The organism is Paenibacillus sp. FSL H8-0283 (assembly GCF_045040675.1).
GTDB classification, from domain to species: Bacteria; Bacillota; Bacilli; order Paenibacillales; family Paenibacillaceae; genus Paenibacillus; species Paenibacillus amylolyticus.
The window spans coordinates 6225127-6282122 of record NZ_CP150295.1 but is presented as its reverse complement, the minus strand read 5'-3'; the positions used below and the strand labels follow the sequence as shown (position 1 = coordinate 6282122).

Here is a 56996-nt window from a genome sequence, read left to right as displayed (position 1 = left end):
TCTGAAAAAAATCATGGATGAGATTCGCCAAGCAGGTAACATTGTCCTGTTTATCGACGAATTGCATACCTTGATTGGCGCAGGCGGAGCTGAAGGTGCCATCGATGCTTCTAACATTTTGAAACCGGCTCTGGCCCGTGGAGAATTGCAGTGCATTGGTGCAACAACGCTGGATGAGTATCGTAAATACATCGAGAAGGATGCAGCGCTTGAGCGTCGTTTCCAACCGATTACTGTAGATCAGCCTTCTCCGGAAGAAGCGATTCAAATCTTGCACGGCTTGCGTGACCGTTATGAGGCGCATCACCGCGTGAAAATTACGGACGAAGCAATTGTGCAGGCGGTTAAACTGTCTGACCGTTACATTACAGACCGTTTCCTGCCAGATAAAGCGATTGACCTGATTGATGAAGCGGGTTCCAAAGTAAGATTGAACTCTTACACGATCCCACCAAACCTGAAACAACTGGAAAGCCGTCTGGAAGATATCCGTAAGGAAAAAGACGCTGCAGTTCAAAGTCAGGAGTTCGAAAAAGCAGCAGCTCTGCGTGATACGGAACAAAAAATCCGTGAAGAGCTGGATGTAACGAAGAACCAGTGGAAAGAGAAACAAGGTCGCACCGATTCCGAGGTTACTCCTGAGGATATCGCACAAGTGGTAGCCAGCTGGACTGGAATCCCTGTGAACCAACTGAAAGAAGAAGAGACACAGCGTCTGATGAATCTGGAGTCTATTCTACATGAACGTGTCATCGGTCAGGATGAGGCAGTGAAGTCTGTCAGCCGTGCGGTTCGTCGTGCTCGTGCGGGACTTAAAGATCCAAAACGTCCGATGGGTTCATTCATTTTCCTCGGCCCTACAGGGGTAGGTAAAACAGAACTTGCTCGTGCTCTGGCTGAAGCGATGTTCGGCGATGAAAATGCAGTAATCCGTATTGATATGTCCGAGTATGGTGAGAAGCACTCGACTTCCCGACTTGTCGGAGCGCCTCCAGGATATGTTGGGTACGAAGAAGGTGGCCAGCTGACAGAGAAAGTTCGTCGCAAACCATATTCCGTAGTCCTGCTCGATGAAATCGAGAAAGCACATCCAGAAGTATTCAATATCTTGTTACAAGTGCTTGAGGATGGTCGTCTGACGGATTCCAAAGGTCGCGTCGTTGACTTCCGCAATACGCTGATCATTCTAACATCCAACGTGGGTGCCGAAGCGATCAAACGTAACTCTACACTGGGCTTCACTGCAGTTGTAGATGCAGGAGCAGATTATGACAACATGAAGGGGAAAGTGATGGATGAGCTGAAGAAAAGCTTCCGTCCAGAGTTCCTTAACCGGATTGATGAAATTATCGTGTTCCACTCACTTGAAGAAAAACACATCGCTGAAATTGTTACGCTTATGAGTGAAGAACTTCGTAAACGACTGCTCGAACATGAGGTAGATTTCGAACTCACTGACAATGCCAAGTCTTTCCTTGCTAAGTCAGGCTTTGATCCAGCTTACGGTGCGCGTCCGCTTCGTCGGGCGATCCAGAAGCATATCGAGGACAAATTGTCCGAAGAGTTGCTCACAGGTAACGTAACCAAAGGGGATTCATTGCTCATCGACGAAGAGAACGGTGCACTGTCTGTTACGAAAAAAGACGTGGTTGTTCCGTCCAATGAGGAAATCGAAACTAAATAATATTTAGCAAGCTTTGGAGTTAAACTTCAGCTTGTATTGATCCATAATCCTTAATCAAATCCTTCTCGGCTTCGGCCGGGGAGGATTTTTTGCACTTTGGACAGAAGACGGACATGATTATGTCAGGAACATCTGTAAAGTTTGCGATAATCCTTTACGAAAAATCTCAAACAATGGTAAACTTTTAGTAACCCTGCACGTCAGGGAGTTTGGGTGAAATTCGTCGAATAATGCAAAATGCTGTTATAAAATTAAATTATAGGAGTGCTGAAGTGGCCAAAGTTAAAACCAAGTTTCAATGTACGGAATGCGGCTATGAAGCCCCCAAGTGGTACGGTAAGTGTCCGGGTTGTCAGTCATGGAATTCAATGGTGGAAGAAACAGAGACGGTGGTCAAAACACAAGGGAGAAATTCTCCTCTGTTTGACAGTAAAGATAAACCGCTTCCTATCATAGATATAGATAGCGGTCAGGAACCGCGTGTACAGACTGGAATCGGAGAGTTGAACCGGGTATTGGGTGGCGGAATCGTTCCGGGTTCACTCGTTCTGGTGGGCGGAGATCCGGGTATTGGTAAATCAACGTTGATGTTGCAGACGTCTCATGCTTTGACGCATTCGGGTTTGCGTGTGTTATATGTTTCCGGTGAGGAATCAGTAAAGCAAACCAAATTGCGGGCAGACCGTCTCGGGGCACTCTCTGCCGAGTTGTATGTACTGTGTGAAACCAATATGGAACGTGTAGAGGAAGCGGTGGATCAGATCCAGCCGCATTTTCTGGTCATCGACTCCATTCAGACGGTATATCTTCCCGAAGTTACCAGTGCGCCTGGTAGTGTTGCACAGGTAAGGGAATGTACGTCAAGGTTCATGCGGATTGCCAAAGGCAGAGGCATTGCAACGGTTCTTGTGGGGCATGTTACCAAAGAAGGTGCCATTGCCGGTCCACGTATGTTAGAACATATGGTGGATTGCGTGCTTTATTTTGAAGGAGAACGGCATCATACGTATCGCCTGTTGCGTGCGGTGAAGAACCGTTTTGGTTCCACCAATGAGATTGGTATTTTTGAAATGGGCGAGGATGGACTTCGTGAGGTGGGCAATCCGTCCGAACTCTTTTTGTCGGAACGTCCACTGGGTGTAGCAGGTTCAACGGTAGTTGCCAGTATGGAGGGGACACGTCCTCTGCTCGTGGAATTACAGGCGTTGATCTCAACCACCCATTTCCCTTCTCCCCGCCGTATGGCAACAGGGGTAGATCTGCATCGATTAAATCTGATCATTGCAGTGCTGGAGAAACGGATGGGGATGTTTTTACAGACCCAGGATGCGTATCTGAACGTGGCTGGTGGAGTACGGTTGGATGAGCCCGCTGTAGACTTGGCGGTTGCCGTCAGCATTGCATCCAGTTTGAGAGATGTACCGACCAAGCCGGACGACGTCATCTTTGGCGAGATCGGTCTGACAGGTGAAGTTCGAGCCGTATCACGGGCCGAACAACGAGTGAAGGAAGCCGCAAAGCTGGGCTTCAAACGAGTCATTTTACCAGAAAAAAGCTTAAAGGGCTGGAAACATCCTCGCGGGATACAACTGATCGGTGTGAATACCGTGGCAGATGCACTAGCGGTTGCTTTAGATTAGGGGGCATAACAAGATGAAAGATATGAGCCAACTGGATAATATGAATGAGTTGTTAAGGCTGATCGCACCAGGTACACCTTTCCGCGAAGGTCTGGAAAATGTGCTGCGCGCCAAGACGGGCGCACTGCTTGTTGTAGGATACAGCCCTGAAGTAATGGAAGTGGTGGATGGGGGATTCTCGATTAACTGTGATTTCTCCCCGAACTATCTGTATGAACTCGCCAAAATGGATGGAGCCATTATTCTTAGCGAGGATTTGAAGCGTATTCTTTACGCCAATACCCAGTTAATCCCGGACTCTTCGATCTCTTCATCAGAGACGGGGATTCGTCACCGGACGGCAGAGCGTGTAGCAAAGCAAACGGGTAAATTGGTCGTATCCATATCACAGCGCCGGAATATCATTACCTTGTATCAGGGAACACTTCGTTATTCCCTCAAGGAAATCGGGGTTATTCTGACCAAAGCGAATCAAGCGATCCAAACCCTGGAGAAATACAAAGCGGTATTAACACAGTCCCTTACGAATCTGAGTGCTTCGGAATTTGAGGAATTAGTAACGATTCCTGAAGTGGTTAATGTGATTCAGCGTACCGAAATGGTGATGCGGATCAAAACGGAAATCCAACGGTACATTCATGAACTCGGGAATGAGGGACGACTCATTTCCATGCAAATGGAAGAACTTGTGGGTACAACGGAAGAAGAAGCCTGGTTACTGTATAAAGACTATGCCCGTGACGACAGTGATGACAAAATCCGTGAAATTATCGTGGGACTGAAAAGATTGTCGGACGATGAGTTGCTGGATGCACACCATATTGTCCGTCTTCTCGGCTATCCTTCATCAGCGGCTACTTCTGAGGATTCGGTTGCCCCTCGTGGATTCCGGGTATTAAATAAGATCCCCCGCCTGCCCAATGTCATTATCCATAATCTGGTGGATCAATTCGAACAATTGCCTCATGTTATTATGGCCACAATTGAAGAACTGGACGAAGTGGACGGTATTGGTGAAGTTCGTGCCCGGACCATTAAGGAAGGCCTCAAACGTTTGCAGGAGCAAATGTTTATCGACAGACAGATGTAAGGGTTTGCCTATATAAAGGCTTGAAATGGATGAGGTGAAACAACGATGCTAACCAGATTCATTCCGAATCTCTTTACCCTGGGTAATCTGTTTCTTGGAATGATGGCAATTTTGCTTGCGATTGATGGAAATTACAGTTTGGCTGCCATTATGGTCATTGTAGCGATGTTGCTAGATGGTCTGGATGGCCGAGTGGCACGTGCACTTAATGCCCAAAGTGAATTCGGTAAGGAACTGGATTCCTTGTCTGACATGGTTTCCTTTGGTGCAGCACCAGCCCTGATCATATTTATGGTGTCGTTTCAAGATTCGATGCCGATCCTCGCCTGGATTGCAACAGCGGCTTTTCCGATTTGTGGAGCCATTCGTCTTGCTCGATTTAATGTTCGTCCGGGAATTCCCGGGTACTTCACAGGTCTGCCGATACCGGCAGCCGGCGGGGTACTGGCCACACTGTCCTTGTTCAATAAGGATATTGGCCCGGTTAGCATGATGATTGCTACGTTGCTGTTATCGTATCTGATGGTGAGTTCGCTTAAATATCCCAATTTCAAAAAGGTCGGTTTGCCACGAAAGGCAATCTGGATTGCACCATGGGTTGTGTTATTTGCGATAGCCGTAGCCGTTATTTTCCCGGAGCAGTTATCCAAATTGATCTTTATTCCGTTGGTGTTATACGCCCTGTATGGAATGAAGCATAATGTGCGAACAGCGGCCTCACGTAGTCGGGCGAAAAAGCGCAAGGATGAGAAATCTTCCCGTCCTTCCGATCGTTAAGTCGCCTTGGGAACAGACACTATACAAAGAAAGCACGTACTCTCCTGAACTGGAGAATGCGTGCTTTTTGTTTATTCAGATCTATTTACGGTAAAAGAAACCCTTACGGACGACATACATATCTTCTTACGACAGATTAAACATCCCTAACGTTGAACACTTCTGTGATTCGTGATTTACGACCTCTTCCATGTTAATGTCCAGCAGATTGCAGAGAGCCGACATGTAGAACAGGTTCCGCCCTAGCTCAGAGCTGATGACCTCTCTGCAGTTCTCACACAACTCACCTTCCACATGCGTTTCCAGCAGGCCCTTGGTTTGAGCGATATCGCTCTCCGGGGCATATTTCTGCTTGGTGGCGTGCAGCTCGATGCAGCCGCATTCGGTAATGGCTTTGGACACGGCACGGTTAACAGACGCTCCGGCTTGTCCCGTTTTGGACAGTACATCAATCAGGCTGCGATGACGCAACAACAGTTCAGAAACTTGATCCTGGAAAGCCTGTAAACTTAGCGTACTCATTTTGCCACTCACCTCGGGATATGAATTGAATTCATTATATGCCAATAATTTACCTACTTTCAACTGACGATTGCAACATTTCCAAAAAGTTCTTCCAGATGGGATTAGCAATTCAGGAATTGGATCATACTGGATATAAAGATCAAGATACATTGAAGGAGGTGCAGGGACTAATGTGGAAAAAAGGCATTTTAACTTTTACAGGATTGTGCGGTGCATGGTTCGGCTACACGGCATATCATCTGGCAGGAAAATCGGTCCCATGGATGGCGGAGTGGATTCAGTCAGCAGGATTACTGGGAGCTGGTATATCGACGCTGCTGGGAGCTGTAATGTTTATGGCTGTATGTAATATTGGTGGAACATTGATGGCAGACAGGCTGCATAGTGGAATTGATTCATTGGCAAAAGTACCTATGAACGAATTGGCTGCAGGTGCTGCAGGTACCGTTGCAGGATTGCTCGTGGCCTTGTTACTTTACCCTGTTGTGGGATGGATGGGGACGGCAGGAGAAGTGCTGCAAGTGGCGCTGACGGTGATTAGTGCTTATTCCGGTTATACCCTTGCCATGGCGAAGAAAGACGATCTGGGGGCCTTCTGGATGTCTGGACGATGGGGTCATCCCGAGGTGGACGAAGATAGACGGATGGAAGAACATAAAATTCTGGATACCAGTGTTATTATCGATGGGCGTATCGCTGATATATGCAAAACCGGATTTATTGAAGGCACGATCGTAATTCCGGAATTTGTTCTGGAGGAGTTACAGCATATTGCTGATTCATCGGATCTGCTCAAGCGGAATAGAGGGCGGCGTGGACTGGACATTTTGAACAAAATCCAGAAGGAACTTGATGTAAAAGTCCTGATTTACGAGGGGGATTTCGAGGAAATCTCCGAGGTGGACAGCAAACTGGTTAAACTGGCTAAAGTGCTTCAGGGCAAAGTGGTCACCAATGACTTCAACCTGAACAAAGTGTGTGAACTCCAGGGTGTATCTGTGCTGAACATTAATGATCTCGCCAATGCGGTTAAGCCGGTTGTTCTGCCAGGTGAGGAGATCATGGTGCAGATCATCAAGGATGGCAAGGAGCATGGTCAAGGTGTAGCCTATCTGGATGATGGCACAATGATCGTTGTGGAAGGCGGACGCGAGTATATCGGCATGATGATGGAAGTGCTGGTGACCAGTGTGTTGCAGACTTCAGCGGGACGAATGATTTTTGCCAAGCCGAAACTGTTGGAAAAAGCCCAATAAAGCGGTATGATGGGTAGTGTATCGTTGAATGATATTGTATATCTTTGGACGATAAACTGACAGACAAGGCAGGGATTGCGGCATGGATAAAGGGTGGGGCGTTGTCATTGTGGCAGCAGGTCGCGGAACCCGGATGGGGACGACCGAGAGCAAACAGTTTCTGTTGCTGCAGGACAAGCCCGTTTTCATACATACGCTTGAGGTATTTGCTGTGCTGGACGAGATCCGCGAGATGGTGCTGGTCACAGGAACCGCAGATGTTGAACGCTGCCAGGATTGGGTAAAAGAATACCAACTGGATTCACGTGTCCGTGTTATCCCCGGAGGGAAAGAGAGACAACATTCTGTCCATAAAGGCCTTGAGGCACTTGGGACGGATTGGGTTCTCGTTCACGACGGGGTACGTCCTTTTGTGAACCATGAGCAGATCAAGGGATGCATGGCGGCCGCCATAGCCGGTGGTGGAGCAGCTGTACTGGCGGTTCCCGTGAAGGATACGATCAAACAAGTGAATGCGGAAGGAGTCGTTACGGCGACGCCAGACCGCAGCAGTCTGTGGAGCATTCAAACCCCGCAGGCTTTTCGTCTTTCTTCCCTGCTCTCCGCCTACGAATCAGCCGAGCAGGACGGATTTCTGGGGACAGATGATGCCATGCTGGCTGAACGTCAGGGAATGTCGGTCAAGGTTGTGGAAGGCAATTATACCAATATCAAATTAACAACGCCGGAAGATTTGCAATATGCTGCGTTTTTGCTGGGGGGAGAGAAGAAGCGATGATACGTGTAGGACAGGGATTTGATGTACATCAGCTGGTAGAGGGACGCCCGTGTATTATTGGCGGAGTAACGATTCCTTATGAAAAAGGTCTGCTGGGTCACTCGGACGCAGACGTGCTGTTGCACGCGATCAGTGATGCCATTTTGGGTGCACTGGCACTTGGGGATATTGGCAAGCACTTCCCGGATACCGATCCGGAATTCAAAGATGCCGACAGCCTGAAATTGCTGGAACATGTATGGCAGCTTGTGAAGGATCGCGGGTATAAGCTAGGGAATATCGATTCAACGATTATTGCCCAGAAGCCAAAGATGGCTCCTTATATCCCACAGATGGCTGAGGTTATTGCCAAGGCACTGGAAGCGGATGTAACACAGGTGAACGTGAAAGCAACAACGACAGAGCAACTGGGATTCCCGGGACGGGGAGAGGGCATTGCCGCTCAATCCGTTGTTTGCCTTGTACGTGTGTGATATCATCAATCAATTAGTGACGGAGGGGATCATATGAGCACGGATATTCGTGTGCGTTACGCGCCGAGTCCAACGGGACACCTGCATATCGGGAATGCCCGTACGGCGTTGTTTAACTATTTATATGCCAAACATAATAACGGTAAATTCATTATTCGTATTGAAGATACGGACGTGAAACGGAATATTGCCGGTGGTGAAGAAAGCCAACTGAAATACCTGAAATGGCTCGGAATTGAGTGGGACGAAAGTATTGACGTGGGCGGAGAATACGGACCATACCGTCAAACGGAACGTCTGGACCTCTATCGTAAATATACGCAGGAGTTGCTGGATAAAGGTCTGGCTTACCGTTGCTTCTGCACGGAAGAAGAATTGGAGCAAGAGCGCGAGGAACAGTCAGCACGTGGAGAAACACCGCGTTATTCTGGCAAACACCGTGACCTGACTCCAGAGCAAATTAGTGCGTTTGAAGCGGAAGGCCGCGTAGCGAGTATTCGTTTCCGTGTGCCGGAAGAGCGCACATATACGTTTGATGATATGGTTAAAGGCACAATCTCGTTCAACAGCAAGGAATCCGGTGACTTCGTCATTGTGAAAAAAGACGGCATTCCCACATACAACTATGCCGTTGCTGTGGATGATCACTTGATGAAGATCTCCCACGTCCTGCGTGGGGAAGATCACATCTCGAACACGCCGCGTCAACTGATGATCTATGAAGCGCTTGGCTGGGAGCCACCGCAATTCGGTCATATGACGTTGATCGTGAATGAAAATCACAAGAAGCTGAGTAAACGGGATGAGTCCGTTATCCAGTTTATTGAGCAATATGATCAGCTCGGCTATTTGCCTGAAGCGATGTTTAACTTTATTTCCTTACTCGGCTGGTCGCCGGAAGGGGAAGAAGAGATCTTCTCGCAAGAGCAACTGATCTCCATTTTTGATACGAAACGTCTGTCCAAGAGCCCTGCGGTATTTGATACCCACAAGCTGGCGCACTTGAACAACCACTATATCAAACATGCTGACCCGGAACGTATTGCCGAAATGGCCATTCCGCATCTGCAAAAGGCTGGACGTATTTCTTCCGAGCTGTCTGCTGAACAAAAAGAATGGGCTTATACGCTGGTACACCTGTACCAGGAGCAGATGAATTCTGCCTCCGATATTGTCGAATTGTCAGAAGTATTCTTCCGTTCCAATCTGGAGCTTGAAAGTGAAGGAGAAGCAGTGCTTGCGGAGGAGCAGGTGCCAACTGTACTGAAGGCATTTGCGGATAAAGTACAGGCGAGCGAAGAGTTTACTCCAAGCAAAATGGCTACATTGATCAAGGAAGTACAGAAAGAAACCGGCTTTAAGGGCAAACAGCTCTTTATGCCAATTCGTGTAGCCTTGACTGGACAGACGCATGGACGGGATCTGAACCAAACGATCGTGCTTCTGGGTCGTGATACGGTGATCGAACGTTTGCTTGCACAAGTAAAATAATCTTAGTCGAAGACATTCCGTTTATTTGGAATCTGAACACAGTCCTACGATGGATAGATTACGTAGGAGGCTGTTGTCAGTCTGAGGCCTTTTCGCTATAATAACAACACAACGAATAATTGATATGATTTATCTAATAGAACAGCAAAGATCGGGAGGAGTAGACTGACCCGGACAGATTCAGAGAGGATGGTCCCGTAGCAAAGAGAGATTTCTTTGGATGCGGTGGCTGTGAACCATCCACTGTCCATCAGTCGAAATGCGCCCGTGAGCTGCACAGCCGAATCCGGCCCCGCCTTTGTCGATCATGACATGGGAAAACGTTAGGATAGGTTGTGACGATTGGTTTCCGTTACCAAACCGCTTGAGGGCTCATTCTATTTAAGAATGGACCGAGCAGAGTGGGACCGCGATAAACGCCTCTGCAGCTAAATGCTGCAGGGGCGTTTTTTTGTTTAGGCGAGTGTGCAGTACACTACCAAGGAACGCGCCGTCCGGTAAGCCGGAGGACGGGAACCTGAACAAGAGGGGAACGAGCATGTTCAAGAAGATCAGATCAGATATCCAGGCGGTGTTTGAAAACGATCCGGCGGCCCGAGGTTGGTTTGAGGTGGTATTCACCTACTCAGGGCTGCATGCGATATGGGCACACCGGATCGCTCATTTTTTATACAAGCGAAGATGGTTCTCGGTTGCCCGGTTCATTTCGCAGGTTAGCCGTTTTATGACAGGAATCGAGATACATCCTGGAGCTACGATCGGAAATCGGTTGTTTATTGACCACGGAATGGGCGTCGTTATTGGAGAAACATGTGAGATTGGCGATGATGTCGTTATCTATCAGGGGGTTACCCTGGGCGGAACAGGGAAAGAAAAAGGGAAGAGACATCCGACCATTGGTAATAATGTGGTTATCTCATCCGGAGCCAAGGTGTTGGGTTCATTTAGCGTGGGGGATCAATGTAACATTGGTGCGAACTCCGTTGTGCTTAAGGAGGTCCCTTCCAATAGTACCGTAGTAGGTATACCGGGCAGAATTGTTAAACAGGATGGCCGACGGGTAGATCGCCTCAGTCAGCAATTGCCCGATCCGGTCGTTGACTCCTTGCGCGGTATGCAAAAAGAACTCGAACGATTGCAGGAAGAAGTACGTACACTGCAAAATGCCCGTGAAAATGAGACTGTGCGTGATACGTGATACAATAAATAAAGGCAGTATAGGATGAAAGGATAAGTGACCATGACGCTTCAGATTTATAATACGATGAGTCGTACCAAAGAGAAATTTGTTCCCCAAGAACCAGGGAAAGTGAAAATGTATGTCTGCGGACCAACGGTATATGACTACATTCATATCGGGAATGCACGCCCGGTTATCTTTTTCGACACAGTTCGTGGATACCTGGAACAGACAGGACATGATGTGAACTATGTGGTGAACTTCACGGATGTGGACGATAAGTTGATTCGCAAAGCAGAACAACTTGGAACAGACGTTCCTCACGTGGCTGAGAAATTTATAGCTGCCTATTATGAAGACATTGAGGGATTGGGTATTCCCAAGGCAAGCAGCAATCCGAGAGTAACGGAAAACATGCCGCTGATCATTGATTTTATCCGTGAGCTGGTTGAAAAAGGATTTGCGTATGAAAATGGCGGTGACGTCTATTATCGCACAGGCAAATTCAGCGAATATGGCAAACTTTCGAAACAAAACCTGCAGGAGCTGCAATTTGGAATCCGTGTGGGTGTGGACGAGCGCAAAGAGCATCCCGAAGATTTTGTGCTCTGGAAGGCTGCCAAACCAGGTGAGATCTATTGGTCCAGTCCTTGGGGCGATGGTCGACCAGGCTGGCATATTGAGTGCTCCGCCATGGCTAGGGAGTACCTTGGGGATACACTGGACATTCACGGGGGCGGACAGGATTTGCAGTTCCCGCACCATGAGTGCGAATGCGCCCAATCCGAGGTATTAACAGGTAAACCACTTGCGAACTACTGGATGCATAATGGATTCATCCGGATTGATAACGAGAAGATGTCGAAATCACTCGGTAATGGTGTTCTGGTTAAAGACTTGCGGAATCAATATAAACGCGAAGCGATTCGTTATTTCATGTTGTCTACCCACTATCGCAATCCATTGAACTTCACGGATGATACGATGGAGCAGGCACAGAACAGTGTGGACCGGATTGCAAATGCGGTAGGTAACCTGAACCATCGTCTGAATGCAGTAACTGTTGATCAGGACATCACAGCAGAGTTTGCGGCAAGACTCGACCAAATTCGTCAGCAGTATCACGAGAAGATGCAGGATGATTTCAATACTCCTGATGCAATTACTGCGATGTTTGAGTGGGCAGGGGAAGCCAACCAACTGTTGCAACAAGAAGTGGTTAATGCGGCAGACATTCGCGCACTCCTCGAGTTGTTCAGTGAATTGAATGCTGTACTGCGCATTTATACTGACGCAGAGCCAGAACTTCTGGATGAGGAAGTAGAACGTCTGATTGAAGAGCGTGTAGAAGCGCGCAAGTCCAAAAACTGGGCAAGAGCGGATGAAATTCGCGATGAATTGTCTGCACGTGGCATTCTGCTTGAAGATACGGCGCAGGGCATGAGATGGCGGCGCAAATGAGCGAAGGACATCCAAATACACCAAAACAACAGGACCAGGTCACAGAGGGAGGGTGGTTCCCTTATCCTCCTTCCAGACCTGCGAGGTTGATTCCACCTATTGCACTGGCCTATATTGGTGATGCGGTATATGAGGTAGCTGTTCGTCAATATCTGTTGTCGAAGGCAAACATGCGTCCCAATCATTTGCACCGTAGTGCAACCGGGTTGGTATCAGCGAAGGCACAGAGCCGCATACTTACAACGATTGAGGATGAACTGACAGAGGAAGAACGGGATATCGTCCGGCAAGGGCGGAATGCCAAGTCGGGTAGTGTACCCAAAAATGCAGATGTATTGGAGTACAGACATGCTACGGCTTTTGAATGTCTCATTGGTTACCTCTATAGCAGTGGTCATCATGATCGCATGATTGAACTGATCGGGCTTGGCATTGAGCACGCGGAACAACAATCGCCATCGCCGACAAAAAAATAGAAATTTCAACAAAACAATGCATTACAGAGAGGATCGAACAACGATGGAAGAAGAATGGATCGCCGGTAAACACTCCGTGACGGAGGCGCTGCGTTCAGGCCGGACCATTAATAAAATATGGATTGCCGATACAGCACAGAAACATCTGACTCAACCTATTATCTCGGAAGCTAAAAAACTAGGTATTGTCATTCAACACGTGGACAAGCGTAAGCTGGATCAAACGGTACCAGGCATTCAGCATCAGGGGGTAGTTGCTCAAGCAGCACCTTACGCTTATGTGGAGGTAGAAGACATTCTTGCCGCAGCAAAAGCGAAGAATGAGCATCCTTTCCTGATTCTGCTGGATGAGATTGAAGATCCTCATAACCTGGGGTCTATTTTGCGGACAGCAGATTGCACGGGTGCGCATGGCGTCATTGTACCGAAACGTCGCTCGGCAGCGGTAACCGTGACAGTATCCAAAACATCAGCAGGTGCTGTGGAGTACGTGCCAGTGGCTCGTGTAAGTAATCTTGGTCAGACCATCGATCGCCTCAAAGAGGAAGGTGTATGGGTTGTAGGGACAGATGTCACCGCTCACGAAGGTGTCTTTGGTAATGGAGTCTTTACTGGCCCTGTGGCATTGGTAATCGGAAATGAGAACAAGGGGATGGGACGACTTATTCGTGAGAAATGCGATGTGCTTATCAAATTACCAATGCAAGGTCAGATTAATTCCCTGAATGCTTCCGTGGCAGCGGGGGTTGTCATGTACGAAGTGCTCCGCTCGCGTCAAGCGCAGGAATAGAAGGTATGGCTGATTCCCGTGATGTGCTTCTTGTAGACGGGTACAACATGATTGGCGACTGGCCGGAATTAACCAAACTGGCGGAAAGTGGGCTCGAAGAGGCACGTAACAGGCTTCTCTTTCGTCTTGCAGACTACCAGGCTTTCTCCGGCCGTCGAGTCATTGTTGTGTTTGACGCCTACCTCGTGCCTGGACTCGGTAAATCCTTTACTCAGAGCAAAGTGCAGATCTATTTTACAAAGGAAAAAGAGACGGCAGACGAATGCATTGAGAGACTCGTTCGGGAACTAAGCATGCGAAGACGCCAAATCTATGTGGCTACGAGCGATATGGTAGAGCAACATGTCATTTTTGGACAGGGAGCGCTACGTGTATCTGCAAGGGAGTTGCTAATTGAAGTTGAGCAGAACGAAAAAGAATTAAAAAAACGACTGGAAGAAGATCAGGCGAAGACCACGCGTAACACACTCGGGGGTAAGTTAAGTCCCGATGTATTGAAAGAGTTTGAGCGATGGCGCCGGGAATAACAGCACGTTTTTACAAAATTTAGAATATTGAAACTCTTGACATTTATGTTATTGATGTTCTTTTTTAGGCAGAGCGTGGTTGACGGTGTGAGGTACCATCATATATACTGATCCTATATTTCATAGAGTAGAGTAACGGGGTACCTTGCGTTGCAGCCGGAGGGATTGTCTGTGAGTGTCGACCTCAAAGATATCATGTTATCTAAGTATGATTACCAAAGTGACGAAGACATTGTCGAAGCTTTCCGTGAAGGCGAAAGCGAAGCGTTAGAGTTTCTAATTAACAAATATCGTAACTTTGTACGCGCCAAGGCAAGATCTTATTTTCTGATTGGGGCAGACCGGGAAGATATTATTCAAGAAGGAATGATTGGCCTCTACAAATCCATTCGAGATTTCAAAGGGGACAAACTGGCTTCGTTCAAGGCTTTTGCCGAACTGTGTATTACAAGACAGATCATCACGGCGATTAAGACAGCAACACGTCAGAAGCATATTCCGCTTAATTCTTATGTATCTCTGGACAAGCCTATTTATGACGAAGAGTCTGATCGTACGTTACTCGATGTGATTTGTGGAACCCAGGTCAGTGATCCGGAAGAACTTATCATCAATCAGGAAGAGTTTGTGGGCCTGGAAGATAAAATGTCCGAGATTCTGAGTGATCTGGAACGTAAAGTATTGATGTTGTATCTGGACGGGAGATCTTATCAAGAGATTGCAGTAGATTTGGACAGACATGTGAAGTCCATTGATAATGCACTTCAGCGCGTCAAGCGCAAACTTGAAAAGTACCTGGAAGTTCGAGATAATTAAACACATGTTGTCGTTGACGGAAAAGGCTCGGTGTTTGAGTCTTTTTTTAGTGTCTCAAGTTTATAAAATCTAAGAATGTTTATACTAGTAATCGCTCGGTCCAAGCAGGAGAAGAGAAAAACAGAGATGAGAAACGAATGTACGTTATACGGAAGTAATACCCAATGAATGAAAGACTATTCTTTCATTGACATGGTTATACCCTTGTGATAAAGTGTTTTAGGTAGGCCTAAATTTATGGCTTTTTTTCAGGATCAATTTAGAGACTCTGCTTGAATGTGGAAGTCTTCGGGAGGTGTACATCATGCGGGTAATTATTACTTTGGCTTGTACTAACTGCAAACAAAGAAATTACACTACGACAAAAAACAAGCGTAATCACCCCGACCGCATGGAGATGAAGAAATTTTGCAAGTTTTGTAACGAGCAGACTTCTCATCGCGAAACCAGATAGTTTTTGGAGGTGTCGGCGTGAAACGAAGTTTCAAATCTCTGATTTCCTTTTTCTCAGAAAGCTGGGCTGAACTTAAAAAAGTTCGCTGGCCTAATCGTAAAGAGCTGACCAACTACACATTGATCGTACTTGGTACTGTTGTGGTTATGACGCTGTTTTTTTGGGTCATTGACATTGGCATCTCCTTTGTGATCGAAGCGATTATTTAAGAAGGGTTCCGGTGGCTTGATATGGAAAAAAGATGGTACGTCGTTCATACCTATTCAGGGTATGAGAACAAGGTCAAAGCCAATTTGGAAAAACGCGTAGAGTCTATGGGCATGGAAGACAAGATATTCCGCGTTCTTGTTCCTATGGAAGAAGAAGTGGTAAACAAGGACGGTAAGAAAAAAACCGTTATGCGTAAAGTTTACCCCGGTTATGTCTTGGTGGAAATGGTACAGACGGATGATTCTTGGTATGTTGTTCGCAACACACCAGGGGTTACAGGATTTGTCGGTTCGACAGGTTCTGGGTCCAAACCAACTGCATTGTTGCCTGAAGAAGTGGAACAAATTCTGAAGCACATGGGAATGGTTGAACCTAAGCCGAAAATTGAGTTCGATATTAAGGAATCCGTGCGTATTAAAGTCGGTCCTTTTGCGAATTTCGTAGGCTCCGTGGAAGAAATTTTGGTAGAGAAAAGCAAGTTGAAAGTGCACGTGAACATGTTTGGACGGGAAACACCGCTTGAGTTGGAATACACGCAAGTGGAGAAGATATAGTTTCTTCAAGTTTCTTGTGGGAGGGTTGAAAAACCCGTTAACCACTATTTTGCAAGGAGGTGTCAATCATGGCGAAAAAAGTTATTAAAATGGTAAAACTGCAGATTCCAGCAGGTAAAGCAAACCCAGCACCACCAGTAGGTCCAGCTTTGGGTCAAGCAGGTGTCAACATCATGGCATTCTGTAAAGAATTCAACGCTCGTACAGCTGATCAAGCGGGATTGATTATTCCAGTTGAAATTTCTGTATTCGAGGACCGTTCCTTTACTTTCATCACTAAAACTCCACCAGCAGCAGTTCTGTTGAAAGTGGCAGCTAAAGTTGAAAAAGGATCAGGCGAACCGAACAAGAAAAAAGTTGCTACTGTTAAACGTGATGCGGTACGTCAAATCGCAGAAACAAAAATGCCTGACCTGAATGCAGCAGACGTTGAGTCCGCTATGCGTATGGTCGAAGGTACTGCCCGCAGCATGGGTATCACCATCGAAGACTAATTTTCATAAGAAACATGGCTTCGTAAAACCGGTCGATTCGCGACCGGTTGATGTGGGAGGTATATCCGCTAACACCACAAAGGAGGAATAAAACATGGCTAAACACGGTAAAAAATACCTGGAAGCTGCTAAGCTGATTGACAGCGAAGCAACTTACGAGCCTTCAGAAGCTGTAGAGCTTGTGAAAAAGGCAGCTACTGCAAAATTCGATGAAACAATCGAAGCAGCAGTTCGTTTGGGTGTAGACCCTCGTAAGCAAGACCAGGCTGTACGTGGTGTTGTTGTCTTGCCACACGGCACAGGTAAAACACAACGCGTATTGGTATTTGCAAAAGGTGACAAAGCGAAAGAAGCGGAAGCGGCTGGCGCGGACTATGTTGGTGATGCAGACATGATCAACAAAATCCAACAAGGCTGGTTCGAATTCGACGTCTGCGTAGCGACACCAGATATGATGAGTGAAGTAGGTAAATTGGGCCGACTGCTCGGCGGTAAAGGTCTGATGCCTAACCCTAAAGCCGGAACGGTAACTTTCGATGTAACTAAGGCTGTTCAAGAAATTAAAGCCGGTAAAATCGAATATCGTCTGGATCGTGCAGGTCAAATTCATGCACCGATTGGTAAAGCTTCTTTCTCTTCTGAGCAACTTAATGAGAACTTCAAAGCTCTCATGGAAGCTCTGAATCGTGCTAAACCAGCGGCAGCAAAAGGTGTTTATCTGAAGAATGTTAGTCTTTCTTCCACGATGGGCCCTGGCGCACGCGTGAACGCAGCAGCTTTTAGATAATATCTCTTGACAGACTTGTCCTGTTTTTGATAAGATATAAAAGTTGTGAGTCCGAGTGACTGACCGTTGACATTTGAATATGCTTGCCGTAGACAGTAGGTGCCATTTGGCTTAATTTCCTGCCGAGGTGTGATTATAGAACTTAGAACGATGCAAATCGATGATGAGTATATATCAAGCCTTCGTGATTCTACGGAGGCTTTTCTTAATGGGATAAATTTGATCAGGAGGTGTACAGATTGGCAAACGCAAAAGTGATTCAAGCAAAACAAGAATCCGTTGATGCAGTAACAGCAAAATTGCGCGAGAGCGTTACAACTGTTGTTGTTGACTATCGCGGATTGAACGTTGCCCAAGTAACTGAGTTGCGTAAGCAACTTCGTGAAGCAGGGATCGAATTCCAAGTGCTGAAAAACTCGTTGCTTCGCCGTGCAGCTGCAGCAGCAGAACTGACAGAACTTGAAAATGTTCTTACAGGTCCTACTGCAATTGCATTCAGCGTAGATGACGTTGTGGCTCCAGCTAAAATTCTGAACGACTTCGCGAAAAAGAACGATGCACTGGAATTGAAAGGTGCAGTCGTAGAAGGTCGCGTAATCGGAGTAGAAGAAGTTAAGGCATTGGCAGAACTTCCATCCCGCGATGGACTCCTCTCCATGCTCCTCAGCGTGCTTCAAGCGCCAGTGCGCAACTTCGCGCTTGCGGTTAAAGCAGTTGCAGAAAAAGAAGAACAAGGCGCGTAAGCAACTTGATCTGAATGCTGCTTAGGCGGCAAATGAAATAAAAAAATAATATTATATATGGAGGTTCACTCATGAGTAAAGAGCAAATCTTGGAAGCAATCAAAGGCATGACTGTACTGGAATTGAACGATCTTGTTAAAGCAATCGAAGAAGAATTCGGCGTAACTGCTGCAGCTCCAGTAGCTGCTGCAGGTGCAGCAGCTTCTGCTGAAGCTGAGCAATCCGAGTTCGACGTAATCTTGACTAGCGCTGGTGCTTCCAAAATCAACGTTATCAAAGCAGTTCGCGAAATCACAGGTCTTGGCCTGAAAGAAGCAAAAGAATTGGTTGACAACGCTCCAAAAGCATTGAAAGAAAAAGTTGCTAAAGAAGAAGCAGAAGCGGTTAAAGCTAAGCTTGAAGAAGCAGGCGCTTCAGTTGAAGTTAAATAATTTAGCTATTACAAGCTAAATGAACAAAACAACAAACCCCTTGACTTATATCAAGGGGTTTGTTGCTGTAATTGTAAATGGAAAGTGAGTGAGGGCATGTCCAATCATTATTATTCGGACAAACCGCAAGTGGCGCATGATCGCAGAGCAACTGAAGCGGTTCTTCGCGGATTCAGTCTGCGATTCGTGACGGATGCCGGTGTGTTTTCCAAAAACGGAATCGATTATGGCAGCAGAGTATTGATTGATGCGATAGAGTTGCCATCAGGGGCTCATGTTCTCGATGTGGGCTGTGGATACGGGCCGATGGGTCTTACAGCAGCCAAACTTGTACCGGATGGGCATGTCACCATGATCGATATCAACGAGAGAGCCGTTGAACTTTCCAGGGAAAATGCAAAAGCGAACGGAATTAACAATGTTACGGTATTGCAAAGTAATCTACTGTCTGAAGTAAAAAAGCAAGATTTTGACGTTATCCTAACCAACCCGCCTATACGGGCTGGGAAAGAGACGGTTCATACTATTTTCGAACAGGCACATCGCCATCTGAAGGTAGGCGGTTCGTTGTGGATTGTCATTCAGAAGAAACAAGGAGCACCGTCAGCGAAAGCGAAATTGGAATCTTTGTTTGGAAGAGTGGAAGAAGTGACGAAGGATAAAGGCTATCGGATTTTCAAAGCGGTGAAATCGGAATAGGTATCTACTAAAAGCTGAATCCGAGTTTGTAAAGTAAGCAGGGGATCATTTTTTTTGCAATAGGACTATTGACTTGAAATTCAGGTCGTGGTATAGTTGTAAAATGTCAGTATTAAGATGCCCTACTTGGCTTTAGCTAACTAAAAATGTCAACCTTTTTTTACGCCGAACGGGCTTATTATGCCTACGTTTGGCGTATAATATGTACATTTTGGGCAAACTGGGGATAAGAATGATTTGGAAAGACATCCGCCGATCAAAGTTGCTCTTTTTTCGAACGACATTTCGAGTAAGGGCTTTTCTTTATTTGTGGATGCATTGCTTTGCTCTGTATGTGTACCATTATAAGGTTACAAACAGAGGTTCGCAACGAAATTTTTAAAGTGAGTAGACATTGAGGGGTGAGTTTAAGTTGGCAGGACATCTTGTTCAATATGGTCGACGCACTCGGCGCAGTTATGCACGAATTAACGAGATACTCGAAGTTCCGAACCTGATTGAAATCCAACAAAAATCCTATGATTGGTTTTTGGAGGAAGGGTTGCGCGAAATGTTCCAGGATATCTCGCCGATCCAGGATTTTACAGGTAACTTGATTTTGGAATTTATCGATTACAGTCTCGGTGAACCGAAGTATACAGTAGACGACGCAAAAGAGCGTGACGTTACGTATGCAGCACCGCTTCGGGTCAAAGTCCGGCTCATTAATAAGGAAACCGGCGAAGTCAAAGAGCAGGAAGTATTCATGGGAGATTTCCCGCTGATGACCAACACGGGCACATTTATTATTAATGGTGCGGAACGGGTTATTGTCAGCCAGTTGGTTCGCTCTCCTAGCGTTTACTTCAGTACCAAAGTAGATAAAAACGCCAAAAAAACGTATACCGCTACAGTTATTCCTAACCGCGGCGCTTGGTTGGAACTGGAGATGGACGCGAAGGATGTTGTTTATGTCCGGATCGACCGTACACGTAAAATACCGGTTACGGTTCTCCTGCGTTCACTTGGTTTTGGCACAGATGCTGAGATTCTGGATCTGCTCGGTAATGACGAATATATCCGCAACACACTGGACAAAGACAACACGGATTCCACGGAGAAAGCACTCATTGAGATCTATGAGCGTCTTCGTCCGGGCGAGCCGCCAACGCTGGATAATGCGAAAAGCTTGCTCGTAGCACGTTTCTTTGATCCAAAACGTTATGACCTGGCTAATGTAGGTCGTTACAAAATGAACAAAAAGCTTCACATCAAAAACCGTTTGTTTAACCAGCGTTTGGCTGAATCACTTGTTGACGCTGAAACAGGCGAGATTATTGCTGAAGCAGGTCAAATGGTGGATCGTCGCTTGTTGGATGAAATCATGCCGTATCTGGAGAAGAGCGTTGGTTTCCGCACGTATCACGTGGGTAACGGTGTTCTGGATGCTAATGATGTTCCTATGCAAACGATCGATGTATTTTCACCAACAGAAGATGGTAAAGTAGTCAAACTGATTGCCAATGGAATCATTGACAAGTCCGTTAAAAACGTGACACCGGCGGATATCATTTCGTCCATCAGTTATTTCCTTAACCTTCTGCAGGGAATTGGTAGCACGGATGATATTGACCATCTGGGTAACCGTCGTTTGCGTTCGGTGGGTGAACTCCTGCAGAATCAGTTCCGTATCGGTTTGTCCCGTATGGAGCGTGTGGTTCGTGAGAGAATGTCCATTCAGGATGCTAACGTAATTACACCACAGGCATTGATCAACATACGTCCTGTTATTGCATCGATTAAAGAGTTCTTTGGTAGCTCTCAGTTGTCACAATTTATGGATCAAACGAACCCGCTGGGTGAGTTGACACATAAACGTCGTTTGTCCGCACTCGGACCCGGTGGTTTGACACGTGAGCGCGCAGGTATGGAAGTGCGTGACGTCCATCCATCCCACTATGGCCGTATGTGTCCAATCGAGACGCCAGAGGGACCAAACATCGGTTTGATCAACTCCTTGTCTACGTTCGCCCGTGTGAATGAATATGGCTTCATTGAAGCTCCATATCGTTGGGTTGATCCGAAGACAGGTATTGTAACCGAGCAAATTGATTACCTGACAGCGGACGAAGAGGACAACTATGTTATCGCGCAAGCGAATGCGAAACTGAATGAAGATAGTACATTTGAAGAAGAAGCGATTATTGTACGTTATAACAAACAGTCGGATAACATCCTTACGATGCCGAGTGAGCGCGTTGACTACATGGACGTATCTCCTAAGCAAGTTGTATCCGTCGCTACAGCGCTGATTCCGTTCCTTGAGAACGATGACTCCAACCGTGCGCTCATGGGATCAAACATGCAGCGGCAGGCTGTTCCACTTTTGATTCCTAAAGCACCACTTGTGGGAACAGGTATGGAACACAAAGCCGCGAAAGATTCCGGTGTATGTATTGTCTCCGATTATGACGGAATTATTGAACGATCTACTGCGAACGAGATTTGGGTCCGTCGTGTTGAAGAAGTGGACGGTCAGGAAGTTAAAGGCGATATCGTTAAATATAAATTACACAAATTTATGCGTTCGAACCAAGGAACATGCATTAACCAGCGTCCGATTGTTAAAAGAGGTGCGGCTGTCAAAGCTGGCGATATCCTCGCTGATGGTCCTTCAACGGAAATGGGTGAATTGGCTCTGGGACGTAACGTTGTTGTTGCCTTCATGACTTGGGAAGGTTACAACTACGAGGATGCGATCTTGCTCAGTGAAAAACTCGTTAAGGAAGATGTATACACATCCATCCATATCGAGGAGTATGAGTCAGAAGCACGTGATACCAAACTCGGACCTGAAGAGATCACACGTGACATCCCTAACGTTGGGGAAGAAGCGTTGCGTAACTTGGATGAGCGCGGTATTATCCGCATCGGTGCTGAGATCAGTGCTGGCGACATTCTGGTTGGTAAAGTAACACCTAAGGGTGTAACAGAGCTGACAGCAGAAGAACGTCTCTTGCATGCGATCTTTGGTGAGAAAGCACGTGAAGTACGTGATACTTCCTTGCGTGTACCACATGGTACTGACGGTATCGTAGTAGACGTGAAAGTATTTACCCGCGAAAACGGTGATGAGTTGCCTCCAGGTGTTAATCAACTCGTTCGTGTATATATCGCTCAAAAACGGAAAATTTCCGAGGGTGATAAAATGGCTGGACGTCACGGTAACAAAGGGGTCGTGGCCCGCATCTTGCCGGAAGAAGATATGCCTTTCCTGCCAGACGGTACACCGGTTCAGATCGTTCTTAACCCACTGGGCGTACCTTCCCGGATGAATATCGGTCAAGTACTCGAGGTTCACTTGGGTATGGCGGCGATGCAACTGGGTATTCACGTAGCAACTCCTGTATTCGACGGAGCGAAGGAGTATGACGTCTTCGATACGATGGAAGAAGCAGGTATGCAACGTAATGGTAAAACTGTCCTGTATGATGGTCGTACAGGTGAAGAGTTTGAACGTGAAGTTACCGTAGGTGTCATGCACATGATCAAACTGGCACACATGGTTGATGATAAAATCCATGCCCGTTCCACGGGTCCTTACTCACTTGTTACGCAACAGCCATTGGGTGGTAAAGCTCAATTTGGTGGACAGCGTTTCGGGGAGATGGAAGTATGGGCGCTTGAGGCATACGGTGCTGCTTATACACTGCAAGAAATCTTGACTGTTAAATCCGATGACGTTGTTGGTCGGGTTAAAACTTATGAATCCATTGTCAAAGGTGAGAATGTTCCGGAACCAGGTGTTCCTGAATCATTCAAAGTATTGATCAAAGAGCTGCAAAGCTTGGGTATGGACGTTAAGATTTTGAGTGAAGATGAGCAAGAGATTGAAATGAGAGAAATGGACGATGAAGATGACGCTGCGAGCGATAAGCTCAGCCTCAACCTTGAGGGTACAGAGGTCGGAGCGGAATAAACCGCTTCGAGCGCATGATGACCGGCGTTTTTCATCAGGCTCACGTCTTGCTCCGGCTTCGGCCGGAGTGGGCGTAACCTAGATTACAGGAATTGGTTAAGGAGGGTTGCTCCTTGTTGGACGTCAACAATTTCGAATACATGAAGATCGGGCTTGCTTCCCCAGAGAAAATTCGTTCTTGGTCCCGCGGAGAAGTGAAAAAACCGGAAACGATCAACTATCGTACGTTGAAACCGGAAAAAGAAGGGCTGTTCTGCGAAAAGATTTTTGGCCCTACAAAAGACTGGGAATGTCATTGCGGTAAATACAAACGCGTCCGTTATAAAGGCGTTGTCTGTGATCGTTGTGGCGTTGAAGTAACACGTGCGAAAGTACGCCGCGAACGGATGGGCCACATTGAGCTCGCTGCTCCGGTATCGCATATCTGGTACTTCAAAGGTATTCCGAGCCGTATGGGTCTTGCTCTGGATATGTCTCCAAGATCTCTTGAAGAGATTATTTATTTTGCATCATATGTTGTAACTGATCCAGGAGAAACTCCACTGGAGAAAAAACAGCTGTTGTCCGAGAAAGAATACCGCAGCTACCGTGAAAAATACGGTTATGGTTTCCATGCTGGCATGGGCGCAGAAGCGGTTAAAAAATTACTTCAAGACCTTGACATAGACAAAGAGCTCGAGTTCCTGAAAGAAGAGCTCCGGACTGCGCAAGGACAACGTCGTAATCGTGCAATCAAACGTCTGGAAGTTATCGAAGCATTCCGCAACTCCGGCAACAAGCCAGAGTGGATGATCATGGATGTACTTCCTGTTATCCCGCCGGAACTTCGTCCAATGGTACAGTTGGATGGTGGACGTTTTGCAACGTCTGACCTGAATGACTTGTACCGTCGTGTAATCAACCGGAACAACCGTCTGAAACGTCTGCTTGATCTGGGCGCGCCAGATATTATCGTGCAAAATGAAAAACGGATGTTGCAGGAAGCTGTTGACGCATTGATCGATAATGGTCGTCGTGGACGCCCGGTAACGGGTCCTGGTAACCGTCCATTGAAATCTCTCAGCCACATGCTGAAAGGTAAACAAGGACGTTTCCGTCAAAACTTGCTCGGTAAACGGGTTGACTATTCTGGTCGTTCCGTTATCGTTGTTGGACCTTACCTGAAAATGTATCAGTGTGGTCTGCCAAAAGATATGGCACTTGAATTGTTCAAGCCTTTTGTTATGAAAGAGCTTGTAAATAAAGGGCTTGCCCACAACATCAAGAGCGCAAAACGTAAAGTTGAGCGTGTAAGTCCTGAAGTATGGGATGTTCTTGAAGAAGTAATCAAGGAGCATCCGGTTCTGTTGAACCGTGCCCCTACGCTTCACAGACTCGGTATTCAAGCATTTGAACCGATTCTCGTTGAAGGTAAAGCAATTCGTCTTCACCCGCTCGTATGTACGGCATACAATGCCGACTTTGACGGTGACCAAATGGCCGTGCACGTTCCGTTGTCCGCTGAAGCTCAAGCGGAAGCACGTATCCTGATGCTTGCATCGGGTAACATTTTGAACCCGAAAGACGGTAAACCGGTTGTTACTCCTTCCCAGGATATGGTGCTTGGTTCTTACTACCTTACTATGGATAACAAGGAAGAAAAGGGCACAGGTATGATCTTGCGTACAGTTAACGAAGCTGTATCGGCATACCAACGTGGTACTGCTGGTCTGCATGCGCGTGTAGCTATTCCTGTTAAGGCGCTTGGTAAAACAAGCTTTACGGAAGAACAACAAGAAGGAATGTTGCTGACAACTGTCGGTAAAATTATCTTCAATGAAATTTTCCCGGCAAGCTTCCCGTATATCAATGATGCGACTCGTGCTAACCTGTACCAAGGTACTGCAGATCACTCATTTGTATATGAAAAAGGTGCTGATCTCAGAGAAGCTATTATGAATGCTCCTCTGGCTGGCGGTGTCGGTAAAGAATACCTCGGCTCCATCATTGCACGTTGTTTTGAAATTTATCACACAACGGAAACAGCCGTTATTTTGGATAAAATCAAACAACTTGGTTTCACATACTCTACACGTGCCGGTATTACGGTTGCGGTATCTGATGTTATCGTTCCGCCTGAGAAGTTTGAAATTCTTAGACAATCTGAGGAAAAAGCACAAATCGTTACGAATCAGTACCGTCGTGGTCTGATTACGAATGAAGAGCGCTATGACCGTATCATTGATATCTGGTCAAAATCCAAAGATGACATCACTGAGATTCTGATGAAGTCCATGGATCGTTACAACTCGATCATGATGATGGTAGACTCCAAAGCACGGGGAAACAAATCGCAAATCACCCAATTGGGCGGTATGCGTGGTCTGATGGCCAACCCATCCGGTCGAATTATCGAACTCCCAATCAAATCGAACTTCCGTGAAGGTCTGACGGTACTCGAGTACTTTATCTCCACTCACGGAGCGCGTAAAGGTTTGGCGGATACAGCCCTGCGTACAGCCGATTCAGGTTACCTGACTCGTCGTCTCGTAGACGTAGCCCAAGACGTAATCGTGCGTGATGATGATTGTGGTACAGATAAAGGCTTTACGGTAAGTCGTATCCAGGATGGTAAAGAGGTTATCGAAGACCTCTACGACCGTATTGAAGGCAGATACTGCTTCGAGACTCTTCGTCATCCGGAAACGAAAGAAATCATTGTAGGTCGCAATGAATTGATTGACTCCGATAAAGCAGAAGCGATTATCAAAGCAGGTATTACTAAATTGCAAATCCGCTCCGTCCTCAGCTGCCGTGCAAGTCATGGTGTCTGCAAGAAGTGTTATGGTCGCAACCTCGCGACTGGTAAACACGTGGAGATTGGTGAAGCAGTTGGTATTATCGCAGCACAGTCCATTGGTGAGCCAGGAACACAGCTTACAATGCGTACGTTCCATACTGGTGGTGTAGCCGGAGACGATATTACGCAAGGTTTGCCACGTATCCAGGAGTTGTTCGAAGCTCGTAATCCTAAGGGTCAAGCAACGATCAGTGAAATCGATGGTGTGGTTAAAGAGATTCGCGAAGCGAAAGATCGTCGTGAAATCGAAATTCAAGGTGAAGCGGAATCCAAAGTATACGCCGTTACCTACGGTTCCCGTGTGCGCGTAAGCGAAGGCGCGGAAGTTGAAGCGGGTGACGAGTTGACAGACGGTTCCATTGATCCAAAAGAGATGTTACGGATTAAAGGCATACGTGGTGTACAAAACTACATTCTGCAGGAAGTACAACGCGTATATCGTAACCAAGGCGTAGAAATTAACGATAAGCACGTTGAAGTTATGATCCGTCAAATGCTGCGTAAAATCCGTATCGTAGATGCAGGAGATACAACGCTGTTGCCAGGATCGTTCGTGGATATGCATGAGTACGAAAGAGCTAACAAAATTGCGATTCTTAGTGATAAAGAGCCGGCGGTTGCTAAACCAATCCTGCTCGGTATTACGAAAGCATCCCTGGAAACAGACTCCTTCCTCTCGGCGGCTTCGTTCCAAGAAACTACACGTGTATTGACAGATGCAGCGATCAAAGGTAAAGTCGATCAGTTGCTCGGTCTGAAGGAAAATGTAATCATCGGTAAATTGATTCCTGCAGGTACAGGTATGCACCGTTATCGCAGCATCAAATTTGCTGAGCCAGAAGATGGCCAATCTTCAGTAGAAGAACTTGAGCCAGTTTCGGTTGATTAAATATATTTCTCCTCATTAGAGGAGAGTGAAAGTTTTGTGCGTCAGGAGACGGACGTTTGTATGATACAGGCGGACGAATCCTGATGTACGTAAACTTTTAAAAAAAGTTTTAGGATTAGCATTGACAATGCTTGCGCTAGATGCTAATATATCAAAGGTGCGTGGGCAGCTGATTGTACATGGTTCTATTCGGAGGAATACACAATGTCTAATGAAAAAGCCTTGCAAGATGCTCATGTCAAAATAGGTACCAAACAGACCATGCGGATGGTGCAGACAGGTATGGCTTCTGAAGTCTATGTCGCAGAAGATAGTGATCCGCAGCTTACTTCCAAAATCATTGCTTTGTGTGAACAACACAATGTGAAATGCACGAAAGTGGATACAATGAAAAATCTCGGCAAGGCTTGCGGGATTGGAGTAGGAGCAGCTATGGCTGCTGTCGTAAAATCATAGGGTAAGGAACGTTTTTGTCCGAGAACTTTTAAGGATTCTCCAAGGCAAAAACTTTTCATTTGTCTTTTTATGAACCGCCTGGGTCTGTGGACTTAGTGCAAAGAGGTTTATAAAGAAACATGAATATTTGAGGAAGGGGGTGGCAATCACATGCCAACTATTAACCAACTGGTTCGTAAAGGACGTCAAGCAAAAGTTGAGAAGTCAAAATCTCCAGCTTTGCAAAAAGGATTCAACGCTTTGAAACGTGAATCTACTAACATCAGTGCCCCACAAAAACGTGGTGTCTGCACTCGTGTAGGTACAATGACTCCACGTAAACCAAACTCTGCACTTCGTAAGTATGCCCGTGTTCGTTTGACGAACCGTCTCGAGGTTACTGCTTATATCCCGGGAATCGGACATAACCTTCAAGAGCACAGTGTGGTATTGATCCGCGGAGGTAAAGTTAAAGACCTTGCAGGAGTTCGTTATCACATCGTTCGTGGAGCTCTCGATACTGCTGGTGTAAACAACCGTATGCAAGCTCGTTCGAAATACGGCGCTAAACGTCCAAAAGCTAAAAAAGCCTAAACTATTATAGGCAGATAGCCTGAAAGCCTTCTGGTCTAAGTCTGGAAGGTACAGGATCTGCTGAACAAGAAAGAAAGGGGGATATCCATGCCACGCAAAGGTCCAGTTACGAAAAGAGACGTTCTGCCTGATCCGTTATATAACAGCAAGTTGGTTACTCGTTTAATCAACCGCATCATGATCGGCGGAAAACGCGGTGTTGCTCAAAGCATTCTGTATAATGCGTTCAAGTTGATTCAAGAACGTACGGGTAATGACCCTATGGAAGTATTTGAAGCAGCAATCAAGAACATCATGCCAGTCCTGGAAGTTAAAGCTCGCCGTGTCGGCGGTGCCAACTACCAAGTACCAATCGAGGTGAAACCAGAGAGACGTACTGCTCTGGGATTACGTTGGCTCGTGAACTACTCCCGCAACCGCGGTGAGAAAACAATGGAAGAGCGTTTGGCGGCTGAGATCATCGACGCTTCCAACAACACAGGCGCTTCCGTTAAAAAACGTGAAGATACGCACAAAATGGCTGAAGCGAACAAAGCGTTTGCTCACTACCGTTGGTAGGATTCAGTTCACAATAAAAAAACTTCAATTTTGAAGGGAGACCCATTTCATGGCTAGAGAGTTCTCCTTAAAAAATACACGTAATATCGGGATCATGGCTCATATTGATGCGGGTAAAACCACGACAACTGAGCGGATCCTGTTTTACACAGGACGTACGCACAAAATCGGTGAAGTACACGAAGGCGCTGCGACAATGGACTGGATGGAACAGGAACAGGAGCGCGGAATTACGATTACTTCCGCTGCAACTACCGCTGCTTGGAAAGGCCACCGCGTTAATATTATTGATACCCCGGGACACGTTGACTTCACTGTTGAAGTTGAACGTTCCCTTCGTGTATTGGACGGAGCAGTTGGTGTATTCAGTGCGAAAGAAGGCGTTGAGCCTCAGTCCGAAACCGTATGGAGACAGGCTGACAAGTACGGCGTACCTCGTATCGCATATGTAAACAAAATGGATATCATCGGTGCTGACTTCCTGAACGTTGTATCTGACATGCGTGATCGCCTTCAAGCGAACGCTGTTGCGATTCAACTTCCAATCGGCGCTGAAAATGATTTCAAAGGTATCATCGATATCGTTGCACAAAGAGCTCATATGTACAAAGATGACCTTGGTCAAGATATCGAAGAAACCGACATTCCTGCAGAGTTTGCAGATCAAGTTGAAGAACTTCGCAACGAGTTGATTGAGCGCGTTGCTGAACTGGATGAAGATTTGACAATGAAATACCTGGAAGGCGAAGAGATCACAATTGATGAGATCAAAACCGTACTCCGTAAAGGTGTTGTAGATGTTAAGATCTTCCCAGTTATCTGTGGATCCTCATATCGTAACAAAGGTGTTCAACTGATGTTGGATGCTGTTATCGACTACTTGCCAGCTCCAACAGATGTTGCATCGATCACGGGACATCTTGAAGATGGAACTGAAGCAATTCGTAAGTCATCCGATGAAGAGCCATTCTCCGCATTGGCATTCAAAATTATGACTGACCCTTACGTTGGTAAATTGACATTCTTCCGCGTATACTCTGGTGTTCTTCAATCCGGATCATATGTATTGAATGCCACTAAAAACAAACGTGAGCGTATCGGTCGTATCCTTCAAATGCATGCGAACAGCCGTCAAGAAATCACTGTAGTTTACTCCGGTGATATTGCAGCTGCCGTAGGTTTGAAAGATACAGGTACAGGTGATACACTATGTGATGAGAAAAATCCAGTTATCCTGGAGTCAATGAACTTCCCTGATCCGGTTATCGAAATCGCTGTTGAACCTAAAACCAAAGCTGACCAGGATAAACTGGGTGTTGCTCTCGGTAAGTTGACTGAAGAGGATCCAACTCTTCGTGCTCATACTGACGAAGAAACAGGCCAAACGATCTTGGCAGGTATGGGTGAGCTTCACCTTGATATCATCATCGACCGTATGCGTCGTGAGTTCAAGGTTGAAACTACTGTGGGTAAACCACAAGTAGCTTACCGTGAAACATTCCGTGCTCCAGCGCGCGTTGAAGGTAAATTCGTACGTCAATCCGGTGGTCGTGGTCAATACGGTCACGTATGGGTTGAATTCGAACCTCTCGAGCCGGGTACAGGCAGCCAGTTCGAAAGTAAGGTTGTCGGTGGTTCCGTACCAAGAGAATACATTCAACCTGCACTGTCAGGGATTGAAGAGCAAATGAAAAACGGCGTTATTGCAGGCTTCCCGCTTGTTGACGTTAAGGCTACAATCGTAGACGGATCTTACCATGATGTCGATTCCAATGAGATGGCATTTAAAATTGCCGGATCTATGGCGCTTAAAGCGGCTAAAGACAAGTGTAAACCAGTTCTGCTTGAGCCTATCATGAAAGTAGAAGTAACTGTTCCAGAAGAGTACATGGGTGACGTAATGGGTATGTTGAACTCCCGTCGTGGCCGCATCGAAGGTATGGATTCCCGTAGTGGAGCTCAAATCATCCGTGCTAAGGTACCTCTGTCTGAAATGTTTGGTTACTCTACAACTCTTCGTTCCGGTACTCAAGGACGCGGCGTATTCTCCATGGAACTCTCTCACTATGAAGAAGTTCCTAAGAGCATCGCTGAAGAAATCGTTGCCAAAACAAAAGGCACCGAGTAGTTTTCTCACACTGGATGCAAGTGCATAAGAATTAAATTCGGAGCACTTCATTCAGTGAAAACATAAAATTATAATTTTAAGGAGGCCACGTTCAAATGGCAAAGGCTAAATACGAACGTAATAAACCCCACGTTAACATCGGTACTATTGGTCACGTCGATCACGGTAAAACAACTCTGACTGCTGCAATCACAACTGTATTGTCCAAAACTTACGGTGGTGCTGCAATTGCATTCGACCAAATCGACAAAGCTCCAGAAGAGCGCGAACGCGGTATCACAATCTCCACATCACACGTTGAGTACGAAACTGACACTCGTCACTACGCTCACGTTGACTGCCCAGGTCACGCCGACTATGTTAAAAACATGATCACTGGCGCGGCTCAAATGGATGGAGCTATCTTGGTAGTATCCGCAGCAGACGGCCCAATGCCACAAACTCGTGAGCACATCTTGCTCTCCCGTCAAGTAGGCGTACCTTACATTGTTGTATTCTTGAACAAATGTGACATGGTTGAAGACGAAGAGTTGTTGGAATTGGTTGAGATGGAAGTTCGCGACCTTCTTAACGAATATGAGTTCCCAGGTGACGATACTCCAATCACTCGTGGATCCGCTCGTGAAGCTCTGGCAAACCCAGATGGCGAATGGGCTCAAAAAATCGTTGAGATGTTCAAAGAGATCGACACTTACATCCCACTGCCTGAGCGTCAAACTGACAAGCCTTTCTTGATGCCTGTCGAGGACGTATTCTCCATCACTGGTCGTGGTACTGTTGCTACTGGCCGTGTAGAGCGTGGTACTGTTAAAGTCGGCGAAGAGATCGAAATCGTTGGTATCACTGAAGAAACTAAAAAATCCGTTGTAACAGGCGTTGAGATGTTCCGTAAATTGTTGGATTCCGCTCAAGCGGGTGACAACATCGGTGCATTGTTGCGTGGTGTTGACCGTACTCAAATCGAGCGTGGTCAAGTACTTGCAAAACCAGGTTCTGTTAAGCCACACACAGAATTCACAGCTCAAATCTACGTTCTGACTAAAGAAGAGGGCGGACGTCACAAACCATTCTTCACTGGTTACCGTCCACAGTTCTACTTCCGTACAACTGACGTAACAGGCATCATCAACTTGCCTGAAGGTACTGAAATGGTAATGCCTGGTGATAACATCACTGTTACTGTTTCCCTGATCTCCCCAATCGCGATTGAAGAAGGAACTAAATTCTCCATTCGTGAAGGCGGACGTACAGTAGGTGCCGGTTCCGTAGCATCTATCCAAAAATAATTCGGCTTAACGCTGAATAAAGCATATGTAACAGTGTACTGGAACGAGTAACATTGTATTGTAACGAAGCTTCGGAAGAGTTCTTTATCCGACATCGGATAGAGAACTCTTTTATTATGTTTAAAGTTCGGAACCTGCGTCATACGAAATGAACATCATTTACGTGTTTAGAAGGATTGGCAAGGCAGCCTGGATATTGAAGATTAACACTGCAATAAACGAAGTCATTTCATCAGAAAAGATAAGTTTAAATGTTTTTCTTAAATATGCTTGCAATACGCCTATCTTTTCTATATAATAATGAATGTTGTTCTGTGACGTTGCGATGATGTGAGAGGTTACTGGCACACCCGGCCCCTTTGCCATGGGAGAGTGGCTAGAAAATTTTCACGGAGTATGTCCGATAAAAAATTGGGCGATAGAAGGAGGGACTAAAATGGCAAAGCAAAAAATTCGTATTCGTTTGAAAGCTTACGACCACAGAATTCTTGATCAATCCGCGGAGAAAATTGTTGAAACAGCAAAACGTTCGGGTGCTGGTGTATCCGGTCCGATTCCGCTTCCTACTGAAAAACAAATCATTACTATTCTTCGTGCGGTGCACAAGTACAAGGATTCTCGGGAACAATTCGAACAACGTACACATAAACGTTTGATCGACATCGTTAACCCGACTCCACAAACTGTGGATGCCTTGATGCGCTTGGATCTGCCGTCCGGTGTAGATATCGAAATTAAATTGTAATATAAGCTACAACAAAGACCATGTATAAAGGAAAAGAGGTGTCAACATGAAAGCAATCTTAGGAAAAAAACTCGGAATGACTCAAGTATTTACTCCTGAAGGTAACGTCGTTCCAGTAACGGTTATCGAAGCAGGCCCTTGTGTTGTTTTGCAAAAGAAAGACATTGAGAACGATGGCTACGAAGCAATTCAAATCGGTTACTCCGATAAGAAAGAGAAAAATGCTAACAAGCCAGAAGCAGGTCACGCTAAAAAAGCGAACACTGCCCCTAAGCGCTACGTTCGTGAAGTTCGCGGTATCAACATCGCAGAATATGAAGTTGGCCAAGAACTGAAAGCTGACATTTTCGCTGAAGGCGAATTCGTTGACGTAACGGGTATTTCTAAAGGTAAAGGTTTTGCCGGCGTTATCAAACGTTGGGGACAAAGCACTGGACCTATGTCACACGGTTCGCGTTACCACCGTGGCCCTGGTTCAATGGGTTCGATCCAAGCTAACCGCGTTCCTAAAGGCAAACGCCTGCCAGGACACATGGGACATGACACTATTACAATTCAACGTCTTGAAGTAGTTAAAGTAGACGCTGAGCGTAACGTGTTGCTCGTGAAAGGTTCCATTCCTGGACCGAAAAACAGTCTCATTAGAGTTAAAGAAACGGTGAAAAAATAACCACTGAAGAAAGGAGGAACACAAAATGCCAAAAGTATCAGTTTACAATGTAGATGGTAGCCAAGTAGGCGAAGTTGAATTGAATGATGCGGTTTTCGGAATTGAGCCGAACCAACACGTTCTGTACGATGCAGTTCTTATGCAACGCGCTTCCCTTCGTCAAGGTACCCACAAAGTAAAAGGACGTTCTGAAGTTCGTGGCGGTGGACGTAAGCCTTGGAAACAAAAAGGTACAGGTCGCGCTCGTCAAGGTTCAATTCGTTCACCACAATGGAAAGGCGGCGGTATCGTATTTGGTCCAACACCACGGAGCTATGCGTATAAACTGCCTAAAAAAGTTCGCCGCTTGGCGATCAAATCAGCCCTTTCATCCAAAGTGCTTGACAATGACATTATCGTTTTGGACGCTCTCACGTTGAGTACGCCTAAAACTAAAGAATTTGCAGCCATCTTGAGTAACCTCAAAGTGGGACGTAAAGCTTTGATCGTAGCTCCTAGCTATGATGATAATGTAGCTCTTTCCGCACGGAATATTCCAGGCGTGAAATTCGTAGCTGCTGACGGTATTAATGTTCTTGACGTGCTCTCGCACGACAAATTGATCATTACGAAAGAAGCAGTTCAGAAGGTAGAGGAGGTGCTCGCGTAATGAAGGATCCTCGTGATATTGTAAAACGTCCGATTATTACGGAACGTACTGCTGACATGATGAACGACTTGAAATATGTATTTGAAGTCGATATCCGTGCAAACAAAACCGAGATCAAAAAGGCAGTAGAAGCTATTTTCAATGTAAAAGTGAAAAACGTGAACACGCTTCGTGTTCCAGCTAAGCCGAAACGGTACGGACGTTATTCCGGATATACTAGCGAATGGAAAAAAGCGTTTGTAACGTTGACAAAAGACAGCAAAACGCTTGAGTTCTTTGAAACTGTATAATTGAATTTTTGAAGTAAGGAGGGAAACCCAGTGCCAATCAAAAAGTATAAACCAACATCCCCGGCAAGACGGAACATGTCCGTTTCTACATTTGAGGAAATCACCACAAATCAGCCGGAGAAATCGTTGTTGGCCCCGTTGAGCAAACAAGCAGGCCGCAACAACCAAGGTAAAATTACAGTTCGTCACCATGGTGGTGGACACAAACGTAAATACCGTATCATTGACTTCAAACGTACTAAAGATGGAATACCGGGCCGCGTTGCTACGATTGAGTATGACCCGAACCGTACATCCAACATCGCTCTGATTCACTATGCTGATGGTGAAAAGCGTTATATCATCGCTCCTAAAGGTTTGAAAGTTGGAGATCAAGTGTTCTCCGGACCTGAATCAGACATCAAAATCGGTAACGCACTGCCACTCGAAAACATTCCAGTAGGTACCGTTATCCACAACATCGAGTTGAAACCAGGTAAAGGCGGACAATTGGTTCGTGCTGCTGGTACAGAAGCTCAATTGCTTGGTAAAGAAGAAAAATACGTTTCCGTTCGTCTCTCTTCCGGAGAAGTTCGTCGTATTTTGAAAGTTTGCCGCGCGACAATCGGATCTGTAGGTAACCAAGACCACGAGCTCATCAAAATCGGTAAAGCCGGTCGTAGCCGTTGGTTGGGTAAACGTCCTGAGGTTCGTGGTGTAGTAATGAACCCTAACGATCACCCACACGGTGGTGGTGAAGGTCGTGCTCCAATCGGACGTAAATCGCCAATGTCACCATGGGGTAAACCTACACTTGGTTACAAAACGCGTAAGAAAAATAAAGCTTCTGATAAATACATCATTCGCCGCCGCACGAAGTAATACACACTGTGCATAACTTCGTGAGGCATCTGCGGATGCATAATAGCTATGTTTGAAGGGAGGATCTCCACATGGGTCGCAGTTTGAAAAAAGGGCCATTCATTGATGGCTACATGCTTAAAAAGGTAGAAGAGATGGAAGCTTCAGGTAAGAAGAATGTGATCAAAACCTGGTCCCGTCGTTCTACAATTTTCCCGCAATTCATCGGACACACATTTGGCGTTTACGATGGTCGTAAACACGTGCCAGTGTATGTAACTGAGGACATGGTCGGACACAAACTGGGTGAGTTCGCTCCAACCCGTACGTACAAAGGCCATACTGCTGATGATAAGAAAACAAGAAGATAAATGAATATCTTTAATGTTTGAAAGGAGGTTACACAATGGAAGCAAAAGCACATGCTAAGTTTATCCGGATTGCTCCTCGTAAAGCTCAACTCGTTGTTGACTTGATTCGTGGCAAGCAAGTAGGTGAGGCGGTTGCCATTCTCCGTCACACTCCGAAATCTGCTTCTCCAATCGTTGAGAAGTTGCTTAACTCCGCTATTGCGAATGCGGAACATAACTATTCTTTGGATGTTAACAAATTGGTTATCTCGCAAGCTTACGTGAACCAAGGACCGACAATGAAGCGTTTCCGCCCTCGTGCAATGGGACGTGCAAGTCGTATTAACAAACGTACTAGCCACATTACTTTGGTGGTATCTGAGAAGTAGAAGGAGGGGAAATGTGTGGGCCAAAAGGTAAATCCAGTCGGACTCCGTGTCGGAATTATCCGTGACTGGGAATCTAAGTGGTATGCAGGCAAAGACTTCGGTGATCTTTTGATGGAAGACGTGAGAATTCGTGAATTCCTGAAAAATAAATTGAAAGACTCCGCTTTATCTCGTGTAGAAATTGAGAGAGCGGCTAACCGCGTAAACGTAACGATTCACACTGCTAAACCAGGTATGGTTATTGGTAAGGGTGGTTCGGAAGTTGAAAATCTTCGTAACCAAATTACGAAAATTGCTGGCGGTAAAAAAGTACACATCAACATTTCTGAAATTAAGAACCAAGACTTGGACGCTGTTCTTGTAGCTGAAAGCATTGCACAACAATTGGAACGTCGTGTTTCTTTCCGTCGTGCTCTGAAACAAGCAATTCAAAGAACTATGCGCTCCGGTGCTAAAGGTATCAAAACTCAAGTAGGCGGACGTCTTGGCGGTGCTGAGATCGCACGTTCTGAAGGCTACAGCGAAGGAACTGTTCCACTGCACACACTGCGTGCTGACATTGACTACGGTACAGCAGAGGCTCATACTACTTACGGACTTATCGGCGTAAAAGTATGGATCTATCGTGGAGAGGTTCTTCCTACGGCTAAGAAACAAGCTGCTAAGGAAGGAGGCAACTAATCATGTTGGTACCAAAACGCGTAAAACACCGTAAGCAACAACGTGGACATATGAAAGGCCAAGCTAAAGGCGGAACGACTCTGAACTTTGGCGAATACGGTCTGCAAGCTACGGAACCGGCTTGGATTACGAACCGTCAAATCGAAGCGGCTCGTATTGCGATGACTCGTTACATCAAACGTGGTGGTAAAGTTTGGATCAAAATTTTCCCAGACAAACCAATCACTCAAAAGCCTCTCGAGGTTCGGATGGGTAGCGGTAAAGGTAACGTAGAAAAATGGGTTGCAGTAGTGAAACCAGGTAAGATCATGTTTGAACTTGCTGGTGTACCGGAGGAAATTGCACGCGAAGCAATGCGTCTTGCCGCTCACAAACTGCCAATCAAAACGAAGTTCGTGAAACGTGAAGAATTGGGTGGTGAAGCAAATGAAAGCTAGTGAATTTCGCAACCTAACCTCTGCTGAAATCGAGCAAAAGATTGCCGGATTTAAAGAAGAACTCTTTAACCTCCGCTTTCAATTAGCTACCGGTCAGCTGGATAACCCGACTCGCATCCGTGATGTGCGGAAAGAAATAGCTCGTGCTAAAACCATTATCCGTGAGAGAGAATTGGGAATCGGTTAATTAGGGATAGGATGGACAATCCGTCCGTAATCAGGAAGGAGGCCAACAATGAGCGAAGAACGTAACGCACGTAAAGTGCAAACTGGTAAAGTGGTCAGCGATAAAATGGACAAAACGATTGTTGTTGCTGTAGAAACTTACAAAAAACACAACTTGTACCATAAACGCATTAAGGTTACTAAAAAATTCAAAGCGCATGACGAAGAAAACACTGCGAAAATCGGTGACACGGTGAAAATCATGGAGACTCGTCCGCTTTCGAAAGATAAACGCTGGAGACTTACTGAAATCGTAGAAAAAGCGGTTATCATCTAATGCATCAGCAGCATTGCTGAAAGGAGGAATACTAAATGATTCAACCATTTACACGTTTGACTGTGGCCGACAACTCCGGTGCGAAGGAACTGATGTGTATCCGCGTACTCGGCGGTACGGGACGTCGTACAGCTCAAATCGGTGATCTGATCGTTTGTTCTGTTAAACAAGCAACACCAGGCGGCGTTGTCAAAAAAGGTGATGTAGTTAGAGCGGTTGTCGTTCGTACGAAACGTTCTGTACGTCGTAAAGACGGTTCCTACATCGGTTTTGATGAAAATGCAGCGGTTGTTGTAAAAGACGACAGAAGCCCACGTGGAACACGTATTTTCGGACCAGTTGCTCGCGAACTTCGCGATAAAGACTTCATGAAAATCGTTTCCTTGGCTCCAGAAGTTATCTAAAGCTTAATCTCGTGATGTTAGAAACAGGAGGTGTACGAAATGCCAAGAGTGAAAAAAGTTCTGGAATCCCATAACAACAAACTTCACGTTAAAAAGGAAGATACGGTTATGGTGATCAGCGGTAAAGACAAAGGTAAAAAAGGCCGTGTCATCGCTGCTTATCCTCGTGAGAACCGCGTCCTTGTGGAAGGTGTTAACATGGTGAAAAAACACCAGAAGCCTAACCAGCAAAATCCGCAAGGCGGCATTATCGAGAAGGAAGCTCCGATTCACGTTTCCAACGTAATGCACATCGATCCGAAGAGCGGAAAAGTAACCCGTGTAGGTTACAAAGTTTTGGATAACGGTAAGAAAGTGCGCGTTGCTAAACGTTCCGGAGAAATTATCGACTAATTGAACCGAATGAGAAAGGAGGGCTATGATTCATGGCATCAAGAATGAAAGAACGTTACCTGCAAGAAATCGCTCCTGCTTTGATGCAGAAGTTTAACTATACAACGGTAATGCAAGTGCCGAAAATCGAGAAAATCGTTATCAACATGGGTGTGGGCGACGCTGTCCAAAACTCTAAAGTGTTGGATTCTGCAGTAAACGATTTGCAACTGATCGCGGGTCAAAAACCTGTAATCACTCGTGCTAAAAAATCTATCGCAGGTTTCAAACTGCGTGAGAATATGCCTATCGGTGCGAAAGTTACATTACGCGGTGAGCGTATGTACTTCTTCCTAGATAAGCTGCTCAACGTAACGCTTCCTCGTGTCCGCGACTTCCGCGGTGTATCGAGTAATGCTTTCGATGGACGTGGTAACTATACACTGGGTCTGAAAGAGCAATTGATCTTCCCGGAGATCGAATACGATAAAGTTGATAAAGTCCGCGGTATGGATATTGTCATTGTAACAACGGCGAAAACAGACGAAGAGTCCCGTGAATTGCTTACGCAAATGGGAATGCCTTTCGTTAAGTAATGTTGGCATAACGTTTCCGGGTGTCTGGAAAGACTCCCTTTTCTCCGAAATTATTTAGGAGGTGTCAGGCTAAGTGGCAAAAACTTCGATGAAAGTTAAACAACAACGTACACCTAAGTTTAAAGTACGTGCATATACACGCTGTGAGCGTTGCGGACGTCCACATTCGGTCCTGCAAAAGTTCAAAATTTGCAGAATTTGTTTCCGTGAATTAGCTTATAAAGGCCAGATCCCTGGCGTGAAAAAAGCAAGCTGGTAAAAAGTCCTGAACGGGAAGGAGGTTAACTCACAATGACTATGTCTGATCCAATTGCAGATATGCTTACTCGTATTCGTAACGCGAACACTGTTCGTCACGAAACGGTAGAAATGCCTGCTTCAACAATGAAAAAACAAATCGCTGATATCCTGAAGCGTGAAGGTTTCATCCGTGACGCTGAAGTTATCGATGATAACAAACAAGGGATTATCCGTGTTTTCCTGAAATACGGTCAAAATAACGAGCGCGTTATCACTGGTCTGAAAAGAATCAGTAAACCTGGTCTTCGTGTTTACACGAAAAGCAACGAAGTACCTCGTGTACTTGGTGGCCTGGGAATCGCGATCATCTCGACATCTAAAGGTATCATGACGGACAAAGAAGCTCGTCAATCGAAATCCGGCGGAGAAGTCGTTTGCTACGTTTGGTAATATAACGTCACAAGATAGGAGGTGCAACATATGTCTCGTATTGGTCGCAAACCAATCACAGTACCAAGTGGTGTAGACATCACCCTGGACAACACCGTTATTACGGTAAAAGGACCTAAAGGAACTTTGACTCGTGAGCTTCATAAAGACATGAAGGTTACAGTTGAAAATAACGAAATCACAGTTGTGCGTCCTTCCGATAACAAAACTCACCGTTCTTTGCACGGCACAACGCGTAGCGTTGTAAACAATATGGTGAGCGGCGTTACTGAAGGATTCGCGAAATCTCTGGAATTGGTTGGGGTCGGATATCGTGCAAGCAAATCCGGAGATAAAATCGTTCTGAACGTTGGTTACTCTCACCCGGTTGAAATTACACCGGAAGCGGGAATCGAATTCGAAGTACCTTCGAATACAAAAATCATCGTTCGCGGAATTGACAAAGAGCGTGTAGGTGCTTACGCTGCTAAAATCCGTTCCGTACGTGAACCTGAGCCGTACAAAGGTAAAGGTATTAAATATGAAGGCGAGCGTATCATCCGTAAGGAAGGTAAAGCCGGTAAGAAGAAATAAGATTTCTCTTACCGCCTTTGCGCGGCTTTCGGCTTGCTTGCTTCGTGTGTTTCTAATATACCCCGTGGCTTCTGCTTTGAAGCCAGCGAGGTAACCTGAAAGGAGTGAATCTTTGAGATGATTACGAAACCAGATAAAAATAAGGCTCGTCTGAAAAGACACCTTCGTGTTCGTAAGAAAATCCAAGGAACGGCAGCACGTCCTCGTTTGAACGTATTCCGTTCTGGTAAACATATGTATGCTCAAATCATCGATGATGTTGCTGGTGTAACAATCGCTTCCGCGTCTACCGTAGACAAAGAATTGAGCACTGACATCAAAAATGGTGCATCTGTTGAATCAGCTCGTAAAGTTGGCGAACTCGTTGCTAAACGTGCGAAAGACAAAGGTGTTTCCAACATCGTATTTGACCGTAGCGGTTATCTGTACCATGGTCGTATCGCAGCATTGGCTGAAGCGGCTCGTGAAGCAGGACTTGAGTTTTAAGATATTTTTCAAAAGGAGGTTAACGACTTGCGTGTAGATCCGAATACTTTGGAACTGACTGAAAGAGTTGTAAATATTAATCGCGTAGCTAAAGTAGTAAAAGGCGGACGCCGTTTCAGCTTTAGCGCACTGGTTGTAGTCGGCGACGGCAACGGCTGGGTTGGAGCTGGTATCGGTAAAGCGGGCGAAGTACCTGATGCAATTCGCAAAGGTATTGAAGACGCTAAGAAAAACCTTGTACACGTTCCACTCGTAGGAACATCGATTCCTCACTTGGTAACAGGTAAGTTCGGCGCAGGACGCGTGCTGTTGAAACCAGCATCTGAAGGTACTGGTGTTATCGCTGGTGGTCCTGTACGTGCGGTTCTCGAACTTGCTGGTGTAGGTGACATTTTGACAAAATCTCTGGGTTCTTCGAATTCCATGAACATGGTCAATGCGACTTTGGAAGGTTTGTCCCGTTTGAAGCGTGCTGAAGACGTGGCTAAACTGCGCGGAAAATCCGTCGAAGAGCTTCTGGGTTAAGGAGGGAATTCTCATGGCTAAATTAGAAATTACCCTCGTCCGCAGTTTGATCGGACGTCCGGAGACGCAAAGAACAACTGTGAAAACATTGGGTTTGCGCAAAATCAATAGCAAAGTGGTACAAAACGATAATCCTGCCATCCGTGGTATGATTAACAAAGTAAGCCACTTGGTTGCTGTTAAAGAAGTAGAAGCTTAATATCGGGTTAATCCCACAAATCTTTAAGGAGGTGCAACGAACGATGAAGTTACATGAGCTTTCACCATCTCCTGGATCCCGCAAAGAACGTAAACGTGTTGGTCGCGGTCCAAGTAGTGGTACAGGTAAAACATCAGGTCGCGGTCACAAAGGACAAAATTCTCGTTCTGGCGGTGGAGTACGTCCAGGCTTCGAAGGTGGACAAAATCCATTGTATCGTCGCTTGCCAAAACGTGGTTTTGTAAACCCAACTCGCAAAGAATATGCAGTTGTGAATACTGAAGACCTGAACAGTTTTGCTGCGGGTACTGAAGTAACTCCAGAATTCTTGATGACGAACGGCGTAGTTAAAAACGCTAAATCCGGAATCAAAATCCTGGGTAACGGTGATGTCACTGTGAAGCTGACTGTTAAAGCTAACAAGTTTTCTCAATCTGCTATTGAGAAAATTGAAGCTGCCGGCGGTACAACCGAGGTGATTTAATGTTCAAGACCCTAAAGAATATCTGGCGGGTTGAAGATCTGCGCAAAAGGGTATTATTTACCCTTTTTGTACTGATCATTTACCGCATCGGCTCCTTTGTTCCCGTACCGGGAGTTAACAAAGACGTGTTCGAAGCGACAAATTCTGCGGGTAAAGAAGTTTTTGGACTTCTCAATACGTTCTCGGGTGGAGCGCTCTTCCAGTTCTCGATATTTGCGCTCGGGATCGTGCCTTACATCACTGCGTCTATCATAGTACAGTTGCTTTCCATGGACGTTATTCCTAAATTAGCGGAGTGGGCAAAGCAAGGTGAACAAGGTAAGAAGAAATCTGCACAATTGACCCGTTATTTAACGATTGGCCTGGCATTGATTCAAGCGTTTGGTACGTCGATCGGATTCAACCGCTTGTACAATACAGACATGATTCCTAACGCTACATTTGCAGATTATATCTTGATCGCGATTGTACTTACGGCCGGTACTTCATTCCTAATGTGGCTTGGTGAGCAGATCACCGAGAAGGGCATAGGAAACGGGATTTCGATCTTGATCTTTGCGGGTATCCTATCTACGGTGCCTAACATTATCAAACAAACGATCGAATCCGACTTCATTCAACCTGACCAACTGTTTATGAATATTCTTAAAGGTGTTATCATCGCAATTGTTATTGTGTTGATCATCATAGGGGTCATTTACATTCAGCAGGCGATTCGGAAAATTCCGGTACAGTACGCTAAACGTGTCGTAGGTAACAAAATGTACGGTGGACAGAATACACATATCCCGCTGAAAATTAATGCAGCAGGTGTTATCCCTGTCATCTTCGCATCATCGCTGTTGATGTTCCCGACGATCATCGCCAACTTCTGGGCAGATCGCCTTTGGGCACAGTGGATCGGACAGAACCTGACTACACACAAACCTCTGGGTATGTTGTTGTATGTCGTGATGATCTTCGGTTTCACATTCTTCTATACTTTCGTACAGATGAATCCACAGCAGATGGCTGATAATATGAAAAAGAACGGCGGTTACATCCCAGGCATTCGCCCGGGTAAAGCAACCGAGAAATATCTGACCCGTGTCATGACTCGTTTGACAATGGCCGGTGCCATGTTCTTGGCAGTCATTTCCGTTCTGCCTGTAATCTTGGGGGCACTGTCTGGTTTGCCTCAATCTGCGCAAATTGGAGGAACATCCCTCCTGATCGTTATCGGTGTTGCGCTGGATACGATGAAGCAAATCGAAAGCCAATTGATCAAACGCCACTACAAAGGTTTTATCAATAAATAGGCAATAGGTACCGGTCGAGTGAAGATTTACTTGCCGGCACCTATTGTGCTGTTTGTTGATGTAGGGTAGTCTTGGAGGGAGTGACATAACGTGAACATCCTATTCATGGGCCCTCCGGGGGCAGGAAAAGGAACGCAAGCAGACGTCATCGTGAAAGAGTTCGGTATTCCCCATATTTCAACAGGCGATGCATTTCGTCTCGCGATCAAACAGGGAACTCCCATTGGCATGAAAGCCAAGGAATATATGGATCAAGGATTGCTTGTACCAGATGATGTAACCATTGGCATCGTTGAAGAACGTTTGCAGCAGCCTGACTGCAGAGAAGGTTTCCTCTTGGACGGATTTCCAAGAACCCTTTCGCAAGCAGAAGCGCTCGATGGCATTCTGGATCGATTGAACTCAGGTCTCGATCATGTAATCAACCTGAAAGTGGATCGCAACAAATTGCTCGCTCGTTTGACGGGTCGTCGAATTTGTAAAAACTGTGGTTCCACTTATCATGTGGTATTCAATCCGCCTAAGCAGGAAGGTATTTGTGATAAATGCACTGGTGAGTTGTATCAACGCTCTGATGATAATGAAGAGAGTGTAGGTACACGACTGGACGAGTATATCAACAAAACAGCACCACTCCTCACGTTCTATGAGACTAAAGGTCTTCTTCGTCAAATGAACGGAGAACAGGATATCGATCAAGTTTCTCAAGAAATCGTGTCCTTACTGAGAGGTTAATTGATGATCATTGGTAAGTCCGAAACGGAACTGGGCTTGATGAGGGAAGCAGGGAGAATTGTTGCGGAAACGCATCGTCTCTTGGCAGAGCATATCGCTCCCGGTATTACGACTGGAGAACTTGACCATATGGCTGATCAATATATCCGCAGTCAAGGAGCTGTGCCGTCTTTCCAAGGTTATAACGGTTTCCCTGCCAGTGTGTGCGCTTCAGTCAATGAAGAGTTGGTACATGGATTTCCCGGCAAACGCAAGTTGAACGAGGGCGATATCGTTACGTTTGACATTGGCGCGCAGTACCAGGGGTATCATGGAGATTCCGCCTGGACTTATCCGGTCGGCCGTATTTCCGAAGAAGCCCGTCGTCTTCTGGACGTTACCGAGGCTTCGTTATACGCAGGTCTGGCGCTGGTAAAACCGGACGTTCGCTTGTTTACAATATCTCATGCGATTCAGAAATATATTGAAGATGAAGGGTTCTCCGTAGTTCGTGAATATGTCGGTCACGGCATAGGCGCAGATCTGCACGAAGAACCACAGATTCCGAACTATGGTCTTCCCGATCGGGGACCACGGCTTAAAGCGGGCATGGTGCTGGCCATAGAGCCGATGGTTAACGTAGGTAGACGGTATGTGAAAACGTTGGAAGATAACTGGACTGTCGTCACGGTTGATGGTAAGTTATGTGCACACTTTGAACACACCGTAGCAGTTACACCAGATGGTATGGAAATTTTCACGAAACTGAATGCGTAGGTGATGAGGCATGAACAGTCAGTCTAATCCGCAGCTCGGTCAACTTGTGAAGATCCGTAAAGGCCGCAATGCGGACCAAGCCGCAGTAATTGTTGCTATAGCGGACGGTAAGTTCGTATATATTGCGGATGGAGACAAACGTAAGTTTGATCAACCAAAGAAGAAGAATCTTCTTCATCTTGAGCTCCAGCCCATGATTAGCAGCGAGGTTGTGAACAGTTTAAACGAGAGTGGTCGGGTGACAAATGGAAAGCTCCGTTACGCGGTTCATTCATTTCTGGAATCCACCAACATTCAATCTGAAGAGAAAGGAGACTGACTAATGGCTAAGGAAGATGTCATTGAAGTGGAAGGTACGGTTCTCGAACCGCTACCGAATGCAACATTCAAGGTTGAGCTTGAGAACGGTCATCAAATTCTCGCTCACGTTTCCGGAAAACTGCGGATGCACTTTATCCGTATCCTGACTGGAGACAAAGTAGTTGTTCAGTTGTCGCCTTATGATTTAACAAAAGGTCGCATAACTTACCGTAAATAGTAGTAGACAGTTGCAATGAACTGTGAAGCTTATGTAGCGGGTTTTGCCCGGCAAAACTTGCGAAAGCTTCGAAGCCGGTTTTACAATAGTAGAACAAGGTCAATGCTTACGAAGAGGGTTTTGCTTAGCAAAACTTTGAGGAGGTAATTCACATGAAGGTAAGACCTTCGGTCAAGCCGATTTGCGAAAAGTGCAAAGTCATTCGCCGCAAAGGGAATGTTATGGTTATCTGTGAAAATCCGAAACACAAACAAAAACAAGGTTAAAGAAGGGGGTGTAGCGTAAAATGGCACGTATATCTGGTGTGGATTTGCCACGTGATAAGCGCGTTGAGATCGCCTTGACTTATATTTTCGGAATCGGTAAAACGACTTCCCAGAAAATTCTGAGCACAACAGGCATCAATCCGGACACTCGTGTTCGTGATTTGACGGAAGATGAAGTCAGCAAATTGCGTGAAAGTATCGATAAAGAGGTCAAAGTAGAAGGTGACCTGCGTCGAGAAATCTCTTTGAATATTAAACGTTTGACGGAGATCGGTTGTTACCGTGGAGTTCGTCATCGTCGTGGTCTGCCTGTTCGTGGACAACGTACGAAAACGAATGCTCGTACTCGTAAAGGTCCTCGTCGTACAGTAGCGAACAAGAAGAAATAATAAGGGGGGATAAGAGAAAATGGCTAAACCGAAAAAAGTCGTACGTACTAAACGTCGTGACCGTAAGAATATTGAATCTGGCGTGGCGCATATCCGTTCCACTTTCAATAACACTATCGTTACTATTACGGATCCTCACGGAAACGCAATTTCGTGGGCAAGCTCCGGCGGCCTCGGATTCAGAGGTTCCCGTAAATCGACTCCGTTTGCTGCACAAATGGCTGCTGAGACTGCTGCCAAAGCTGCAATGGAACATGGGATGAAAGCCGTTGAGGTTATGGTTAAAGGACCAGGCGCAGGCCGTGAAGCAGCGATCCGCTCTTTGCAAGCTGCTGGTCTTGAAGTTAACCTGATCAAAGACGTAACTCCAGTCCCGCATAACGGATGCCGTCCTCCAAAACGTCGTCGTGTCTAATGAGATTTGCCCCTGCGTGTGGTATATTTCCGGCACAATCTGCTAATAATGGTTGTTTAGGCATACTACTACATGTTTTCGCAAGAGAAGGTAAATGTTTCATAGAGGACCGACGTTTTGAAGGAGGGGTATTGCAGTGATTGAAATCGAAAAGCCGAAAATTGAGACGGTAGACGTCAACGATGATGGCACCTATGGGAAATTCGTAGTAGAACCGCTTGAGCGCGGATACGGTACGACGCTTGGAAACTCGCTTCGCCGAATCTTGCTCTCGTCACTGCCGGGTGCGGCAGTGTCTTCGGTTCAAATCGATGGCGTTCTGCATGAATTTGCTACAGTTCCTGGCGTAATGGAAGATGTAACGGAGGTTATTCTTAACCTGAAAGCTTTGTCGCTTAAGATTCATTCAGACGAGGAGAAAGTGCTCGAGATTGATGCTGAAGGCGAAGGAGCAATTACGGCTGGAGATATCCGTGCTGACTCCGATGTGGAAATCCTTAATCCGGATTTGCACATTGCTACGCTCGGACCAGGTTCGAGACTTCACATGCGTATTTTTGCCAATCGCGGTCGCGGCTACGTCCAGGCAGATCGGAATAAACGCGATGACCAGCCGATCGGCGTCATCCCAGTCGATTCCATCTTCACCCCGATCAGTCGCGTTAACTACGCTGTGGAAAATACGCGTGTCGGTCAAGTGACCAACTATGACAAGCTCACGTTGGAAGTTTGGACTGATGGAAGTATTCGTCCTGAAGAGGCTGTAAGCCTCGGCGCTAAAATTTTGACTGAGCATTTGATGCTCTTCGTGGGTCTTACAGACGAAGCGAAAGATGCAGAAATCATGGTCGAAAAAGAAGAAGACAAAAAAGAAAAAGTACTCGAAATGACGATCGAAGAGCTGGATCTCTCTGTTCGTTCCTACAACTGCCTCAAACGTGCCGGTATTAATACCGTGCAAGAGCTGACTACGAAAACGGAAGAAGACATGATGAAAGTCCGAAACCTCGGACGCAAGTCTTTGGAAGAAGTTCAAGAGAAGCTTGAGGAACTTGGTTTGGGACTCCGTACAGAAGAATAGACAGCCGAGTGCTTGAAGTGAAGGAGGGAAAACAATGGCATACCAAAAGTTGGGCCGTAATTCCAGCGCACGTAAAGCTTTGTTCCGTGACCTGGTAACCGACCTGTTCTTATACGAACGCATTCAGACAACTGAAGCGAAAGCAAAAGAGGTTCGCTCTATTGCTGAAAAACTGATCACTAAAGCGAAAAAGGGAGATCTTCATGCCCGTCGCCAAGTGGCAGCTTATGTTCGCCGCGAAACTATCGATGGTGAGCAAGATGCAATCCAAAAACTGTTTAGCGAATTGTCCGGTCGTTACGCTGAGCGTCCAGGTGGATACACTCGTATCTTGAAACTGGGACCTCGTCGTGGTGACGCAGCGCCAATGGTTTACTTGGAACTGGTAGACCGCGCGTAAAACAGATGAGATGAGGAAAGGGGACAGAATCAACGATTCTGGATTAACCCTTTTTTTCTCTTCATTTCGGAATTCGTGCTGTAATAGAAGCTCCGTAAGGGGCTTCTTTTGCTGTTCGGGATAGGGATATGTATAGTATGGAACAAAGGTGTGGTAATAATGCGAAACTTATGTATGACGTTAACTTATGATGGCACTGCCTATTACGGCTTCCAAGTACAGCCGGGTGGGAATACCATTCAGGATCATCTTGAAGATGCGATTCGTGCTTTAACCGGTGAGAAGGTTAAAATTACAGGTTCAGGCCGAACAGATGCAGGTGTTCACGCCCGCAGACAAATCTTCAATTTTCCTACGGAGTCCCAGATCCCGATTGAACGTTGGTGTATTGCACTCAACTCCAGATTACCCTCCGATATTGTCGTTATTGATGCGATTGAAGTTTCGGCTGATTTTCATTCTCGCTATGCAGCGAAAAAGAAAACGTATCGTTATACAGTCAATGCGAATCAATTTCCGGATGTATTCAACAGAAGACTGCAATATCATCATCATGCGAAGCTTGATATTATGGCAATGCAGGAGGGCTTACGACATTTCATAGGGACGTATGATTTTACCTCTTTTGCTTCACGCAAGTCTCAGAAAGAGAATCATGTCCGTTCGGTGTACGAAGCATGGATGGAAGTGGACCGATCAATGTGTAGAGACCATCCGCGCGATCAGGGTGTCATTCACATTTATGTGAGTGGTAACGGCTTTTTGCAGCATATGGTTCGTATCATTGTAGGTACACTGCTGGAGATCGGAGAGGGCAAACGGAAAGCCTCTGATGTACCAAATATGATTGCTGCATGTAATCGATCTGCTGCAGGACCTACTGCAGTTAGCTGCGGTTTAATGCTCTGGGATCTTGAATACAAAAAAGATTAAATTTGGTGAGTGAAAAGCTTAATTAACACTTGCGATTTAATCGCCTATCATGTAATATAAAAGTTGTGTTTTCTTAATGGCTTTCCCACAGCCCCAATTAAGAGTTTCACATCAAATTTACAATCCATCAACACCTAAAGTTATAACTTAACGAACGAAGATAAATGAAAATGATGATTTTGAACATTTTAAGGAGGAACTTTTCATGCGTACTACGTACATGGCGAAGCCTAACGAAGTTGAGCGCCAATGGCACATCATTGATGCTGAAGGCAAAACCCTCGGACGTTTGGCGAGCGAAGCAGCAGCTTTGATTCGCGGCAAACACAAGCCACAATTCACTCCACATGTGGACACTGGCGATTTCGTTGTTATCATCAATGCTGAGAAAATCGTATTGACTGGTAAGAAAATGCAAGGTAAAAAATACTACCGTCACTCAATGCACCCAGGTGGTTTGAAAGTAACTACAGCTGAAGAGATGGTTAAAAACAAACCTGAGCGTATGTTGGAATTGGCTGTTCGCGGTATGCTTCCTAAAACTCGCATGGGCGAGAAAATGAAGTTGAGACTTAAAGCGTACAGAGGCACTGAGCATCCACATGCAGCACAAAAACCAGAAGTTTACGAACTTCGCGGTTAATTAAAAGGAGGACAGTTTCATGGCACAAGTACAATACTATGGGACAGGTCGTCGTAAACATTCGGTAGCACGTGTTCGCCTTGTACCGGGTGAAGGACGCATTGTCATCAATAAACGTGATATTAATGAATACTTCGGTTTGGAAACACTCAAACTGATCGTAAAACAACCACTGAACTTGACAGAAACGCTCAACAACTATGACGTTCTTGTTATTGCTCATGGTGGCGGAATCTCCGGTCAAGCCGGCGCAATCCGTCATGGTATCTCCCGCGCTCTGCTCAAAGCAGATCCGGAATACCGTGCATCCCTGAAAAAAGCAGGATTCCTGACTCGTGACCCACGTATGAAAGAGCGTAAAAAATACGGTCTTAAAGCGGCTCGTCGCGCACCTCAGTTCTCCAAACGTTAATATTAAAAGCCTTTGGCCTCGGTCAAAGGCTTTTTTTTATATTCATGAATATTACGCCATATATTATATTAGTTTGTGCGATAGCTCTCATATCTCTGATGTCTCTCCCCGTGCTTGTGCATTTTTCCTTCATTGCCTTTTCATTGTGCTCTTAATGTCCCTCAATACAGTCCTATAATATGTACGTTGATACATCTACATCTTACTGAACCTCTCTAATCGTTTATATCATTGAATTTGCTCTTACGCTCTCACCCATCGCTCACCACACATTTTATAACAGCTCCTATAAAATCATCGATTAGAACTCATGCGGGATTTCTTGAATGCACTCGGCTTACTGTTTTTGTACTTAATTCTTTGGTGCAAACCCTATCAGTATTTCTTATGGAAACGATAAAAGTCCCTTACATATCAACAGCTAAAATTCGCAACGTTGCTCCCCTTAAAACTTTAGCTTTTCTTCCCTCATTTTCAATCACCCGTTGTTTTTTTGATGCTGTTCTTTACGACAAGAACTGTCCAAACCCAGTAACAGCAAAGGATTCCCAGGCTAAGAGATGTATTTTTACCTGCCTAATGACCTGGGCCAACATCATTGTTTTTATCTCATTAACAGAGAAATGGATAAATTGAACCAAAATATTGTTTGAGAGCGACGATAAAAAATGGGCAAAAACTGATTTATTTTACCATATGGCAGGCATTGACATCCCCAATGAAAGATTTATACTAAACATAATTCATATTAGATTAGTCGGCTTTAGGTGTGTTGAATTGCAGAATGGGGGAAATTCACAGATGAACTTGTTGGAGAAAGAAGATTTGGCACGGAAGAAGGCAGAGGAACTGGAACACGCCAGTCCAGAGGATATTATTCGGTATGCTATTGAAACATTCCCAAATATCACTTTTGCATGTAGCTTTGGTGCAGAAGATGTTGTACTTGTAGATATGGTGCAGAAAATCAGCCCATCCACAGATATTTTTTATCTGGATACAGATTTTCACTTTAAAGAAACATACGAAACACGTGATAAGATGCAGGAGAACTACAACCTTGAATTTGTACGTGTGTCACCTAAGATTACTCCAGAAGAGCAGGCAGCTCAACACGGTGAAGAGTTGTGGAAGTCTGATCCCAATGGGTGCTGTAACATTCGCAAAGTCGAACCGTTAACACGTATTCTTTCTCAGTATGATGCATGGATTACAGGTATCCGCAGAGATCAAGCACCAACTCGTGCAAACTCAAAGAAGGTTGAATATGATTCCAAATTTGGCCTGATGAAGTTTAATCCGATTGCTCACTGGACGACTGAGGATGTATGGCAATATATTCGTGACAATAACGTTGTATATAACCCTCTTCATGATCAGAACTACCCAAGTATTGGTTGTGAGCATTGCACACGTCAAGTTATGCCTGGCGAGGACCCACGTGCCGGACGCTGGTCTGGTAATGATAAAACGGAATGTGGCCTTCATAAATAATAGATATACAAGGAGCTGACAAGATGACATCGATTCTGCCTCATGGAGGTACGCTGGTTCAGCGTATCGTACAAGGAGAAGAACGGGAGCAATTGTTGCAAGACAGTAAAAACTTATCCTCTTTGCGTATTAATACCTGGACAATATCAGATTTGGATCTAATTGGTGTAGGTGCGTTCTCACCACTTCAAGGTTTCTTGAATGAGGAAGATTACCTTTCGGTGGTGTCTCGCATGCGTCTCGCCGATGGAACAGTCTGGAGTATACCGATTACACTTGCTGTTGATGATAAACAAGCCGCATCCCTCCAGATTGGTGAACGTGTGAAACTTGTTGGTGATCAAGATGGAGTCACTTATGGATTGCTCGAAGTCCAAAGTATATACCAGGTGGATCAGGGTGAAGAAGCCCGGCGTGTATTCAAAACAGATGATCCCGAGCACCCGGGTGTTAAAAAACTGTTGGAGCGTCCTGCAACATACGTAGGAGGTCCAATCCAAGTGTTGAACCGTCCAAAACCTTCGAAATTCGAAGAATTCTATTATGATCCTGCAGATACCCGGAAGATTTTTCAGGAGAAGGGTTGGAAGACCGTAGTTGGTTTTCAGACACGTAATCCGGTCCATCGGGCTCATGAATACATTCAGAAGAGCGCTATGGAGATTGTAGATGCACTCTTCCTGAATCCGCTTGTTGGAGAGACGAAGTCGGACGATGTTCCCGCAGATGTTCGGATGAAGAGTTATCTGGTATTACTGGAGAACTATTACCCGGCTGATCGTGCGTTCCTTGGTGTGTTCCCCGCAGCCATGCGGTATGCCGGTCCACGTGAAGCTATTTTCCATGCGATGGTTCGCAAAAATTACGGGTGTACCCACTTTATTGTTGGTCGTGACCATGCGGGTGTTGGTGATTATTATGGAACATATGAAGCACAGGAGATATTTACTAACTTTACAGCAGAGGAACTGGGGATCACTCCGTTGTTCTTCGAACATAGTTTCTTCTGTACCAAATGTGGAAACATGGCATCCAGCAAAACTTGCCCACATGATAAAGAACATCATATGGCGCTTTCAGGCACCAAAGTACGCGGGTTGCTTCGTGACGGCCAGTGCCCTCCACCTGAATTTACACGTCCTGAGGTAGCTGAGGTGCTGATTGAAGGAATGGCGGAGCAAGTCCGGTCCTAGCGGTATATTTGTCCATCTTGTCCCATATAGATGATTAGAGTCATTTATAGGGACGAGGTGGTTTTTTTATGCGTAAAAATATGGGGAAACACTTTGTAGTCTGGATTAGGCTAAAAACAATCAAAAGGGTCATGCTGAGTCTCTGTCTGCTGGCCATGTTAGTGGCGGTAATGTCCTATGAACTGCCTTCCGCTAAGACGTCAGGTTATTGGAGTTTGCCGATGGCGGGTAAAGTCATTGCCATTGATGCAGGACACGGAGGTCCAGATGGAGGAGCGGTAAGTAAACAGGGGGTTATTGAAAAAGATATCAACCTGTCTATCGCCCTGTATGTGAGAGATTATTTACAACAGGCAGGGGCCTTAGTGGTTATGACACGAGAAATAGACACTGATTTGGCGGAATCGGACACCAAGGGGTACTCCAAACGCAAGACGGAAGATCTGAAACAAAGAGTACGACGGATAGAGGATAAGCAAGCAGATCTCTTTATCAGCATTCACATGAACAGTGTCCCATCCAACCGATGGAGTGGAGCGCAGGTTTTCTATACAACGAACCATCCGGATAACGAAGGTTTGGCTAATCTGCTTCAACAAGAGATGGTTCGTAATCTGGAGAATACAGATCGAATCGCCAAAACGGTGAATACTGTTTATCTGTTACAGGCTCTGAAGATCCCTTCAGCGCTGGTAGAAGTGGGTTTCCTTTCTCATCCGGAAGAGGCACGTATGCTTGCTGACGAAGCTTATCAACGCAAGGTAGCTGCATCGATCTATAATGGAATTCTCAGATATTCCTCAGGAGAACGGCCTAAAAGTTAGTCAGAACAAGATAGGTAATGATATAATTGGATCAGCATACCTAATTACATGCCAATAGATAAAGCTGAGGTGCTGTCTGATGTTATCAAAAGAACAGATACTTGAACTATTACAGCCATTACAAGAACCACAATTGGGAGTAAGTCTGACCGAACTGGAATGGTTTCGAGATATTATGGTGAAAGAAAATCATGTGGCTCTGACCATAGTGACACTGGAAAATCGACCTGAGGATACAACAGCTTTGAGTGATGCAGCGCGTAATCTGTTGTCCCAGCACGGACTGAAGGATGTACATATTCGTGTGCGTGCAGCTTCTGAGCATGATCGTGAGAGCCTGAATATGGGACAACCCGATAATGAGCCAGATCGGGACGAAGTGCTCGTAAAAGGTCACGCAGCGGGTCTGGATGGACATGAGCTGTTAAGTCCTGAATCAGGTGTTCGTTTTATTGCTGTGGCCAGTGGTAAAGGTGGCGTTGGTAAATCAACGGTAACCGTTAATCTGGCTGCAGCCTTGGCACGTCAAGGCAAGAAAGTGGGCTTAATTGATGCGGATATCTATGGCTTCAGTGTACCCGACATGATGGGGATTGAAGAATATCCGGTCGTTGAAGATGGCGTTATTCAACCGGTTGAACGTTTTGGCGTCAAAGTCATGTCGATGGGCTTCTTTATTCGGGAAAACAACCCGGTAATCTGGCGTGGACCCATGCTAGGTCGGATGCTTCGTCAATTCTTTACGGATGTCCAGTGGGGCGAATTGGATTATGTATTACTGGATTTGCCACCAGGTACGGGAGATGTTGCTTTGGATGTGCATCAGATGTTGCCACAGAGTAAGGAAATCATCGTTACCACGCCGCATGCAACGGCAGCTTTTGTCGCAGCACGTGCGGGTGCGATGGCCATTCAGACCGATCATGAGTTGCTTGGGGTGGTTGAGAATATGGCGTACTATGAGTGTGGCAGTTGCGGAGAGAAGGATTATGTCTTTGGTCGTGGAGGCGGGGGAAGACTTGCGGAAAGTCTGCATACAAGCCTGCTTGCCCAGATTCCATTAGGCACGCCGGATAATCATCCTTCCGAGCCTGATTTCTCACCTTCGGTTTACAAAGCAGATTCCCGTATAGGGGCTATCTACGATGAAGTTGCCCGGTCCATTGACTCCAAATTCTAATGGTATGAGTGTTATAAATACAAATAAAGCCTGCGTCCATTTGGATGCAGGCTTTTCAGTATCTGTGGTGCGTAGTAACACCTACTGTTTATGATCCGCCGCCCGAATCTCCACTGCTTCCACCATCTCCGCCATCACCACCACCTTCGCCCTGACCCTCTTGCTGTCCGCCTTGCTCTTGCCCCTGTTGTCCGCCACTTTCTACTTTGGGTTGTAATTCCTCCTGCACAACCTTTTTAAGCAAAGTGAGTACTTCCATACGGAACAACGGGTTTTGCATCACTTCCTGCATGACAGTCATCGTCTGTTTACGATAATCGGGAGTCTTCGTCATATCCATGAACATCTTGGATACCTCAGGTGACTTCATGATGTCTTCAACAGACTTTTGATATGTGGGATCTTTAATCAATTGCATATGAAGTTGTTTACTTTGTGCGTTGATCACTTTGGCAAATTCACCCGCAAACTGCGGATCGGTCATGATCTTTTCGAATTCCTTCTTATATTCGGGAGCTGTGATGGTATCTTTTACTGCAATACGTATTTGTTCCGAAGATTGCACAGGCATTAACATTTTCATACCAATGGATCCTGAAGCACCACCCGAACCGCCGCCTTCTTCAGAACCGCTGCTTCCGCTGGATGAGCTTTGACCTGTAAGAGCTTCCTCCACCGCTTTCTTGCCTTCATCACTTTTCAAAATATCTACAACCATTGTTTTCATCTCTTTATAACTGCCCTGAGGAGGCGAAGAACTCTGATCTGAACCGCAGCCGGCAAGCATGACGGATAGCCCCAGTACGACACAGCATAGCTGCCACAAAGGCCGTTTCATGTGTACAATCCCTCCTTGATTAGATACTGGATGTAGTATGTGATGGGAAAGGGGGAAATATGTTGAGCAATGATGGTTTTTTGCTGAGAAGGTTGGTAAAATAAACACTCGGGGGTGGAAAACTTTTGAATTTACGTAGATGGTTTTTCCTGTTTTGGACAGCCTTGCTTATTGGGGCCGCGGGAGCATTGGGTACAGGATTGATTATGATGCTGGTGAACGGGGAGAAAACAAATGGATTGAATGATTTTCTTCTGTATCTTTTGATCCTATTTGGATCAGGGGTTATGATCAGCGTGTATTCACAAATGGGTTTCTTTGCATATCTGATATTGAATTATATGGGTAAAGGTGTATTTCCAAAGCGCGGTTGGCAGATCGTGCAGATTGTACTAACGGTATTAGCCCTGCTTGACGTGATGTTTTTACGCCTGTTTGTTGGGGGAGACCGGGAACGCATATCGGATATTGTGTTAGGTATCATTATTTTGGCAGCTGCAATTGTTACCGCTTACGTTAAAGTAAAGCTGACTCATATCTCCGCGCTTGTACCTACACTCTTTTTCATGATTGCCGTCACCATAGTGGAGACGATCGGCGTATTACGTATTGATGTGAATGCTGCAACCATATTTATTGTGGTTCCCTTGCTCCTATGTAATGCATACCAAATGCTGATATTGCACAGGCTGGTGGATGTATCGACGAACCGGAGTGTAAGTGGAAAGGCAGAACAGTTGAAAGAAAGCCGAGCATAGAATTCATTTTGCATAAAAAACATACCAAAAAGAGCTAACCTGGTTAGCTCTTTTCAACTTTTAAGCACATATTTGAGCTATAGCTCATAATTGAGTAATCATTGACCGCTGGATTGGTCACGAACTTCCTTACCTTCCACACTGGAATGATTGAGCAACTCAGACACGGTAACAAATTCATAGCCCTGATTTTTCAACTTGTCGATAATTACAGGGAGTGCTTCATGCGTTTGTTTGGAGGAATCGCTTGCATGCAGCAGTACGATGTCCCCTGGATGTGCCTTGCTTACTACGCGATCAACAATGGTCTGTACACCAGGGTTTTTCCAATCCAAGGAGTCGGTATCCCACTGCACAACCTGATAATTCAGACTATTGGCTACCTGAAGCACTCGCTTGTCAAAGTCCCCGTTGGGCAGACGTAGTAATTTCGGTTCTTTTCCCGTTAAATCGGTTAAAATGCTATGAGCTGTCGAAATTTCTTTGCGAATTTCTTCTTCAGTCAGGCTGCTGTAGTTCTCATGTCTGTGACCATGGCTGCCAATTTCATATCCTGCCTCTTTGATGGCAGTAACAATTTCGGGGTGTGTCTTGCTCCAGGGGGAGGAAAGGAAAAAGGTTGCCTTCTGCACTTTATTCTCCTGAAGAGCTTTCAGAATTGGCTCCGTCCGTTTATCCCCCCAGCTAATGTCAAAGGTGAGTGCGATTACCTTCTTCTCGGTTGGAACGCTGTAGACGGCGGATGGTGCTTCCTCCGAGAATACGGAGACATTGCCTCTCTCCAGATAGATAATACCGATCGCAAAGATGGCAGCAACGAGGACAATCAGGTACCGTTTAATCTTTTTGCCGCTAAATACATAGAACGAGTTCATTTCAATAAGCGCCCCTCTCCCATAAGAAATGCTTGTTTACTCTCCAATGTATGCTCGTACTGC

At 45.8% G+C, this 56996-nt stretch carries 71 protein-coding genes and 1 other annotated feature (1 of these 72 running past the window's edge); of the genes, 68 read left to right on the top strand and 3 right to left on the bottom strand.

The genetic code is table 11. The features are described 5' to 3' along the window. The 4 genes from MHI52_RS27770 to pssA all read left to right on the top strand — a co-directional run. On the top strand, positions 1-1684 hold the 3' portion of the coding sequence (locus MHI52_RS27770; protein ID WP_036607223.1) for an ATP-dependent Clp protease ATP-binding subunit. The gene continues 779 nt to the left of window position 1, outside the view; only the last 1684 of its 2463 coding nucleotides appear in the window; its start codon lies beyond the left edge, outside the window; its stop codon occupies positions 1682-1684. A gap of 272 nt (positions 1685-1956) precedes the next feature. Further along, the gene (gene radA, locus MHI52_RS27765; protein ID WP_036671578.1) at positions 1957-3324 is read left to right on the top strand and encodes a DNA repair protein RadA; all 1368 of its coding nucleotides are present in this window, start codon (positions 1957-1959) and stop codon (positions 3322-3324) included. A gap of 13 nt (positions 3325-3337) precedes the next feature. Beyond that, positions 3338-4414: a DNA integrity scanning diadenylate cyclase DisA gene (gene disA, locus MHI52_RS27760; protein WP_036607144.1), complete on the top strand. Its 1077-nt coding sequence runs from the start codon at positions 3338-3340 to the stop codon at positions 4412-4414. A 45-nt stretch (positions 4415-4459) separates the two neighbouring features. After that, entirely contained in the window at positions 4460-5191 is a 732-nt protein-coding gene (gene pssA / locus MHI52_RS27755; protein WP_017692048.1) for a CDP-diacylglycerol--serine O-phosphatidyltransferase, read from the top strand. 126 nt (positions 5192-5317) lie between these two features. On the opposite strand, the gene MHI52_RS27750 is transcribed toward pssA, so the two are convergent. After that, on the bottom strand, positions 5318-5713 hold the full coding sequence (locus tag MHI52_RS27750) for a hypothetical protein (protein ID WP_017692049.1): 396 nt from the start codon (positions 5711-5713) through the stop codon (positions 5318-5320). A gap of 173 nt (positions 5714-5886) precedes the next feature. Here MHI52_RS27750 and MHI52_RS27745 point away from each other — a divergent pair, with 173 nt between their 5' ends. The 63 genes from MHI52_RS27745 to MHI52_RS27435 all read left to right on the top strand — a co-directional run bounded on the left by MHI52_RS27745 (position 5887) and on the right by MHI52_RS27435 (position 54462). Then, positions 5887-6972 (top strand): PIN/TRAM domain-containing protein, encoded by a 1086-nt coding sequence (locus MHI52_RS27745; RefSeq protein ID WP_047841132.1) that lies wholly within the window; start codon positions 5887-5889, stop codon positions 6970-6972. Positions 6973-7054: 82 nt separating this feature from the next. After that, positions 7055-7750, top strand: a complete 696-nt coding sequence (gene ispD / locus MHI52_RS27740) for a 2-C-methyl-D-erythritol 4-phosphate cytidylyltransferase (RefSeq protein WP_405157998.1) — start codon at positions 7055-7057, stop codon at positions 7748-7750. Then, positions 7747-8223, top strand: a complete 477-nt coding sequence (ispF, locus tag MHI52_RS27735; RefSeq protein WP_017692052.1) for a 2-C-methyl-D-erythritol 2,4-cyclodiphosphate synthase — start codon at positions 7747-7749, stop codon at positions 8221-8223. Before ispD ends, ispF begins: the two co-directional genes overlap by 4 nt. Positions 8224-8256: 33 nt before the next feature. Beyond that, on the top strand, positions 8257-9714 hold the full coding sequence (gene gltX / locus MHI52_RS27730) for a glutamate--tRNA ligase (RefSeq protein WP_127551267.1): 1458 nt from the start codon (positions 8257-8259) through the stop codon (positions 9712-9714). Positions 9715-10252: 538 nt separating this feature from the next. Next, positions 10253-10912 carry a serine O-acetyltransferase gene (cysE, locus tag MHI52_RS27725; protein ID WP_036607155.1) on the top strand — a complete coding sequence of 220 codons (660 nt, stop codon included), beginning with the start codon at positions 10253-10255 and terminating at the stop codon, positions 10910-10912. A gap of 42 nt (positions 10913-10954) precedes the next feature. After that, a complete protein-coding gene (gene cysS / locus MHI52_RS27720; RefSeq protein WP_017692055.1) occupies positions 10955-12355 on the top strand; it encodes a cysteine--tRNA ligase in 1401 nt (466 codons plus the stop codon). Beyond that, on the top strand, positions 12352-12831 hold the full coding sequence (locus tag MHI52_RS27715; protein ID WP_076254727.1) for a Mini-ribonuclease 3: 480 nt from the start codon (positions 12352-12354) through the stop codon (positions 12829-12831). Before cysS ends, MHI52_RS27715 begins: the two co-directional genes overlap by 4 nt. A gap of 43 nt (positions 12832-12874) precedes the next feature. Next, a complete protein-coding gene (gene rlmB, locus MHI52_RS27710) occupies positions 12875-13621 on the top strand; it encodes a 23S rRNA (guanosine(2251)-2'-O)-methyltransferase RlmB (RefSeq protein WP_017692057.1) in 747 nt (248 codons plus the stop codon). Positions 13622-13626: 5 nt separating this feature from the next. Further along, positions 13627-14148, top strand: a complete 522-nt coding sequence (locus MHI52_RS27705; RefSeq protein WP_036607162.1) for an NYN domain-containing protein — start codon at positions 13627-13629, stop codon at positions 14146-14148. A gap of 171 nt (positions 14149-14319) precedes the next feature. Continuing rightward, a complete protein-coding gene (gene sigH, locus MHI52_RS27700) occupies positions 14320-14964 on the top strand; it encodes an RNA polymerase sporulation sigma factor SigH (RefSeq protein ID WP_017692059.1) in 645 nt (214 codons plus the stop codon). Positions 14965-15268: 304 nt separating this feature from the next. Then, positions 15269-15418, top strand: a complete 150-nt coding sequence (gene rpmG / locus MHI52_RS27695) for a 50S ribosomal protein L33 (RefSeq protein ID WP_072735843.1) — start codon at positions 15269-15271, stop codon at positions 15416-15418. Positions 15419-15435: 17 nt separating this feature from the next. Then, on the top strand, positions 15436-15627 hold the full coding sequence (secE, locus tag MHI52_RS27690; RefSeq protein ID WP_017692060.1) for a preprotein translocase subunit SecE: 192 nt from the start codon (positions 15436-15438) through the stop codon (positions 15625-15627). Positions 15628-15648: 21 nt separating this feature from the next. After that, positions 15649-16182: a transcription termination/antitermination protein NusG gene (gene nusG / locus MHI52_RS27685; RefSeq protein WP_036607165.1), complete on the top strand. Its 534-nt coding sequence runs from the start codon at positions 15649-15651 to the stop codon at positions 16180-16182. A gap of 68 nt (positions 16183-16250) precedes the next feature. Continuing rightward, positions 16251-16676, top strand: coding sequence for a 50S ribosomal protein L11 (gene rplK / locus MHI52_RS27680; RefSeq protein ID WP_017692062.1), 426 nt, complete (start codon positions 16251-16253; stop codon positions 16674-16676). Positions 16677-16770: 94 nt separating this feature from the next. Then, complete coding sequence (rplA, locus tag MHI52_RS27675) at positions 16771-17463, top strand: 50S ribosomal protein L1 (RefSeq protein WP_017692063.1); 693 nt, start codon at positions 16771-16773, stop codon at positions 17461-17463. A gap of 68 nt (positions 17464-17531) precedes the next feature. Then, positions 17532-17679 (top strand) — a sequence feature (ribosomal protein L10 leader region). Between the two features lie 23 nt (positions 17680-17702). Further along, on the top strand, positions 17703-18206 hold the full coding sequence (gene rplJ / locus MHI52_RS27670; protein ID WP_047841127.1) for a 50S ribosomal protein L10: 504 nt from the start codon (positions 17703-17705) through the stop codon (positions 18204-18206). 71 nt (positions 18207-18277) lie between these two features. Further along, complete coding sequence (rplL, locus tag MHI52_RS27665) at positions 18278-18637, top strand: 50S ribosomal protein L7/L12 (RefSeq protein ID WP_339191212.1); 360 nt, start codon at positions 18278-18280, stop codon at positions 18635-18637. A 96-nt stretch (positions 18638-18733) separates the two neighbouring features. Beyond that, the gene (locus MHI52_RS27660; RefSeq protein WP_076320292.1) at positions 18734-19336 is read left to right on the top strand and encodes a class I SAM-dependent methyltransferase; all 603 of its coding nucleotides are present in this window, start codon (positions 18734-18736) and stop codon (positions 19334-19336) included. 412 nt (positions 19337-19748) lie between these two features. After that, entirely contained in the window at positions 19749-23294 is a 3546-nt protein-coding gene (rpoB, locus tag MHI52_RS27655; protein ID WP_036671573.1) for a DNA-directed RNA polymerase subunit beta, read from the top strand. A gap of 113 nt (positions 23295-23407) precedes the next feature. Next, the gene (rpoC, locus tag MHI52_RS27650) at positions 23408-27022 is read left to right on the top strand and encodes a DNA-directed RNA polymerase subunit beta' (RefSeq protein WP_036607173.1); all 3615 of its coding nucleotides are present in this window, start codon (positions 23408-23410) and stop codon (positions 27020-27022) included. Positions 27023-27226: 204 nt separating this feature from the next. Then, positions 27227-27478, top strand: a complete 252-nt coding sequence (locus tag MHI52_RS27645) for a ribosomal L7Ae/L30e/S12e/Gadd45 family protein (protein WP_036607175.1) — start codon at positions 27227-27229, stop codon at positions 27476-27478. 150 nt (positions 27479-27628) lie between these two features. Continuing rightward, the gene (gene rpsL / locus MHI52_RS27640) at positions 27629-28051 is read left to right on the top strand and encodes a 30S ribosomal protein S12 (protein WP_017692070.1); all 423 of its coding nucleotides are present in this window, start codon (positions 27629-27631) and stop codon (positions 28049-28051) included. Positions 28052-28138: 87 nt separating this feature from the next. After that, a complete protein-coding gene (gene rpsG / locus MHI52_RS27635; protein WP_017692071.1) occupies positions 28139-28609 on the top strand; it encodes a 30S ribosomal protein S7 in 471 nt (156 codons plus the stop codon). 49 nt (positions 28610-28658) lie between these two features. Next, positions 28659-30737, top strand: coding sequence for an elongation factor G (fusA, locus tag MHI52_RS27630; protein WP_036607177.1), 2079 nt, complete (start codon positions 28659-28661; stop codon positions 30735-30737). Positions 30738-30832: 95 nt separating this feature from the next. Continuing rightward, positions 30833-32023: an elongation factor Tu gene (gene tuf / locus MHI52_RS27625; protein ID WP_017692073.1), complete on the top strand. Its 1191-nt coding sequence runs from the start codon at positions 30833-30835 to the stop codon at positions 32021-32023. Between the two features lie 436 nt (positions 32024-32459). Next, entirely contained in the window at positions 32460-32768 is a 309-nt protein-coding gene (gene rpsJ / locus MHI52_RS27620) for a 30S ribosomal protein S10 (protein WP_017692074.1), read from the top strand. A gap of 46 nt (positions 32769-32814) precedes the next feature. Beyond that, positions 32815-33438 carry a 50S ribosomal protein L3 gene (gene rplC / locus MHI52_RS27615; protein WP_017692075.1) on the top strand — a complete coding sequence of 208 codons (624 nt, stop codon included), beginning with the start codon at positions 32815-32817 and terminating at the stop codon, positions 33436-33438. A 25-nt stretch (positions 33439-33463) separates the two neighbouring features. Then, positions 33464-34087, top strand: a complete 624-nt coding sequence (rplD, locus tag MHI52_RS27610; protein ID WP_017692076.1) for a 50S ribosomal protein L4 — start codon at positions 33464-33466, stop codon at positions 34085-34087. Continuing rightward, positions 34087-34377: a 50S ribosomal protein L23 gene (gene rplW / locus MHI52_RS27605; protein ID WP_017692077.1), complete on the top strand. Its 291-nt coding sequence runs from the start codon at positions 34087-34089 to the stop codon at positions 34375-34377. Before rplD ends, rplW begins: the two co-directional genes overlap by 1 nt. A gap of 30 nt (positions 34378-34407) precedes the next feature. After that, on the top strand, positions 34408-35238 hold the full coding sequence (rplB, locus tag MHI52_RS27600) for a 50S ribosomal protein L2 (protein ID WP_017692078.1): 831 nt from the start codon (positions 34408-34410) through the stop codon (positions 35236-35238). 71 nt (positions 35239-35309) lie between these two features. Next, the gene (gene rpsS / locus MHI52_RS27595) at positions 35310-35588 is read left to right on the top strand and encodes a 30S ribosomal protein S19 (RefSeq protein WP_017692079.1); all 279 of its coding nucleotides are present in this window, start codon (positions 35310-35312) and stop codon (positions 35586-35588) included. A gap of 35 nt (positions 35589-35623) precedes the next feature. After that, positions 35624-35956: a 50S ribosomal protein L22 gene (gene rplV, locus MHI52_RS27590; RefSeq protein ID WP_036607180.1), complete on the top strand. Its 333-nt coding sequence runs from the start codon at positions 35624-35626 to the stop codon at positions 35954-35956. Positions 35957-35971: 15 nt separating this feature from the next. Further along, positions 35972-36637, top strand: a complete 666-nt coding sequence (gene rpsC, locus MHI52_RS27585) for a 30S ribosomal protein S3 (protein WP_036607182.1) — start codon at positions 35972-35974, stop codon at positions 36635-36637. 2 nt (positions 36638-36639) lie between these two features. Continuing rightward, the gene (gene rplP, locus MHI52_RS27580) at positions 36640-37074 is read left to right on the top strand and encodes a 50S ribosomal protein L16 (RefSeq protein ID WP_017692082.1); all 435 of its coding nucleotides are present in this window, start codon (positions 36640-36642) and stop codon (positions 37072-37074) included. After that, on the top strand, positions 37064-37261 hold the full coding sequence (gene rpmC / locus MHI52_RS27575; protein ID WP_017692083.1) for a 50S ribosomal protein L29: 198 nt from the start codon (positions 37064-37066) through the stop codon (positions 37259-37261). The genes rplP and rpmC overlap by 11 nt, the downstream gene beginning before the upstream one ends. A gap of 48 nt (positions 37262-37309) precedes the next feature. Continuing rightward, positions 37310-37576: a 30S ribosomal protein S17 gene (rpsQ, locus tag MHI52_RS27570; RefSeq protein ID WP_017692084.1), complete on the top strand. Its 267-nt coding sequence runs from the start codon at positions 37310-37312 to the stop codon at positions 37574-37576. 35 nt (positions 37577-37611) lie between these two features. Beyond that, positions 37612-37980, top strand: coding sequence for a 50S ribosomal protein L14 (gene rplN / locus MHI52_RS27565; RefSeq protein ID WP_017692085.1), 369 nt, complete (start codon positions 37612-37614; stop codon positions 37978-37980). 39 nt (positions 37981-38019) lie between these two features. Further along, positions 38020-38373, top strand: a complete 354-nt coding sequence (gene rplX / locus MHI52_RS27560) for a 50S ribosomal protein L24 (protein WP_017692086.1) — start codon at positions 38020-38022, stop codon at positions 38371-38373. 32 nt (positions 38374-38405) lie between these two features. After that, positions 38406-38948, top strand: coding sequence for a 50S ribosomal protein L5 (gene rplE, locus MHI52_RS27555; RefSeq protein WP_017692087.1), 543 nt, complete (start codon positions 38406-38408; stop codon positions 38946-38948). Between the two features lie 73 nt (positions 38949-39021). Then, positions 39022-39207: a type Z 30S ribosomal protein S14 gene (locus tag MHI52_RS27550; protein WP_013312154.1), complete on the top strand. Its 186-nt coding sequence runs from the start codon at positions 39022-39024 to the stop codon at positions 39205-39207. A gap of 32 nt (positions 39208-39239) precedes the next feature. Further along, entirely contained in the window at positions 39240-39638 is a 399-nt protein-coding gene (rpsH, locus tag MHI52_RS27545; protein WP_017692088.1) for a 30S ribosomal protein S8, read from the top strand. Positions 39639-39668: 30 nt separating this feature from the next. After that, positions 39669-40211, top strand: coding sequence for a 50S ribosomal protein L6 (gene rplF / locus MHI52_RS27540; RefSeq protein ID WP_017692089.1), 543 nt, complete (start codon positions 39669-39671; stop codon positions 40209-40211). A gap of 117 nt (positions 40212-40328) precedes the next feature. Next, positions 40329-40697, top strand: coding sequence for a 50S ribosomal protein L18 (rplR, locus tag MHI52_RS27535; protein WP_017692090.1), 369 nt, complete (start codon positions 40329-40331; stop codon positions 40695-40697). Between the two features lie 27 nt (positions 40698-40724). Continuing rightward, positions 40725-41222, top strand: a complete 498-nt coding sequence (gene rpsE, locus MHI52_RS27530; RefSeq protein ID WP_017692091.1) for a 30S ribosomal protein S5 — start codon at positions 40725-40727, stop codon at positions 41220-41222. A 13-nt stretch (positions 41223-41235) separates the two neighbouring features. After that, a complete protein-coding gene (gene rpmD / locus MHI52_RS27525) occupies positions 41236-41421 on the top strand; it encodes a 50S ribosomal protein L30 (RefSeq protein WP_017692092.1) in 186 nt (61 codons plus the stop codon). A 43-nt stretch (positions 41422-41464) separates the two neighbouring features. Beyond that, entirely contained in the window at positions 41465-41905 is a 441-nt protein-coding gene (gene rplO / locus MHI52_RS27520; protein ID WP_091020538.1) for a 50S ribosomal protein L15, read from the top strand. Continuing rightward, positions 41905-43203: a preprotein translocase subunit SecY gene (secY, locus tag MHI52_RS27515; protein WP_017692094.1), complete on the top strand. Its 1299-nt coding sequence runs from the start codon at positions 41905-41907 to the stop codon at positions 43201-43203. The genes rplO and secY overlap by 1 nt, the downstream gene beginning before the upstream one ends. A 90-nt stretch (positions 43204-43293) precedes the next feature. Beyond that, the gene (locus MHI52_RS27510) at positions 43294-43938 is read left to right on the top strand and encodes an adenylate kinase (protein ID WP_405157997.1); all 645 of its coding nucleotides are present in this window, start codon (positions 43294-43296) and stop codon (positions 43936-43938) included. A gap of 3 nt (positions 43939-43941) precedes the next feature. Next, complete coding sequence (gene map, locus MHI52_RS27505; RefSeq protein ID WP_076320288.1) at positions 43942-44694, top strand: type I methionyl aminopeptidase; 753 nt, start codon at positions 43942-43944, stop codon at positions 44692-44694. A gap of 10 nt (positions 44695-44704) precedes the next feature. Next, positions 44705-45013, top strand: coding sequence for a KOW domain-containing RNA-binding protein (locus tag MHI52_RS27500; protein WP_282320141.1), 309 nt, complete (start codon positions 44705-44707; stop codon positions 45011-45013). A 3-nt stretch (positions 45014-45016) separates the two neighbouring features. After that, complete coding sequence (gene infA / locus MHI52_RS27495; protein WP_017692098.1) at positions 45017-45232, top strand: translation initiation factor IF-1; 216 nt, start codon at positions 45017-45019, stop codon at positions 45230-45232. 152 nt (positions 45233-45384) lie between these two features. Then, positions 45385-45498, top strand: coding sequence for a 50S ribosomal protein L36 (gene rpmJ, locus MHI52_RS27490; RefSeq protein WP_003333770.1), 114 nt, complete (start codon positions 45385-45387; stop codon positions 45496-45498). 20 nt (positions 45499-45518) lie between these two features. Continuing rightward, positions 45519-45887 carry a 30S ribosomal protein S13 gene (gene rpsM / locus MHI52_RS27485; protein WP_036607200.1) on the top strand — a complete coding sequence of 123 codons (369 nt, stop codon included), beginning with the start codon at positions 45519-45521 and terminating at the stop codon, positions 45885-45887. A 19-nt stretch (positions 45888-45906) separates the two neighbouring features. Then, positions 45907-46302, top strand: a complete 396-nt coding sequence (gene rpsK, locus MHI52_RS27480; protein WP_017692100.1) for a 30S ribosomal protein S11 — start codon at positions 45907-45909, stop codon at positions 46300-46302. A 136-nt stretch (positions 46303-46438) separates the two neighbouring features. Then, entirely contained in the window at positions 46439-47383 is a 945-nt protein-coding gene (locus MHI52_RS27475) for a DNA-directed RNA polymerase subunit alpha (protein WP_017692101.1), read from the top strand. 34 nt (positions 47384-47417) lie between these two features. After that, a complete protein-coding gene (gene rplQ, locus MHI52_RS27470; RefSeq protein ID WP_017692102.1) occupies positions 47418-47783 on the top strand; it encodes a 50S ribosomal protein L17 in 366 nt (121 codons plus the stop codon). 159 nt (positions 47784-47942) lie between these two features. After that, complete coding sequence (gene truA, locus MHI52_RS27465) at positions 47943-48716, top strand: tRNA pseudouridine(38-40) synthase TruA (RefSeq protein WP_076216861.1); 774 nt, start codon at positions 47943-47945, stop codon at positions 48714-48716. Between the two features lie 205 nt (positions 48717-48921). Next, on the top strand, positions 48922-49359 hold the full coding sequence (rplM, locus tag MHI52_RS27460; RefSeq protein ID WP_024633564.1) for a 50S ribosomal protein L13: 438 nt from the start codon (positions 48922-48924) through the stop codon (positions 49357-49359). 19 nt (positions 49360-49378) lie between these two features. After that, positions 49379-49771, top strand: a complete 393-nt coding sequence (gene rpsI / locus MHI52_RS27455) for a 30S ribosomal protein S9 (RefSeq protein WP_017692105.1) — start codon at positions 49379-49381, stop codon at positions 49769-49771. Between the two features lie 801 nt (positions 49772-50572). Further along, positions 50573-51265, top strand: a complete 693-nt coding sequence (locus tag MHI52_RS27450) for a phosphoadenylyl-sulfate reductase (RefSeq protein ID WP_076254721.1) — start codon at positions 50573-50575, stop codon at positions 51263-51265. A 23-nt stretch (positions 51266-51288) separates the two neighbouring features. Beyond that, positions 51289-52458 carry a sulfate adenylyltransferase gene (gene sat / locus MHI52_RS27445; protein WP_036607210.1) on the top strand — a complete coding sequence of 390 codons (1170 nt, stop codon included), beginning with the start codon at positions 51289-51291 and terminating at the stop codon, positions 52456-52458. A gap of 68 nt (positions 52459-52526) precedes the next feature. Beyond that, entirely contained in the window at positions 52527-53282 is a 756-nt protein-coding gene (cwlD, locus tag MHI52_RS27440; protein WP_036607212.1) for an N-acetylmuramoyl-L-alanine amidase CwlD, read from the top strand. A gap of 79 nt (positions 53283-53361) precedes the next feature. Beyond that, complete coding sequence (locus tag MHI52_RS27435) at positions 53362-54462, top strand: Mrp/NBP35 family ATP-binding protein (protein WP_076254719.1); 1101 nt, start codon at positions 53362-53364, stop codon at positions 54460-54462. An 88-nt stretch (positions 54463-54550) separates the two neighbouring features. Here MHI52_RS27435 and gerD read toward each other — a convergent pair whose 3' ends face one another. Then, on the bottom strand, positions 54551-55300 hold the full coding sequence (gerD, locus tag MHI52_RS27430; protein ID WP_076254717.1) for a spore germination lipoprotein GerD: 750 nt from the start codon (positions 55298-55300) through the stop codon (positions 54551-54553). Positions 55301-55425: 125 nt separating this feature from the next. Here gerD and MHI52_RS27425 point away from each other — a divergent pair, with 125 nt between their 5' ends. Next, positions 55426-56058, top strand: a complete 633-nt coding sequence (locus MHI52_RS27425) for a KinB-signaling pathway activation protein (protein ID WP_047841115.1) — start codon at positions 55426-55428, stop codon at positions 56056-56058. A 98-nt stretch (positions 56059-56156) separates the two neighbouring features. On the opposite strand, the gene pdaB is transcribed toward MHI52_RS27425, so the two are convergent. Further along, entirely contained in the window at positions 56157-56933 is a 777-nt protein-coding gene (pdaB, locus tag MHI52_RS27420; protein ID WP_076254714.1) for a polysaccharide deacetylase family sporulation protein PdaB, read from the bottom strand. Positions 56934-56996 lie beyond the last annotated feature (63 nt).

Coding starts and splice junctions, on each gene's coding strand:
- MHI52_RS27450 (WP_076254721.1), top strand. CDS start 50,573: ATGAACTTGTTGGAGAAAGAAGATTTGGCACGGAAGAAGGCAGAGGAA.
- rplD (WP_017692076.1), top strand. CDS start 33,464: ATGCCAAAAGTATCAGTTTACAATGTAGATGGTAGCCAAGTAGGCGAA.
- MHI52_RS27435 (WP_076254719.1), top strand. CDS start 53,362: ATGTTATCAAAAGAACAGATACTTGAACTATTACAGCCATTACAAGAA.
- rplK (WP_017692062.1), top strand. CDS start 16,251: ATGGCGAAAAAAGTTATTAAAATGGTAAAACTGCAGATTCCAGCAGGT.
- sat (WP_036607210.1), top strand. CDS start 51,289: ATGACATCGATTCTGCCTCATGGAGGTACGCTGGTTCAGCGTATCGTA.
- MHI52_RS27745 (WP_047841132.1), top strand. CDS start 5,887: ATGTGGAAAAAAGGCATTTTAACTTTTACAGGATTGTGCGGTGCATGG.
- MHI52_RS27500 (WP_282320141.1), top strand. CDS start 44,705: ATGAACAGTCAGTCTAATCCGCAGCTCGGTCAACTTGTGAAGATCCGT.
- rplM (WP_024633564.1), top strand. CDS start 48,922: ATGCGTACTACGTACATGGCGAAGCCTAACGAAGTTGAGCGCCAATGG.
- rpsK (WP_017692100.1), top strand. CDS start 45,907: ATGGCTAAACCGAAAAAAGTCGTACGTACTAAACGTCGTGACCGTAAG.
- rpsM (WP_036607200.1), top strand. CDS start 45,519: ATGGCACGTATATCTGGTGTGGATTTGCCACGTGATAAGCGCGTTGAG.
- rpsL (WP_017692070.1), top strand. CDS start 27,629: ATGCCAACTATTAACCAACTGGTTCGTAAAGGACGTCAAGCAAAAGTT.
- tuf (WP_017692073.1), top strand. CDS start 30,833: ATGGCAAAGGCTAAATACGAACGTAATAAACCCCACGTTAACATCGGT.
- rplA (WP_017692063.1), top strand. CDS start 16,771: ATGGCTAAACACGGTAAAAAATACCTGGAAGCTGCTAAGCTGATTGAC.
- fusA (WP_036607177.1), top strand. CDS start 28,659: ATGGCTAGAGAGTTCTCCTTAAAAAATACACGTAATATCGGGATCATG.
- rpsQ (WP_017692084.1), top strand. CDS start 37,310: ATGAGCGAAGAACGTAACGCACGTAAAGTGCAAACTGGTAAAGTGGTC.
- pssA (WP_017692048.1), top strand. CDS start 4,460: ATGCTAACCAGATTCATTCCGAATCTCTTTACCCTGGGTAATCTGTTT.
- rplW (WP_017692077.1), top strand. CDS start 34,087: ATGAAGGATCCTCGTGATATTGTAAAACGTCCGATTATTACGGAACGT.
- rpsI (WP_017692105.1), top strand. CDS start 49,379: ATGGCACAAGTACAATACTATGGGACAGGTCGTCGTAAACATTCGGTA.
- rplC (WP_017692075.1), top strand. CDS start 32,815: ATGAAAGCAATCTTAGGAAAAAAACTCGGAATGACTCAAGTATTTACT.
- rpmD (WP_017692092.1), top strand. CDS start 41,236: ATGGCTAAATTAGAAATTACCCTCGTCCGCAGTTTGATCGGACGTCCG.
- rpmG (WP_072735843.1), top strand. CDS start 15,269: ATGCGGGTAATTATTACTTTGGCTTGTACTAACTGCAAACAAAGAAAT.
- ispD (WP_405157998.1), top strand. CDS start 7,055: ATGGATAAAGGGTGGGGCGTTGTCATTGTGGCAGCAGGTCGCGGAACC.
- rplV (WP_036607180.1), top strand. CDS start 35,624: ATGGAAGCAAAAGCACATGCTAAGTTTATCCGGATTGCTCCTCGTAAA.
- rlmB (WP_017692057.1), top strand. CDS start 12,875: ATGGAAGAAGAATGGATCGCCGGTAAACACTCCGTGACGGAGGCGCTG.
- infA (WP_017692098.1), top strand. CDS start 45,017: ATGGCTAAGGAAGATGTCATTGAAGTGGAAGGTACGGTTCTCGAACCG.
- rplE (WP_017692087.1), top strand. CDS start 38,406: ATGGCATCAAGAATGAAAGAACGTTACCTGCAAGAAATCGCTCCTGCT.
- rplN (WP_017692085.1), top strand. CDS start 37,612: ATGATTCAACCATTTACACGTTTGACTGTGGCCGACAACTCCGGTGCG.
- MHI52_RS27715 (WP_076254727.1), top strand. CDS start 12,352: ATGAGCGAAGGACATCCAAATACACCAAAACAACAGGACCAGGTCACA.
- rplP (WP_017692082.1), top strand. CDS start 36,640: ATGTTGGTACCAAAACGCGTAAAACACCGTAAGCAACAACGTGGACAT.
- truA (WP_076216861.1), top strand. CDS start 47,943: ATGCGAAACTTATGTATGACGTTAACTTATGATGGCACTGCCTATTAC.
- rpmC (WP_017692083.1), top strand. CDS start 37,064: ATGAAAGCTAGTGAATTTCGCAACCTAACCTCTGCTGAAATCGAGCAA.
- MHI52_RS27660 (WP_076320292.1), top strand. CDS start 18,734: ATGTCCAATCATTATTATTCGGACAAACCGCAAGTGGCGCATGATCGC.
- pdaB (WP_076254714.1), bottom strand. CDS start 56,933: ATGAACTCGTTCTATGTATTTAGCGGCAAAAAGATTAAACGGTACCTG.
- cysS (WP_017692055.1), top strand. CDS start 10,955: ATGACGCTTCAGATTTATAATACGATGAGTCGTACCAAAGAGAAATTT.
- rplO (WP_091020538.1), top strand. CDS start 41,465: ATGAAGTTACATGAGCTTTCACCATCTCCTGGATCCCGCAAAGAACGT.
- gerD (WP_076254717.1), bottom strand. CDS start 55,300: ATGAAACGGCCTTTGTGGCAGCTATGCTGTGTCGTACTGGGGCTATCC.
- nusG (WP_036607165.1), top strand. CDS start 15,649: ATGGAAAAAAGATGGTACGTCGTTCATACCTATTCAGGGTATGAGAAC.
- secY (WP_017692094.1), top strand. CDS start 41,905: ATGTTCAAGACCCTAAAGAATATCTGGCGGGTTGAAGATCTGCGCAAA.
- rplL (WP_339191212.1), top strand. CDS start 18,278: ATGAGTAAAGAGCAAATCTTGGAAGCAATCAAAGGCATGACTGTACTG.
- map (WP_076320288.1), top strand. CDS start 43,942: ATGATCATTGGTAAGTCCGAAACGGAACTGGGCTTGATGAGGGAAGCA.
- rpsG (WP_017692071.1), top strand. CDS start 28,139: ATGCCACGCAAAGGTCCAGTTACGAAAAGAGACGTTCTGCCTGATCCG.
- disA (WP_036607144.1), top strand. CDS start 3,338: ATGAAAGATATGAGCCAACTGGATAATATGAATGAGTTGTTAAGGCTG.
- ispF (WP_017692052.1), top strand. CDS start 7,747: ATGATACGTGTAGGACAGGGATTTGATGTACATCAGCTGGTAGAGGGA.
- rpsJ (WP_017692074.1), top strand. CDS start 32,460: ATGGCAAAGCAAAAAATTCGTATTCGTTTGAAAGCTTACGACCACAGA.
- rplF (WP_017692089.1), top strand. CDS start 39,669: ATGTCTCGTATTGGTCGCAAACCAATCACAGTACCAAGTGGTGTAGAC.
- rplR (WP_017692090.1), top strand. CDS start 40,329: ATGATTACGAAACCAGATAAAAATAAGGCTCGTCTGAAAAGACACCTT.
- cwlD (WP_036607212.1), top strand. CDS start 52,527: ATGCGTAAAAATATGGGGAAACACTTTGTAGTCTGGATTAGGCTAAAA.
- MHI52_RS27645 (WP_036607175.1), top strand. CDS start 27,227: ATGTCTAATGAAAAAGCCTTGCAAGATGCTCATGTCAAAATAGGTACC.
- rplX (WP_017692086.1), top strand. CDS start 38,020: ATGCCAAGAGTGAAAAAAGTTCTGGAATCCCATAACAACAAACTTCAC.
- rplQ (WP_017692102.1), top strand. CDS start 47,418: ATGGCATACCAAAAGTTGGGCCGTAATTCCAGCGCACGTAAAGCTTTG.
- rpsH (WP_017692088.1), top strand. CDS start 39,240: ATGACTATGTCTGATCCAATTGCAGATATGCTTACTCGTATTCGTAAC.
- cysE (WP_036607155.1), top strand. CDS start 10,253: ATGTTCAAGAAGATCAGATCAGATATCCAGGCGGTGTTTGAAAACGAT.
- MHI52_RS27705 (WP_036607162.1), top strand. CDS start 13,627: ATGGCTGATTCCCGTGATGTGCTTCTTGTAGACGGGTACAACATGATT.
- MHI52_RS27750 (WP_017692049.1), bottom strand. CDS start 5,713: ATGAGTACGCTAAGTTTACAGGCTTTCCAGGATCAAGTTTCTGAACTG.
- rpsS (WP_017692079.1), top strand. CDS start 35,310: ATGGGTCGCAGTTTGAAAAAAGGGCCATTCATTGATGGCTACATGCTT.
- rpmJ (WP_003333770.1), top strand. CDS start 45,385: ATGAAGGTAAGACCTTCGGTCAAGCCGATTTGCGAAAAGTGCAAAGTC.
- gltX (WP_127551267.1), top strand. CDS start 8,257: ATGAGCACGGATATTCGTGTGCGTTACGCGCCGAGTCCAACGGGACAC.